This window comes from Candidatus Eisenbacteria bacterium (genome assembly GCA_005893275.1).
In the GTDB taxonomy this organism is placed as follows: Bacteria; Eisenbacteria; RBG-16-71-46; order SZUA-252; family SZUA-252; genus WS-7.
The window spans coordinates 1-57064 of the sequence record VBOW01000031.1 but is presented as its reverse complement, the minus strand read 5'-3'; the positions used below and the strand labels follow the sequence as shown (position 1 = coordinate 57064).

Below are 57064 nucleotides of genomic sequence, written 5' to 3'. Positions count from 1 at the left end.
GAAGTAGGGCGAGATGTAGCCCTTGTCGAACTGCATCCCCTCGACGAGATCGAGGGTCGTCTCCATGGACTTGGCTTCCTCGACGGTGATCGTGCCGTCCTTACCCACCTTGTCCATGGCGTCCGCGATGATCTTGCCTATCTCCTGGTCGCCGTTGGCGGAGATGCTCGCCACCTGCATGATTTCTTTGGGGTTCTTGACGCTCTTCGAGAAGGTCTTCAGCTCTTCCACAACCGCCCGGACCGCCTTGTCGATCCCGCGCTTGATGCCCATCGGGTTCGAGCCGGCGGTGACGTTGCGGAGCCCCTCGCGGAAGATCGCTTCGGCCAGCACGGTCGCCGTGGTCGTCCCGTCGCCTGCGACGTCGGAGGTCTTCGTCGCGACCTCGCGCACCATCTGGGCGCCCATGTTCTCGTAGCGGTCCTCGAGCTCGATCTCCTTGGCGACGGTCACGCCGTCCTTGGTGATCGTGGGTGATCCCCATTTCTTGTCCAGTACCACGTTCCGGCCGCGCGGTCCCAGCGTAACCTTGACCGCCTTGGCCAGCGTCTGCACGCCCGACAGCACGGCCTGGCGAGCCTTTTCATCAAAAATGATTTCCTTCGCAGCCATTCTCATCACTCCTTTATGGATGGAGGTCTCGCGAGAAACCTCAGGGATCAGCCGACGATGGCGAGAACGTCCTCCTCGCGCATGATCAGGTATTCGCTGCCGTCGATCCTGACTTCGGTTCCGGAATATTTGCCCATGAGGATCTTGTCGCCCGCCTTCACCTCGAGAGCGATGCGCTTTCCGTCATCGGTCAGCCGCCCGGGGCCGGTGGCCACGACTTCCGCCTGCTGCGGCTTTTCCTTGGCGGTATCCGGAATGATGATCCCACCGCGCTTCGTTTCGGGCTCCTCGAGGCGGCGGACGAGGATGCGATCGGCCAAAGGCTTCACGTTCATGTTAGAGGCTCCTCTTGTTCCAGGGGTCTTCGATGGTGACTCGGTTTTCGGCTTGCTCTTGGTCTCTGGCATGATTGACAAATGGGCAGAAGATTGACTCTTCGCCCCCTCCTTGTATCCCTATATACGCAGTTGCCGTGCCGTTGGTTCGCGACCGGAGGCAGTCCGGCGCGAACGTGGTGCCCCGGGCGCGTTTGAGTCGCCCGATTTAGGCAGGGCCCCCGCGGAAGGCGCAGGCCGACGGGCGCGTCATTGCCCAAACGGCATGCGGCTTGTGGAGCAACCGGTCTAATCCCTATACTCGTCGGGGTTTCCAGCCCGTTCATGGCAAACAAGCGGCCCACCTCCAAACGCCCCAAGCACACACCCCCCTCTGCCAAAAGGGCGGGCGATCCGCAGAGCCGCCGGCGCAGACGATGGCCGGGGGCGATCCGGCCCGATTGGGTGTTGCTCGCCCTCCTGGCGCTCTCGCTCGCCATCCGCCTGTGGGGAATTCACGACCGGCTGCCAGACGCCTCGCTGAAGATCAACGTCCTCGACGATTCGGTCATCGAGGAAACGGACCGCACGACCATGGGGCGGGCGTGGCTCATGTGGCGGGGAGGCACCAAGGCGACCGACCTCAACCCCCACACGGGCGGATGGCCGTCGTTGAGCTTCTATCTCACGCTCGGGCTGCAGCACCTGTACAAGATGTACTACTCGCTCACCTCGGCGGACGCGAGCGCGGCGCACTTCCAGGCCCATATCGCGGGCGCGGGCGCGGCTCCCATGTTCCTCTTCGCCCGCGTCGTGGGCGCGCTGATCGGGACGCTCACGGTCTTTCTCACCTACCGGATCGGCGCGAGCACCCTCGGCCGGAGCGTGGGGCTCCTGGCCGGCCTCTTCGTAGCGACCAACACCCTGCACGTGCTCACCTCCCAACACGTGAGCGACCCCAACCTCCTCGCGCTTCTATTCGTCCTGCTCGCGACCCGGCCTTTCGTCCGCGTGGTCGCCGGCGGAACGATGCGGGACTCCATCCTCGCCGGAGCCATGATCGGGCTCGCCGGGGCGTGCAAGTACGTGCCCCTGGTCCTCGCCCTGCCTTTCGCGCTCGCGTATCGGACGGGGGATTCGAAGAACGACAGCGCGGGGCGCGGCAAGGGGACGGCCTTGTGGAGGAATCGCCCTCTCGCGGCGGGCATGGCCTCGATCCTGGCGGCGGTCTTTGTCGCCTCGCCTTTCCTGTTCCTCGATTGGAAGCGGACCCTGATCGACATCGCCGGCCAGCGGCGGGCGCTCTTTTCGGATTGGGTGGGGCAGACCGTCTTTCCGATCTCGCTCCCGACGTATCTCGCGGTTACCCTGCCGCACGCGATGGGCTGGCCGGCGTATCTCCTGGGGCTCGCCGGGCTGGTTCTCCTCTGGAGGGGCGGGCGCCTGACCCGTACGCTCGTCTGGATCCCGCTCATGATCGTGCTCGCGAACGGCATGCTGAAAAGCCCACAAGACCGTTACATCCTGGTCGCGCTGCCTTTCCTCCATCTCGCCGCCGCGCTGGCGATCGTGCGGGGCATGGAGTGGGCGAGGGCGAGGATTCCCTCCCCGGCGCAGGCGGCGCCGGGGCAGGGCCGCGCGTTGTCCGTGCGGGTGCCCTCGGCGCTTCTCGTTGCGGCGGTCCTCGCCTGGCCGCTTCCCGAGCTTCTCGCGACGCGACACGCGCTGGCGCTCCCGGATTCGCGCCATCTCGTGCGGAGGTGGATCAACCAGAACATCGGGACGAAGGAGCCCATGGCGGTCGAGCTCTACGGACCGGTGTTCACCCCAGGGGAGCGCACGATGGTGATTTGGCCGTTTTTCGCGACCCAGTCCCAGTTCGCCCGGCCAGCCTTCCACCCCGAGTTCTTGGACGGCCTCGAATACCACGTCGCGTCGGGCGAAATCTCGCGACGCTTCGAAGCCGAGCCGGAGAAATATCCGGTGGAGAACGCGTACTACCGCTGGCTACGGGAGCGCGCGAGCGTGGTCTGGGAATCCGACGTCAAGAACGCCTCAGGTCCTCACATCGTGGTGCGCCGCTTGCCGCAGGCGATCAGCACCCGCGCGCAGAGGGACAGCATTTTCGCCGCAGCGATGCCGAAGCCCACCCAGGTGAATCGTGTCGAGCTGTGGTGCCTGGACCTCTCCAGGCTTTTCGCCACCGTAGGGGATTACGATCGCGCGGAAGAGTGGGCGCGCCGCGGGCTCAAGGTCGAGGTCAAGCCCATGGAACCGCCCTTGCGCGCGGCCCTCGCGATCGCGCTCTGGCACAAGGGCCTGCTGGATTCGGCCGAGGCTCAAATCGCGATCGCGATCGAGGGAGAGCCCGGGAGCTCTACCTACCGCATGTACCACGGGGCGATCCTCACGAAGATGTCGCGGTTCTTGGATGCGCTCGTGGAGTACCGGACCGCGTACGAGCTTTCCGAAGGGGATCCGCGGATCCATGTCAACATCGCCCAGGCGCTGGACCAGCTCGGTCGCTACGAGGAAGCGGTCCAGGAGCTCTTGCTCATACCCGCCGGCCACCGGGATCGCGCGCTCGCCTTGAGGGACGCCGCCATTCTGCTACTAAACCATTTGAACCGCCCCGCCGAGGCGCTCGATTACTTGCGTGAGGCGATCCGCCTCGATCCCAACCAAGAGCAGGCGGATCTTCTGCGGCAGCAGATCGAGGCGCTCGAGGCGACGATCAAGCCTCGCGGGAACCATGCCGCGGCGGGCGGCTCCAGAACGCCCTAGCACGCCTGCCGCGAGCGCCCCGAGAAGAATTATCGCGAATCGCCGAAGCCGCAAAACTCGACCCGATTCCCGTCCGGATCGCTGAAATAAATCGAGAGGGCGTTCCAAAAGGTGAATTCGACGGGCCCTTCCACCTCGAGCCCTTGGGCTTCGAGCGCCGCTTTCAGCTCGGGAATCCGCGAACGCTCGGTCCCGAACGCGAAGTGATGCGGGCCCCGGACGTGGGCCGCGCCGAAGGACAGGGGCCCCTCTGTGATACCGAGCCGCTGGGGCGTTCCGGGCGGGCCCGCCCAGAACCACGCGAACTTCTTGTTGCTCACGTTGTCCACCGGGAGGCCGACCACGTCACGGTAGAACGCGACCGAGCGCTCCACGTCCTTGACGACGAGGATGATTTCCGAAATCCCGCGGAGCGGAACACCCTGGAGCGCGCCCCCGGTCACAGCCCGTACTCCTTCTGCTTCCGATAGAGCGTGCGGAGCCCGATTCCCAGGATCTTGGCCGCCTTCTGCTTGTCGTATCCCGTCGCGCGGAGCGTCGCCTCGACCGCGCGGCGCTCGATCTCCTGCATGGACATGCCCACGGTGACGTTCAGGTCCTCGCCCGAGGCGGAGCGTTGCTGCCGCAGCTGTATGGGGAGGTCCGAGACTTCGAGGGCGCGCTTCCCCTGCGCGTAGACGATCATCTCCTCGATCGTGTTCCTCAGCTCGCGGACGTTGCCCGGCCAGTCGTGGTGCATGAAGCGATCGGCAGCCCCGCGGGTGATGCCGGTCACCCTGCGGCCGTGCTCCCGGTTGAACTCCTTGACGAAGGTCTCCACCAGGAGGGGGATGTCTTCCTTCCGCTCGCGGAGCGGCGGGACGTCGATCTGGATCACGCGAAGCCGGTAATACAAGTCCTCGCGAAACTCATCGCGCGCGGCGAGGACCTCGAGCCTCCGGTTCGTGGCCGCGATCACCCGGACGTCGACCTTCACCGTTTCATTCCCCCCGACGCGCTCGAATTGACGGTCTTGGAGGACGCGAAGCAGCTTCGTCTGTACGGGCGGCGGGATCTCCGATATCTCATCCACGAAGAGCGTCCCCTGGTCCGCCAGCTCGAAGCGCCCCTTCCGCTGCTGATCGGCGCCGGTGAACGCCCCCTTCTCGTGGCCGAACAGCTCGCTCTCGATGATGCTCGCCGAAAGCTCGGCGCAGTGAAGCTTCACGAAACGCTCGTTCCGACGAGGCGAGAGCTGGTGAATCGCCTGCGCGATAAGCTCCTTCCCGGTACCCGTTTCGCCGTAGATCAAGACGGTCGCCCGGGTCGGCGCGATCTGGACGATCTTCGAGCCCAGCTCCTGCATCACGCGCGAGTTCCCGGTGAGGTTGGGGACCTTGAGCCGTTGATCCAGCCGCTCCGTGAGGTCCGAGACGCGGCTCACAAGCTGCTGGTGGGAGAGGGCGCGCTGGATCACGGCCAGGAGCTTTTGGAAATTGAGCGGCCGAAGCTGGAAGTCGTACGCCCCCTCCCGCATCGCCTCGGTCGCCAGCTCCACGGTTCCTCCGTCCGCGATGAGGATCACGCAGACCTCGGGATTGCGGCTCTTCGCGATGTCGAGGAGGCGCATCCCGTCGACCCGGTGGGCTTTGAGCTCGGTGATCAGGATCTCGGGAACCGAGCCGTCGGAGACCCCGGCCGCTTCGGGCGCGGGCCGGTCGAGGAGGTTGAACGCCTGCTCGCCGTCCTTGGCCCAATGCACCTCGAAGCCGTTCTCCGTGAGGAACGACACGAGCTGCGCGGTTTCGGACGAGTCCTTGTCCACGATCAACGCGCGGGGACGATGCAGCAAGGAGGGTCTCCCATTTCGGGGAAAGTCACGAAACGATAGGAGCTTACGACGAGAAGAGGGGCCCGTCAAGACGCCTGGAGGCGGGGGAGCGCGCCGGAGCGCCCCTTACGTGGAGGCTACGTCAGCGCGTCGGCGACGCTGATCCCGTACTCCTCCGGGTTCAACGCCGAAACGATGCCCACCGTGTAGGCGCCGCTTCCATCTTCGCGGTGGCTCAGGTCCACGATCGAGCCCTCGATCCGCTTGCGGTCGCGGTCGGCGACGATCTTCACCTTGGGGCGGAAGATGTCGTGCACGTTGTGCTCGGTGACGACTCCGATCTCGTTCGTGTCGAGAAGAACGACGGTTCCGGCGGGGTACATCCCGACCGTGTTGACGAACGCCTTGATGAGGAGCGCGTCAAACTTCTCGCGGTTCGCGATCAGCATGTGATGCAGCGCCTCGTACGGCGTGAACGGCGACTTTCGGTAGGATCGGTGCGCGGTCATCGCGTCGAAACAATCGGCGATCGCCACGATCCTACTGAAGAGCGACATCCGGAGATGGTCCCCGAGCTTGGGATAGCCGCTCCCGTCAATATTCAGATGGTGCTCGAAGGCGACGATCATCGCGCGCAGGGCGAGCTCGTTCAGGCCTCGAAGCTTCGAGATCATCTTCACGCCCTGGACCGGATGATCCGTCATGAGCTTCCACTCTTCGGCGGTCAGCTTCCCGGGCTTGTTGAGCACCCAAGCCGGGATCGTCGCCTTGCCGAGGTCGTGAAGGATCGCAGCCACGCCGAGCTCGCCGAGCATCTTCTTCGACAATCCGAGCCTCTGCCCGAGAGAGATCGAGAGGATCGAGACGTTGACGCAGTGTTGAAACGTATACTCGTCGTGGTTCTTGATCGCCGTGAGCCCGACCAGCGAGAATTCTTCGTTCAAGATCAAATCGACGATCGACTGGACCGCGCGTTTCGTCTTGCGCAAGTCGACGGGCCTGCGATCCCGCGCGCCCAGCATCAGCATTTTCGTGGCTTCGATCGCGCGGTAGAACGTCCGCTTGGCCGCCTTGCGCGAATCCCGAACCTCCTCGATATTGACGGCTCCGGTCTGAGACACAACCGTCCGCAGCGGCACGAGGTGCTCGACCGACAGTTTGGCCAGGGCCGCGCTGAAATCCTCGTAGGGATCCGAGGATTTGCAGTCCACGTCGAGAAACAACCGCACGAATTTCTTCACTTCCGGAGGCGATACCTTCCCGGTGAACGCGAAGCCCGAGAGCCCGCGGTTGCGGAACTCGTCGATCAGATATTGATAGCTCGCATAGCTCGAACCGTCGAGCTTGAGGCGGCTCTGGTTGATGTAGAGGAAATCTCCGACGGCTTGCAGCTTGAAGTCCCCTTCGGCCGTGTGGAGCTGCTCCACGGTTTCGATGAAGCTGACCAGCGGACCGTGGAAGGCGACGTTCCCGACGTCATGGATCTTCGCGGTCTTGAGCACCACGCAGAGCTGCATGGCGAGGCTCCGCCCCTGGACGACGATGCGCTGGACGGTGGGTTCCGGCGCGCCTCCCGGAACCCCGGCGCGCGTCGCGGGTCCCGTCATGGGCTGGGTTCCTCCACCCCCGGAGCCTCGGACGGGGCATCCTCTTCCATCGAGTCGCGTCGGGCTCCCGGGGCGGCGGCTTTCCGCACCGTCTCCAGCGCGGCCTCCACCGCCTTCCGGACCGGTTCGCGCTTGCTCGTGAGCTCGTGATTCAGGACCTCGATCGCCTTCGGGGTTCCGAGCCACGCGAGCGCCAAGGCCGCGTTCAGACGCTCCTCCTCGTTCGTCCCCCGGAAGAGGCCCCCTCGCGTCAGCAGCTCGTGGAGAGGAGGCACGAAGGAGGCCGATCCTGACTTCCCCATCGCCTCGAAGAAGGCTCGCCGCTCATTGTGGTCCCGGCGCGCGAACTCCGGAGCCTGGATGGCGCCCCAGATGCTCTGCGCGGCGCGGTCGTCACGCCTCTGGGCGAGGGTCAACGCGGCCTGAATCCGGACGGTGGCGTCAAGATCGCGGAACGCGGAGACGAGAAACGCGCGGCTCGTGGGGCTCTCGATGTTTCCCAGCGCGCGCACCGCCTCCTTGCGAACCCGCACGTCCTCATGGTGGAGCGCCCGATCCAAGGCGCGTTCGACCCCTTGATGCGCGATCCGGCCGAGCACGTAGACCACGTTCCGGATGACGTACCACCGCGAATCTCCGAGGCGGGATATGAGAACATCCACGTCGTCCTTGCAGGAAATCGCAAGCGCCTCACAGAGGGCGCGGCGGTGCTTCATGTGGTTGACCTGGCCCAAGAGGTCGCAGACGGCGCCCGCCGAGGTGGGCCCGATCTGCACGAGGAAGTTGGTGAGGAGCGCCGGGTCGAGGTCCGGATGGGCGTTCAGGACCGGGGCGAACTGCCCGAGAAAGCTCGGACGGCCGATTTCGCGGATGACCTGCTCGGCGAGACTGCGAAATTCGTTTTGGGTCTCCGCCTTCTTGGCGGCGATCGTCCGAAGCCTGGAGAGGAGCTGGTTCGCCCGCCCGAGGTCAGCCTCCTCCAGGGCCAGCTCGATGAACTTCTGGAATGCGGAAGCCGACTCGAGGAAGCTCGTCGGCTCCTCCTCCGAGGTCAGGATCGCCGCGACGATCTCGAGCACTTCGTTGAGCAGCGGCCGCCCCTCCTCGACGCGGATCGCCTCGCTCAGCTGCTGGGATTCGGATTCGCTCAGCGAGAACTGCACACCCACCGATTCATCCCACGAGGGAGTGACCGGCGCCTTCGGGTTCCAATCGTCGGAGCGCTCCAAGATCGACTCGCCGGGCACCGCGACGGGCGCCTCCTCTTCGGGGGTCTCCACGCGGGAGGGCCAGGGGATCCCTCCGCCCTCGACGGCGCCCTCGTCCGGCTCGTACTCCTGGCCGCCGCTCCCGTCCATCAGGTCTTCGATCGAGATGTGGACATACTCGACGTGCCGGAAGTCCCGCTCCCAGAGGAGGGTGACCACGTCGTCCTGGCCCTGGCTCAAGTCGGTAGCCTTCTTGAGCACTTCGAGCACCCCGCGGAGCTCCTGCGGTTCGAGCCCCTCGCGGAAGGTGATTTGCCGCACGCCGTCGGTGAAGAACCGATACGCGAGAGACTCTTCCCGCGCGGCGTTGTGGTAGACGGAGTAGTCCTCGAAGAGGAGGTCGAACTGCTGGACGTTGAGCACGATGTCCCCGATCTCCTTCAGACAGGACCAGGTTCGCGCCTCGAGATCGCTCTGGAATTTGTGAAGGGTCGGATTGTTCGGCAGGTACATCCGGTAAGCCTTGAGCGTGCGCACCAAGGCCTGGAGCCAATCGGCCACGCGCTTGACGTCAAGCGCCAGCACTTGATCCCCAAGGCGTTCGGCCTTCTGCTCGGGCGAGTCGCCCTTCTTGACCGGGGCGGGAGTAGCCATACGGACCAAAATTCGGCCCGGACTCGACAGAACTTGACCCGTTTGTGCTAGCGGCGGACCTGGATTTTTCGGGTCGAATCGCTTGCGGAGCTGTCGGTTCCGATCGTCAGGACGTGGGCCTCGCGGACCTGATTCAAGATGCGCCGGTCGTGGGACAAGAGAATGACCTGCAAGTCCTTGGCCAGGTCCTCCAGGTGGCCGAGCAGGCTGCCGCGGCGCTCCTCGTCAAAATGGGCCGTGGGATCGTCCAGGAGAAGGGGAAGGGGCTCCCGGGCCGCGAGCTCCTGGGCGAGGGCCGCCCGTAAGGCAAAGTAGAAGGCGTCCCGCGCCCCATGACTCAAGGCTTCGACCGCGATCTCCCGCGCCCCGTCCAAGCTCACCGTCGGGTTCAGCTCTGCGTCGAGCGCCACCCGGGAATAGCGGCCGCGGGTCAAGCGCGCGAGCGTGCGTCCGGATACCGTGGCAAGCCGCGCCACGTGCTCCTTTTGGTAGTGCAGCACGGAATCACGCAGGACCTCCAGCGCGACAAGAAGCGCGTCCCGTTGACGCTCCTCGCGCCGAAGCGCTTCCTCTTCGGCCGCGATCGCCTCCTCGAGGGCCTCGAGATTCTCGGCGTCCGAATCGACCCCGCCCGGGCGGCGCACCAAACGCTCCAGGCTCTCCTGCTCCGCTTCGATCTTGGCCCGGATCCCGTTGCTCTCGCGTTTCAGGCGGTCGGAGGCCTCCGCGGCGCGCACGGGGTCCTCCCGGAGCGGCGACAAGAACGGCGTCTGGCTGACGAGGAACTTCTCCTTCGCCCGGAGCGCGTTGACCACCTCATCGATCTCGTGGGATTCGGCCTCGAGTCGCTCCGGAACCGGAAGCGACTGGACGACCGCCGCATGCTCCCGCCGCTCGTGCTCCAGCTCGCGGAGCTGCTTCAGGTCGGCCACGACGATCTCGAGCGTTCGTCCCGCCAGGTAGGGATTCGCGCGAATCTCGATCACGTCGGTCTCCTGCTTCAGCGTGCGGAGATTCTCCTCGGCGACGCGGGCCCTGGCCTCGGCGAGCGCCCGGCCGCGCTCCGCGCTCCGGCCGAAGACGCGGATCGCGAGCATCCCGGCCGCGGCCCCGAGAACACCGCCGACCCCTGCCGCGACCGCCGATTTCAGGGCGGCATAGCTGAGGAATCCAAACGCCCCTCCCAGGGCGAGCGTCAGCAAAAGGCCGATCGCGAAGGGGGGCGCATGCATCTCCTCCAGCCGCTTTCGCTCCGTTTCTCCGGTTTTCTGGTGCCGGCTCGCCTGGATGCGGAGAATCTGGAGCCGCATGAGATCCGCCTCGACCTCCTCGGGAGCGTTCGCGAGGTAGGTCAGGTGCTCCCCGGTCTTGCGGTCGATCTCCTGAATCCGCCCTCGCGCTCGGCGGGCCCGCATCAGCTCTTCCCCGATCGCGGGGGCCCGCCTCAGGTGCTTGCGCTGCTCTTCCCGGAGACGGACGAGGGTTTCGAGATCGGCGATCAGCTGCTCTTTGGCGGCCACGTCGCCTTTGAGCTCGGTCAGCCTCGCCTCCGCCGCGGAGCGCTCCGCGAAATTGGACTTGAGCTCCCGGAGCACGTATTCCGACCGGGCGAGACGCCCACGCAGGAGCTCGAGGGCCCCCTTCCGCTTCTCGATCGCCCGATCGGCCCGCTTCCGGGCCCGGGCGTCGAAGGGGTGCTCCCTGGTGAGCGCGTCCAGACGATCGAGCAACGCCTCCTGAATCTCCTGGTAATCGGTCTCGACGGCGCCTGAGATCAGGTGCCGCAGCTCCGGCGAGATCCTGGTCTCGAGGGCGTTCTCGCGCACGTAGCAGGATTCGCTGAAGAGCCGCGCCTCGGTGAAACCGAACCACGATCGGAGGAGCTCCTCGTACTGCTCCAGCTCCGGCCCGCGGCCGCGCGGGTTGACAGTCCCCTTGAACAGGGTCCCCTCGGCCTCGTCTCCGCTTTTCCCGAGTCGTTCCACGTGGACTTCGTGGCTATGAAAATCTCGGCACGCGCGACAGCGGTGCCCGCCCGCTTCGAAGATGAGCGTCACACGGTGGCGCGCGCCGTTCCAGGGCCGTGCGCGCGCCTCCTCCTCGTGGGAGGAGAACCCGAAGAGCGTCGCCACGATCGCTGCGGCGAGCGACGACTTGCCCGATTCGTTGGGCCCGATGATGAGGTTGAGCCGCCGCGGCTCGAGAACCGCCTGGTACCCTACGATGGGGCCGAAGCCCTCGATGTGGATTCGCTCAAACCGCATGGCGTGGGTTCTGGAACTCGGCGAGCCCGATCCTGAGCGCGAGCGTCGCGATCTCCTTTTCCTGCTGGGTTTGCGCCCGCGAGAGCCGCTCCAGCGTGCGCCTCACGAACGCGCCACGGATCGTGGCCTCGTCGCGAAATCGACCCAGGAGCGCCGCGTCCAGGAGGTAGGTATGGTCGTCGATTTCCAGGTGAAAGAAACGGTCCCGGATCCGGGCGGCAATGCGCTCGGGTTCGAACACAAAATCGGCCGCGCCCTCGAGGCGCACCCGGACGATTTCACCGTCCCCGGCGAAGGCGGCGATCCTGTCGATCAGCTGGTGCTCGTCATGCACGTCGGCCCCCACGAACTCGACCGCGACCTGGGAGAGGGTGCGCGTGTTCCAGGGCTTGCGCTCGATCGAGACCGTGCCGCGGCTCAAGGTCACGATGAGGAGGTGGCGCGGGCCGTCCTCGCCGAATTTCCTGCCCTCGAGCGTTCCCGGGTATACCGCCACCGAGCCCCCCTCGCGCACTTCGACGAAGTTGTGATAGTGGCCGAGAGCCAAGTAGTGCAGGCCGCAGGCAGCGACTTCGCCCCGGTTGATCGGGAGATCGGAGGGCCTGATTTTCCAGGTGGGGCTGTCTTGCAGCGCGCCGTGGAGAATCCCCACGTGGTAGTCGGCCGTGCCGGAGCGGGAGAAATCGCCGAGCGGGCGGGCGGCGACGGCCGGGTCGTAGGCGACCCCGTACATTTGCACCGTCTCGCCTCGGATCGTGAGGCGCGCCCCCGGCTGAAGCCGCGGCTCGGCGAGGAGCGCGGAGCCCTCGGGCAAGCGGAGCCGGCGATACACCGATCGACGGTAGGAATACGCGTCGTGGGTTCCCGGCACGAGAAAGACGGGCACCTTCGCCTTGGAAAGGCGCTCGAAGGAAGACTCGACCTGGAAGACGAGGCCCTCGTCGGGGTCGTGGGTGTCGAACAGGTCCCCGGCGATCGCGACCAGGTCCACCGGATGCTTGGGAGAGGAAGCAAACTCGATCGCGCGCAGGAACGCGTTGAGCAGATCGCGCGTGCGCTCCTGAGCCCGCTCCCCCATGGATGGGAACGCGGCCCCGAGATGCAGGTCGGCGAGATGCAGGATGCGAACGCTCATCGATTCTTCTCCCGATTCATCCGGCGCAAATCCCTCAGCGCTTCCCGATGGGCGCGGAACGCGATCGGGCGCGGCAGCCGACCGAGCGGGAAATACCCCAGCTCGATCGCGTCATCGCCCGGTTGAAGCCTTCCCCCGACCACGCGGGCGTGGTAGAGGATCAACACCGCACGGGCACGCGGATCGTCCCGCGCCGCGTAGACCCCGAAAAGCCCGGTCAAGCGAACCCTGAGCCCTGTCTCCTCGAGCGCCTCGCGTACCGCGGTCACCTCGGGATGCTCCCCGTACTCCATGAAGCCGGCCGGAATGCCCCAAGCATTCTTGCGCGGCTCGTGCCCTCGTCGCGCTAGCAGGATCAACCCCTCCCGCCGGACGAGAACCCCGCACGCGGGCACGGGATTTCGATACCCGATGAATCCGCAGCGGGAGCAGGCGCGGCGGCGGACTCCGTGCTCCCTGATCGTGCGCATGGTGCCGCCGCATACCATGCAAAACCGCGCTACGGGGCGCGTGGGGCGCACCGCGGCGCGCCTCGCGTCCCCTGTCCGGCGGGCTTGCCCTTTCCCCTTATCCTTCATAGGCTTGGTACGGCCCCCCGGAGACGGGAAACGCTCCGTCCTTGGAAAAATCGGCCGGACTACGCCCTTCCTCAAGCGGAAAGACGGACCGGGTATTCCCATGAAGCGGCCGCATAGTATCACCCCCATTCGACTGGCTGAGAGGCCGCCCGACCCGGGGCCCTTGATCGGCGCGCACATGAGCATCGCGGGGGGAATGTCGAGGGCTATCGAGCGGGCCCTGGCGGTCCGGGCCCGCGTCGTACAGGTATTCACCAGCAACACCAACCAGTGGAAGGGGAGGCGGCTCCTTCCCGCGGAGATCCGCTCCTTCCGCGAGGCCTGGGAGAGAAGCGGCCTTCGAGCGGTCGTGGCCCACGACTGTTACCTCATCAACCTCGCCTCGCCTCGCGCCGCCCTCCGAAGGCGCTCGATCCAGGCCCTTGCCGAGGAGCTTTCCCGCTGCGAGAAGCTCGGGATTCCCTTCCTCGTGACCCACCCCGGTGCGCACATGGGCCGCGGGGTACGCGAAGGGTGCGACCGCGTCGCCGCTTCCCTGAATGAGGCGCGCGCGATCGCCTCGGCCCCCTCCGTGACGGTCCTTCTCGAGACCGTGGCCGGCCAGGGCACAACGATCGGGCGTCGCTTCGAGGAGCTGGCGCGCATCCGCGACCACGTGGCACGTCCTGACCTGGTCCAGATCTGCCTCGATACGTGCCACGTCCACGCCGCCGGATACGACATCGTGACCGAGGGCGGATACGAACAGACAATCCAGGAGTTCGACGGCATATTGGGCCTGGAAGCGCTCCGCGCCATCCACTTCAACGATTCCAAGACGGGGCGTGGGAGCTTGGTCGACCGCCACGAGCACATCGGCAGGGGCTATCTCGGAACCGAGCCCTTCGCCCGCATGCTGCGCGATCCGAGGCTCAGCGCGATCCCCAAGCTGCTGGAGACGCCGAAGGGAAAGGACGGAGTTGTGATGGACCGAAGGAACTTGGCGCTATTGAGACGGCTGTGGATCGAGAGGCCGGGGGGCTAGGGCGCTCACAGGTTCCGCTCTTCGTCCTCTTCCTCGTCCTCTTCTTCTTCCTCGGACTCCTCGAGCCCCCGTTCCTCCTCGTATTCCAGCATGAAGTATTCGCGGAACGGGTCCACGAGATCGTTGAAGGCTTTGTGGGGCGAGGAGACGCCATACTCCCGGAGCTTGTCGCAGATTTCCCCGATCAAAGCGTCCATCCTTGCCGAGAGGTTAGTCTCCGCGATGAGACGTTCGACGAGCTCTTTGTCCTGGTCGTGGGCGGCCATGGAGGTTCTCCTCAGATTGGGGCAGGTGGGCCCGGAAACGCCTCCCGAGTCACCCTCAGTATAGCAGAACACCGAGCGCTTTGCCCGGTTCGGGTTGGCCCCCGCGCGGCGGTCGGGCGACACGAACCCGCGACGCGCTCCGCGGGCCGCGAGCTTGACAAGGGAGAGCGCTCCCTTGAGGATGCGGCTGCGTGACCGAGAGCCGCGAAGTCCCGCCGCCGCCCGATGATGCCGTCGCGGCTCGGCCGGCGCGCCAGACGGCCCCGCCGCCGGAGACCGGTCTGGCCCGCGCCGCCGGAATCGTCTCCCTCGCCACGCTCGCCAGCCGCCTCATGGGGCTCATCCGCGAGCAGGTTTTCGCGGCATTCTTCGGAGCCGGCTTCGCGGTCGACGCCTTCCAGGTCGCCTTCCGGATTCCCAACCTGCTTCGCGACCTCTTCGCCGAAGGAGCGATGAGCGCCGCTTTTGTCCCGACGCTGACCCGGGTTCAGGAAACCGAGGGGCGCGAGGCCGCGATGCGCCTTGCAAACCTCGTCATCAACTTCCTGCTCGTGACCGTATCCACGATCTGCCTGTTTGGAATGGCATTCGCGGACCGCATCGTCCCTTGGATGGCGCCAGGGTTCGGGCAGGTGCCGGGAAAGCTCGAGCTGACGACCCAGCTGACCCGGATCATGACGCCCTTTCTCCTGCTCGTGGCGCTCGCGGCCGCGGTCATGGGCGTCCTGAACACGCGCCGGGTGTTCTTCATCCCCGCGGTCGCTCCCACGATGCTGAACCTGGCGCTCATCGCCTCCGGATTCCTCATCGCGCCGATTTGCCCCCGCTTCGGGCTCGAGCCGATCGTCGGAATGGCGTTCGGCGTCCTCCTCGGCGGGCTGGGACAGCTACTCATCCAGGTCCCCGCGCTATGGGCCCAGGGATTTCGATGGCGCCCGGAAATCTCATTCCGTGACCCGGGGGTGCTCCGCATCGTGACGCTCATGGCGCCGGCCGCGGTGGGGTTGGCGGCCACGCAGGTGAACATCTTCGTGAACACGTTTCTCGCCTCGCTCCTCCCTCAAGGAAGCGTCTCCTGGCTCAACTACGCGTACCGGCTCATGCAGCTTCCGATCGGGCTGTTCGGCGTCGCGATCGCCACGGTGACGCTCGCCGAGGTCTCGCGCCACGCGGCCCGACGGGAAATGCCGGAGCTCAAGCGCACGATCTCCTTTTCACTCCGGTTCGGATTGTTTCTCACCCTGCCGGCGACCATGATCCTGATCGCGCTCGCCCACCCGATCGTGGCGCTCCTCTACCAGCACGGACGGTTCGGCGCGGAGGACTCCTGGCAGACCGCTCAGGCGCTCTGGGGATACGCGGTCGGACTCTCGGCGTTCTCCGCCGTGCGTGTTCTGGTGCCCGTGTATTACTCCCTCGGAATGACCCGCATCCCCGTCACGATCTCGTTCGTGACGATCGCGATCAACGTCGTGTTGAACATCATGCTCATGGGGCCTCTGCGGCACCGCGGGCTCGCGCTCGCGACCTCGATCTCCTCGGTCCTGAATTTTTTCCTCCTCTTCGAGGTGCTGCGGCGAAAGATCGGCCCCATGGGCGGCCGCGCGCTCTCGCTCGCCGCGGGCAAGATCTTCTTCGCTTCCCTGATCGCCGCGCTTGCGGCGCTCGCCGTGGCATGGGGGGTCGAGCATTCGCTCGGGCTCACGAGCGTCCTCGCGCGCCTCCTGGTCGTCGGGAGCGGCCTCGCCGCGGCCGCCGCGGTCTATCTGGCGGCCGTATTCGCGTTGAGGATCGGGGAGAGCGCGCCGCTGTTCGCCTTCGTCGCTCGTTTCCTGAGACGCCCAGGGCCCGGTTCGGCCGGCGGGCCGGGGCGATGAGAGGGTGGTTTCGTCCATGAGCGATGCCGAAACCCGGAGGCTCGAGGCGGACGGGCGGCGCCTCGAGAACTGGAAGCGATGGGGGCCTTATCTCTCGGAGCGGCAATGGGGCACGGTCCGGGAGGACTACTCCGCCGACGGGGAGGTGTGGGAGTACTTCCCGCACGAGCACGCGCGGAGCCGTGCCTACCGCTGGGGGGAAGACGGTCTACTCGGGATCTGCGACCGTGAGTGCAGGCTTTGCTTCGCGATCTCCCTTTGGAATGGCCGCGATCCCATCCTGAAAGAGCGCCTCTTCGGACTGAGCGGAAAGCAGGGAAATCACGGCGAAGACGTCAAAGAGGTTTATTTCTACCTCGATTCCACTCCGACCCATTCCTACATGAAGGCGATTTACAGGTATCCTCAATCCGAATTTCCGTACGAGCGGCTGCTGGAGGAAAATCGCCGGCGCGGGCTCACCGACACTGAGTTCGAGATCGCGGACACAGGCGTCTTCGAAGGAGGACGCTACTTCGACGTTTCGGTCGAGTACGCCAAGAAATCTCCGAACGACATCCTCGTCCGCATCGAGGTCTGGAATCGAGGCCCCGATGAGGCCCCGCTCCACATCCTTCCGACCCTCTGGATCCGAAACACGTGGTCCTGGGGGCGGACCGGCGAGGGCTACTTCGCCAAGGGGAAGCTCTCGGCGCCGGCCGACGGCGCGATCCTGGCGGAGCACGAGACCCTGGGACGGTTCCGCCTCGTCACGGAGGGGGCAGCCGAGCTCCTGTTCACCGAGAACGAAACCAACCGAAAGCTTCTCTTCGGCACCGAGAACGACGGACCGTACGTGAAGGACGCGTTCCATGACTACGTGGTTCGCGGCAGGAAGAGCGCCCTGAATCCGGGCCGCCTGGGCACCAAAGCCGCGGCGCTCTATCGGCTGACGATTCCGGGGGGCGGGAGAGCCGCCGCGCGGCTTCGCTTGGCGGCCGAGGCCGAGATGCCGAAGCAGCCCCTCGCCGCCGAGTTCGACGCCACGCTGGAGGCGCGCCGCCGAGAGGCGGATCAGTTCTATGCGTCGCGGATCCCGGAGGGGACCACCGAGGACGAGCGCCGAATCATGCGCCAGGCGTACGCGGGGCTTCTCTGGACGAAGCAGTTCTACCACTACTCCGTGAAGGATTGGCTCGAAGGGGACCCCGCCCAACCGAAGCCGCCTTCCGCACGCGCGCGCGTGCGGAACCGGGACTGGGCGCACCTCTACAACCGCGACGTGCTCTCGATGCCCGACTCCTGGGAGTATCCCTGGTACGCCGCGTGGGATCTCGCGTTTCACATGCTCCCCCTTGCGCGGCTCGACCCCGAATTCGCGAAGCACCAGCTGCTTCTCCTGCTGCGCGAATGGTACATGCACCCGAACGGACAAATCCCCGCGTATGAATGGGAGCTCTCGGACGTCAACCCGCCCGTGCACGCCTGGGCCTGCTGGCGCGTGTACAAGATCACGGCCAAGCGCGGCGAGCGCGACCGGCTCTTTCTCAAACGCGCATTTCAAAAATTGCTCCTCAATTTCACCTGGTGGGTGAACCGGAAGGACCCCGACGGGCTGAACATCTTCTCGGGCGGGTTTCTGGGGATGGACAACATCGGCGTGTTCGACCGCTCGCGCCCGCTTCCGACCGGCGGCCGTCTGGAGCAGTCGGACGGCACGGCCTGGATGGCCTTCTACTGCGGCACGATGCTCTCGATCGCGCTCGAGCTGGCGACCGAAGATCCGGCCTACGAGGACCTCGCCTCGAAGTTCTTCGAGCATTTCGTCGCCATCACGGACGCGATGAACACGCTCGGCGGGAGCGGGCTCTGGGACGAGGGAGACGGGTTTTACTACGACCAGATCTACGTCGACGGAATGAAGATTCCCCTCCGGGTGCGATCGCTCGTCGGGCTCATTCCACTGATCGCGGTGGAGGTCCTGGAGGAGGAAGCGATCGCGCGGCTACCGGGCTTCGGGAAGCGCCTCCGCTGGTTCCTGGAGAACCGGAAGGACCTGGTGCGGCACATCTCCTATATGGAATCCGGCGGCGGCGGGCACTCGCACCGCCTCCTGGCGATCCCGCGCCGCGAGCGCCTCGTCCGCGTGCTCGAATACATGCTGGATGAGAACGAGTTCCTGTCCCCCTACGGCGTCCGCTCGCTTTCGCGATACCATCGGGACCACCCGTTCGTGTTCCTCGTCGGCGGTACGGAGCACCGCGTGGACTACTCGCCCGGCGAGGCGACCACCCCGCTCTTCGGCGGGAATTCGAACTGGCGCGGTCCGATCTGGTTCCCGGTGAACTACCTTCTGATCGAGGCTCTCGAGCGCTACCACCATTTCTACGGTGACTCCCTTCGTGTGGCGTGCCCGGCCCGATCCGGACGGCTCATGAACTTGCAGGAAGTGGCGAACGAGATCGCCGCCCGGTTGGCGTCGTTGTTCCGCCCGGATTCCACCGGCCGCCGCCCGTGTCTCGACGAGGAGGCTGTCTTCGCCCAAGAGCCGCACTCCCGCGATCTGCTCCTCTTCCACGAGTATTTCCACGGCGAAACCGGCCGCGGGCTGGGCGCATGCCATCAGACCGGTTGGACCGCGCTCGTCACACGCTGCATCGAGCTCCTAGCGCACGCACGACGCGCCCAGCCTGGTCTCGCGGGCCCCCGGACCTGACGCGCGGGCGCAACCGACGCGCGACCCCCGCCCGGACATGGATCAGGCCCCGCATTACATCTGGACACCGCTCCGCTCCCGGCGAGAGAATCGCCCGCCATGGACCTCCTGCTCCACCTTCATCGTCAGTTCGCCTACGACGCGTGGGCGAACCAGGAAACCCTCGCGGCGCTCCGTTCCGGAACGCCGCCGCCGCGCTCGCTCAAGTACCTGGCCCACCTCATCTCGGCGGAGTGGCTTTGGCTAGGGCGATTGAAGCAATGGAGGCAGGAATCCGAAGTGTGGCCCGCGTGGACAGTAGGCGAATGTGAGGCGCAGGCGGGGAAGCTGCCCCCCTTGTGGCAGGAGTATCTCGGCCGGATGCGCCCCGGGGCGCTCGCCCAGATCGCCTCGTACACGAATTCGAAGGGGGAGACGTGGACGAACTCGATCGGTGACGTCCTGAGTCACGTCCTCTTGCATTCGGCGTACCACCGCGGGCAAATCGCGACCGACATGCGCGCGGCAGGGCTCACGCCCGCCTACACCGACTTCATCCACGCCGTACGGCAGGGATTCGTGCGGTGACGAGACGGGCGCGCCCCGATCCGCGACGCACCCGCTACACCGAGAGCGCTCCGGTCCGAATCAGGTAGGCGAGCTTCGCCCTCTGGTCCGGATTCAGGATCGCGTGAATCCGGCTCATCGCCCGGTTCACCGAGTTCTGCAGATTCTCCGAGCTTGTTACCCGAACCGACGCGGCCGACTTCGCTTTTGCCTCATCGAAAGAGTCGGCGCTTACCGCCTCCGCGATCGCCGTGATCGCGCGGCGATCGTCCACGGCTGCCTGGGCCCGCTCGGTCTTGAGCTCGTCCAGGATCTTCGCGAGCTCGGCCACCTGCGATTCGTCGAGCCCGAGCTTGAACGCCAGGAAACGGAGCGGCCTCCTGACTCCAAAGCCTCCGCCGCCGAATGTCGCCTGGAGCTCTTCGCCGACGGTGTGCGGCTCCCGTCGCTCCATCGAGACTCCGGGGGCGCAGCCGGCATACGCGCCACAGCGGGAGCCGTGGCGGCCGTGCTTCCACCAATGCACCATGGCTGGTCGCATCGTTCCTCCTCTCGCCGGGGCTTGTCGCGCCCGGCGGTTCCAATCACGTGGGCACCATGCCTCACGGATGCTTCTTAGATTAACTCTCTCGGGATTCGGGTTCACCCACTAAGATCGCCGCGCATGGAGCCCTCGAGGATCCGCCTCGTCTGCTTCGACATCGACGGAACGCTGACGGACGGAGTCGGCGGGCCCGCGATTCCTGGAGCGGCTCACGCCGTGCGACAAATCCTCGAGCGCATGCCGGTGAGGCTCGTAACGAATACGACGAGCGTCCCGCATCGCATTCTCGCCGCCCATTTGACGCGGCAAGGGCTCTTGGACAACCCCTCATGGCTCGTGACGCCGGCTGTGGTCGCGCGGCGCACGCTCCCCGAGCGAGGGCACGCCCGCGGGCTCCTCTACGTGGAGCCGGAGGTGCGCGAAGATTTCGAGTGGTTTCAGAGCGATCCCCGGGGCCCGGCGGTCGTCCTTGCGACCGAGGGGCACGATCTGCGCATCGCGGATCTCCAACCGGCGTTTCGACGCCTGGTGGAAGGCGCCACGCTCTACACGCTCCAGCGGAACCGCTATTTCCGGAAGGGCGGGGAGCTTGTGACCGATCTCGGGCCCGTCGCGGCGTTCCTCGCCTACGCCTCCGGTCGCGAGGCGGAGACGCTCGGAAAGCCTTCCGAGCTGCTCTTCGACGCGGTCGCGAAGGAAGAGGGCGTACAGCGTGGGGAGATCGCCATGGTGGGGGACGACGCCGAATTCGACGTCTCCGCGAGCGTCGCGCTCGGCATGGCGGGAGTGCTTGTACGCACGGGCAAGTTTCGCGCCGGAGACGCCACGCGATTCACGCCGGGGCCGACCGCGGTGCTCGACAGCGCGGCCGCGGTGCCTGCTTGGCTCGGCATCGCCTGAGCGCGCGACCGCGCCGGACGACCAACCTTTCCTGCTCGCACGTGATTATGAGAACCGAGTGCACCGCCCCTCGAACGTGTGCACGCATCATGGGAACATGGAAGCGGATAAGGGAGCGCGTCTCGGCGCGCGGGAAAAAATCGCGCCGTTTTGTTTTTGGCTCTTCCCTAACACCACGGTCAGCGTGTATTCATGGGGACGCCGCGCTGGACCGGGTGGGGCGGGAGGATGTGGGTACCGTGGAGAGTGTCCAGCGCGGCGTCCGCTCAACTCTTCGTTCGCCGCCGGCCGTCGAGCGGTGCGTGTCGCGCGATCCGTGAAGGGCGTGCTAGATTCCACCGCGATGAACGAGACCGGCTCCCCCCTGGAACGGCCGCGCGTGGCGGCTCTCGACGCGATTCTAGGAAAGCCGTTCCGGGTCCTGGACGACGGCTTGGTGCGGGTCATCGACTACATGGGCTCGGACGAGTCGATCGTTCAGGCGGCGCGGGTCTCCTACGGCGCCGGGACCAAGCGAATCCACGAAGATCGCGGCCTGATCCGCTACTTGATGCGCCACCGCCACACCACACCCTTCGAGATGTGCGAGATCAAGCTGCACGTCCGGGTCCCCATGGATTGCTGGCGGCAGTGGATCCGGCATCGCACCGCGAGCGTGAACGAGTACTCGACCCGCTACTCGGTCGCGATCGATTCCGCGCAAACGACGCCCGCCGAGGCGTGGCGACTGCAATCGAAAAAGAACAGGCAAGGGAGCGACGAGACCCTGGATCCTTCACGCGGGGCGATATTCTCCAAGAAGGAGGCCGATCTCCACGCAGCGTCCCGGAAGATCTATGAGGAGCGCCTGGCCGAGGGGATTTCTCGGGAGCAGGCGAGAAAGGATCTGCCTCTTTCGACCTACACGGAAGCGTACTGGAAGACGAACCTCCACAACCTGCTCCACTTCCTGAAGCTCAGGATGGACGCGAACGCCCAGGAGGAGATTCGCGCCTACGCGGGGACCATCGGCACGGAAGTGGTCAGCAGGTGGTGTCCGATCACGTGGGAAGCCTTCCTCGACTATTCGCTCCACGCGCTCGAGCTATCCGCGACCGAGTGGAAGGTGGTCGCGGCCGTGGGGGCATCGGACACGGCCGGCGCCACGGAAATCGCAAAGGCGGCCGGCATGTTGAACATGGTGGACGGCCGTCTCGCCAAGAACCGGGAGCGCGAGGAGCTGGAAGCGAAATTGAGGCAGCTCAACCTGCCCGTGCCGTGGTCGCCGGGCACCGCCTAAATCCTCCGGTTCCTCCGATCCCAGAGCAATCCCAGCACGAAGGGAGCGAGCAGCGCGGCGTTGATCGCCGTGCTTTCGGTGCGCCAGCCCACATGGTACCCGTCGATGCAGAGGATCGGCACGCCGTAGGCCAGGAGCGGGATCCACTGCACCCAGTGCGCCCACCGGTCGCCGCGACGGTAGGGCCCGGCCACGATGCTCATGCCCAAGAGGACGAGCGCGAGATTCGCGAGCGCGCCGGCGATGTGATGGCGTCCGAGCATCGTGTCGAGCGCGGGAGCGGTCTGCCATAGGGCGAGCGAGACCAGCCCCAGCGCGAGATATCCCGTGGCGAGCAGGACCACGCTCAGGGCCGGCGGATGGACACGCGGAAGCAGCGGACGCGAAGCACGTGCCACGCGATGGGCGACCCCCCACGGGTGGTTCAACGAAGGTGGAGCGCTAGTTCGAGTGCTGCGGCTCTTGCTGCGTCGACTTGAGGTAGTCCTGAGGTGAGCCCTTCTCGTACCAGCGCGTGCTCACGTACTTGGCGTAGATCATGAAGTCGCCGGGCCCGATGAATCCTGGCGCGCCGCCGATGATTTCCGCGTCGGGCTTGAGAAAATAGGTGGTAGGAAATCCCGTCACCCCTACTGAGCGCGCGAACTGCCTCTCGGTCATGGTCTTGCCCTTCCAATGGATCTCCGCGGAGGATTCCCCGTTCACTTTCGCCAGCACGAAATTCTCGAGGAGATAGCCGGCGACCTCCGAATTCCCGTAGGTTTGGCGGTCCATGACCTTGCACCAGCCGCACCAGGTCGTGTAGACGTCCACGATCAGGTGCTTGTTTTCCTTCTTCGCCTTTTCGGTCGCCGCGTCGAACGCCATCCACGGAAGCTTCTTCTCCCCCGGCGCGGGCTTGGCCGAGCGATCGAGCGGGGTCGTTGTTCCAACCGACTGGGCGGGAGGCGAGAAGAGCGCTAGGCCGAAAAGGAGAAGGACGCATGCTGGGATGAACATTCTCATGTCGGGGCTAACTTCCTATCGTAGGGCGAGTTGTAGGGTGCGACGTGGACCTCGTCGGCAAGCCCCAAGTCATTAGAGCATACCAGGGAGGATTACCCCGTTTCAATCGGCATTTCTTCCGGAGACTTTGGCCTGGTCGGCCGGCCGTGGGGGCGCACCCGATTCGGCCCGGGACGGCACGCTCGTCGCCACGGTCCGCCAGGCGATCGCGGTCGCGACGGCCGCGAACCCGAGGGAAGTCCAGGGAATCACCCCCAGCCCCGCGCGATCCGCGAGCGACCCACCGATCAGCGGCCCCACGATCGTCGCCAGGGCGTACGTTCCGTTCAGGATGCCGAGACCGCCGCCGCGCTGAACGCTCGTCGAGTACTGGGAGGCGAGAGTGCTGGCGCTCACGTTGACCATGCCATAGAGCGGCATTGCGAAGAGCGCCGCCGCGGCCAGCGGGCTCCGGGTCAGCGCCATGCCCAGATACATCACGATGTAGAGGGTCGTCCCGACCGCGAGCACGCGATGCCCTCCGAAGCGGCCTACGAGCGGCCCCACCGCCGGCATGAGGACGATTCCCAGCAAGGACGATACGCCCAGCGCCGTGCCGAGCGTGCCCACGCTCGCATGCAGGTGCTCGACGAAGAAGACCGAAAAGAACCCCCAGGTGATGTAGTTCCCCGCGACGAGGAAGAAGATCACGACGCACACCGAGAGGAGCTTCGGGTTCTCGTACAGGGAGGCCAGGTCTTGGACCACCCCCTCGAGCCATCCGCGATGCTGCCTCACGGCCGGATCGCGCCGGTGATCTCGCAGGCACAGCGCGACCACGACGAGGTGGGCGGCAACGAGCGCCGCGCACACCCAGACCGCGGTCTTGAAACCGGAGCCGATGCTCGGTTCCATGAGGCGCGAGCCTCCGACGCTCCCCAGAAACCAGCCGATGCTCTGCGACATGAGGAGGTAGGCGAGCGCGTGCTCGCGACGGCCCGGCTGGGTGAGCGTCACGTAGGTCTTGAGCGAGGGTGCGAGGGTCCCGTAGAGGAGTGAGGCCGCCCCCGCCCAAACGAGCAGGGTGGCGCCGTGCCGGAAGAGCGGGTATCCCGCGAGCGCCGCGAAGTAGCCCGCGAGCCCGATCAGGATGAAGGGCTTCAGCCGGCCGCTCACGTCGGAGAGGCCGCCCCAGAAATTGCTCGCGATGAATATCCCGAGCGCGGGGACCGCGACCACGGATCCGACGGTGAGAAAATGCGCCTCCCCCAGGGCCCTGCGGACGTACAGGGGCAGGTATCCCTGGACCAGCGTGAGCGATAGGCCTTCGAGGAGGGCGGCGGCCCAGACGAGGAGAGGCATGGGCGGCCGACCCTAGCACGGCGGCGGTCGCTCTGCTAGACTCCGAGGTGGTCGGGACTGGCCGTACGCATACGCGATTCGCCGCAAACAAGGCCCGCCTGAGCGGGCGGAGGTTCACCCCATGATCCGTCGTCATTCCCGAATGTCACGCGGGAACTTCTTCGCCGCGATGTTTGCCCTCGCGGGCGCAACGGCGCTCGCGCTCTTGACCCTGGCCGGGTGCTCCGCCAAGACCGACGGGACGGCGAAGGCGCAGGAGTCGGCCATCAAGCCCCAGGTCCAGATCCCGTTCAAGATCGGGATCATGACCGGGACGGTTTCCCAGGGCGAAGACGAGTTCCGCGCGGGGCAGATGGTCGTGGCGAAGTACGGCGCCGATCACGTGAAGATGGTGACCTACCCCGACAATTTCATGCAGGAGCAGGAGACCGTCATCGCGCAGCTTGTTGGTCTCGCGTCCGATCCGGACGTGAAGGTGATCGTGGTCGGGCAGGCGATTCCCGGCTCGGTGGCCGCGGTGCGAAAGATCCGGGAGAAACGCCCCGACATCCTGATCGGGATGGTGGAGCCGCACGAGGATCCGGACATCGTGAATGCGACCGCCGACATCTCGATCCAGCCCGATCAGCTCGCGCGCGGCCGCACGATCGTGGACGTCGCGCACAAGATGGGCGTGACGGACCTGATCCACTATTCCTTCCCGCGCCACATGTCGATGGAGCTGCTCGCGCGGCGGCGCGACATCATGAAGCAGGCGTGCCTCGAGCAGGGCATCCGGTTCCACTTCGTGACGGCGCCGGATCCCATGGGGGAAGGCGGCCTCCCGGCGACCCAGCAATTTGTGATGGAGGACGTGCCCCGGGAGCTGAAGCAGTACGGCGGGAAGACCGCGTTTTTCTCCACCAACTGCGGAATGATGGATCCGATGATCCGCACGGTGCTCAATAACGGCGGCTACGTGCCGGAGCAGTGCTGCCCGAGCCCGACCCACGGATACCCGACCGCGCTCGGCATCGCGATCCCGCCGGACAAGGCGGGCGATTTCGCCTACATCAACGCCGAGAACAAGAAGGTGATCGCCGAGCACCACATGACCGGACACTTCGCGACGTGGCCCGTTCCCGAGGTGATGCTCTCGATCCGCGCGGTCACCGATCTCCTGGTCGACGCCGCGGAGAAGAAGGCGAACTACAAGGACCCCGCGCAGGTGAAGGCTTCGATGGAGGAGCACGCGGGCGTTCCCATTACGTTGACCAAATACGACGAGAAGAAGGGGAATTCGTATCTGTTCCTGGTGAGTAATATTTATTACTAGCGATTCACCGATCGGGAAGCAGAGAAGCGCCGTGCGGGGTTGATCCCACACGGCGCTTTTGTTGTGGGCCGGCGTTCAGCCCATTCACTCGCCCAGGACGTGAACCGCGCGCAAGAACTCACCTTCACCGACTCTCCTACCCGGATCCACGGAAGGGTCCAAGAGCTCGATCGGAGGTTCTCCGCTCACCTTTTCATGCGGGGGAACATGAAGACCTCCTCTCGCCCGCTTATCGATGACGACCAGATGGTGCCCTTTGATTTGAACCACAGGTCGGCGCTCCGAGTCATACACGTGCGCAGCGTCGGTGGATGAATCAGGGGCTACTGGGAAAAAGCCGGAATCCAGTCCGATGATCGGGAGGTAGAGGTTCTTGGCCGAACCCAGGTCGGCGTCTGCCAGGACGATGTAGCGCTTCGACTTCTCAAAGTTCGGCTGAGCGACCGCGAACGATTTGTCTCCGGCCGCCCTTCCCCCTCGGAGTGTCAGCGCAAGGGGTCTCGGCCTGGGATCTCCCTTCGCGTACACAACGTTTCCAAAATAGACGCGGGTCAGAGCAGTCTCACCAGCGGGGTCTATCGCAAACCGAACCGAGTCGACCGTGCCAGCAAAAATCACACCCGCCATCTTCGCTAGGAACGCAAGGTTGGGTGGAGCATCAGGCTGGATATCTCCTGCAGTCCCTCCCTTGATCCGGTTGAACCTATACCAATTCCCCGTGGACCCAGCGTTGAACTCAAGTCCGTACTTGTGTCTCGGAGTCGCGCTATCAACGATCGTATTCTCTGTAACGGTAAGACCCTGAGCCCCGGCGAACTCCATTGCTGAGTAGCTTCCAATACCGGCTTGGGAGCATTCGGCAACATAGTTTCCTAGAATAGAAACGCCTTTCGTGACGCCGTGCTGATTGATCGCCCAGAAACCCCGCTGTCTTCCCCTCGTGATCGTATTCCCAACGAAACTCACGCCAAGAAGGTTGGATCCGGCAAAGAAAACGGGGACAACGGAGCTGTCGATACTATTGCCGGTGAAGGAGCACTCGCGGATGACGCCCTGGAAACCACTCTGGGCATTGCCCTGAACGACAACACCGAACGGCGATGTGCCGCCGGCTATCGTGCATCCAGTCATGCTGAAACCAACGACCTGCTCCTCGGCTTCGTTGGGTTCTAGGTCTACGCTCGCTTGTCCAATGTTCCGAAACTGAACGGAGACCACGCGCATCCCGTTTACGTCCCTAACGTCCAGCCCAGAGTCCGTCGTTGTGCCAATCTGTCCGCCACGAACCTCAATATCGCGATTCACACCGGGAGCCGTGTGGTTTCCGTACACCGCGATCGCTTCCCCGATGGGATGCAGAAACACGCAATCAATGAAAGAGACACGCTTGACGTTGGTGATGCGAACGCAATTGCTGCCGGCGCCTCCCAAGAAGCCGGCATCGAATGTGATGCCCCTCACAACGATGTCGGAATCCGGCACTCCGGTGAATTGATGGTTCTGCAGCATATTCCCGGTCCAGGAACCGGACTTACGGAAAATGACCCCTGGACCGGCCGCGCGAAGCTCCGTATCGCTCCAAATCGAGAGCGTGGAATCTATATCGTAGACAGCCGGGTACACATCGACCACGCCAGATCCGGCATCGTGAGATTTGTTCAATGCGTCCTGAATCTCGGATCTCGTTCTTGGATGGTTTACGGAGAGGTTGAGCCGGGTTCCGGTCGATGTCGCGGAGGCCGGTGTGGCAAGAAATATCAGAAAAGATGAGAGGAGCAGGGGCCTGCTGGTTTTGCGATTCACATCAGCCTTATACGGGGCCGTCTCGCGGTACGGGCCTTCGGGGCGTCGGCTTGTATCGAACCCCATCCTAGCATAGGCTCTCGCGTCACGACATGGCCCCACCTACCGCCATCGCCCCACCCGCCCTCGAGCTCCGTTCGATCGTCAAGGAGTTCGAAGGCAATCGCGTCTTGAAGGGGGTCTCGCTCTCCGTGCGCGGGGGCGAGATCCACGCCCTCGTGGGCGAAAACGGCGCGGGAAAATCCACCCTCATGAACATTCTCTTCGGGATGCCGGTCATCTGGGAGACCGGCGGATATGAAGGGGAAATCCTGCTCAGCGGCGCGCCGGCGCGCTTCCATTCCCCCGCGGAGGCGATGGAGGCGGGGATCGGGATGGTGCACCAGGAGTTCATGCTCCTCCCCGGCTTCCGCGTCGCGGAGAACATCAAGCTGAACCGCGAGCCGACCCGGCCGAATCCCGCCTCGCGCGTCCTGGGGCCCAAGCTCGAATCGCTCGACATCGCGCGCATGCGCGCCGACGCGCGCCGGGCGCTCGACCAGGTAGGGCTCGGGATCGACGAATGGGTCGCCGTCGCGGGCCTTCCCGTCGGGCACATGCAGTTCATCGAGATCGCCCGCGAGGTGGACAAGGCGAATCTCAGGCTCCTGATCTTCGACGAGCCGACCGCGGTGCTGACCGAGAGCGACGCCGAAAAGCTCCTCGAGATCATGCGCGGTCTCGCCGCCAAGGGGCACGCGATCCTCTTCATCACCCACCGGCTCGACGAAGTGCTCGCGGTCGCGGATCGGATCACGGTCCTGCGCGACGGGGAGGTGGTGGGCACGCCGGATCCCAAGGACACGACCGTGGTCCGGATCGCCGAGCTCATGGTGGGCCGCCCGGCCGCGGTCGCCGCACAGCGACGTTTTTTTGCGCCCACCACGGAGCCCGTCCTCGGCATCGAGCACCTGAGGGTCGACATGCCCGGAGAGCGCGTGGAGGACGTCTTCCTCGCGGTCCGACGGGGCGAAATCCTCGGGATCGGAGGGCTCGCGGGGCACGGGAAGCTCGGGATCGCAAACGGCATCATGGGGCTCTACCCCGCGTCGGGGCGCGTGATCTTCGAGGAGGCCCCGTTCTCTCTGAACGAGCCCCGCTCGGCGCTCGAGCGCGGCCTGGCCTTCGTCTCCGAGGACCGGCGCGGGGTGGGCCTTCTGCCCGAGGAATCGATCGAGCTCAACATCGCGCTTTCGGCGCTCGAGGCGCATGGGCGCTTCCTCCACCCGTTCCCCGTCCAGCCCCTTCGCCTGGTGAATCATCGCGCCATGCGCGCCCACGCGCTCGAGATGATCCGCGCCCTCGACATCCGCACGACGGGCCCCTCGCAGCAAGTGAGGCGGCTCTCCGGCGGGAATCAGCAGAAGGTCTGCGTCGCGCGCGCCATGACCCTCGAGCCCCGGCTCCTCTTCGTCTCCGAGCCGACGCGCGGAATCGACGTGGGCGCGAAGCAGCGCGTGCTCGAGATTCTCGCCTCTCTGAACCGCGACCATGAGGTGACGCTGGTCGTCACCTCCTCGGAGCTCGCGGAGCTCCGAGCCATCTCGGACCGCGTGGCGATCGTCTACCGGGGAAAGATCGCCGTGATCCTTCCCCCCGACGCGCCCGACGCGGATTTCGGGCTCGCGATGGCGGGCGAGACAGCCAAGGCCGCCTGATGGCAAACGGAATCCGGCTGCCTGGATTCCTTCGCGAATTTGGAATTCCGCGGCTCCTCATCGCCGTCTTCCTCGTCGTCCTCTTCGCGGTGGCCGTCGCCACCCACATGGATCTTCGGGGACTCATCTCCGATTCGATCGTGCGCGTGGGACGGAATGGGATCCTGGTGCTGGCGCTTCTCCCGGCGATCCAGGGTGGGATCGGGCTCAACTTCGGGCTTCCGATCGGGATCATCTGCGGGCTCGTGGGTGGCGTGATCTCGCTCAATGCCGGCGTGCATGGAATCGCGGGGGTGGCGATGGCCGCGGGGATCGGGGTCGCGCTCGCCATCCCCGCCGGAGCGGGGTACGGGTGGCTCCTGAACCGGACGCGGGGCCAGGAGATGATGGTCGGAACGTATCTCGGCTTCGCGATCGTCTCGATGATGTCGGTCTTCTGGCTCCTCGCCCCCTTCCAGAATCCGACTCTGGTCTGGGCGATCGGCGGACGGGGTCTCCGGACGACGCTGAGCCTCGGAGGCATCTACGACAAGGTGCTCGACCGCTGGCTCACCTTCACCGTTTCCGGAGTCCGGATTCCAGGGGGCACGCTGGTCGTCTTCGGCGCGCTCTGCCTCTTCGTATGGCTCTTCTTCCGCACGCGGATGGGGATCACGATCGCGGCCGCGCGCTCGAGTACGCGCTTCGCGCGGGCCGCGGGCATCTCGGATGAGCGCACGCGGGTCCAGGCCACCGTGCTCTCCACGGTTCTGGCGGCCATCGGGATCGTGGTGTTCAGCCAGTCCTACGGCTTCGTGCAGCTCTACACGGCGCCGCTCCTCATGGCGTTCCCCGCGATCGCCTGCATCCTGATCGGCGGAGCGAGCGTCACCCGCGCCACGATCGGGCATGTCATCGTGGGCACCTTTCTCTTCCAATCGATCCTCACCGTGGCGCTCCCCGTCACGAGCCAGGTGATCGAGGGCGACATTTCCGAAACCGCGCGGCTGATCATCCAGAATGGGATGATCCTGTACGCGCTCACGCGGATCGGGAGGACCTGACCGTGGCGCGAGGGCTCCTCCGCCACGCGGTCCCGATCCTCTTCGGGGCGCTCTGTCTGTTCGGGATCATCGTCGCGAAGATCACGCCGCCGTTTCTCCTCAGCGAGATGCTGGTGCGGATAGGGAGGAACTCGGTTCTCGTGCTCTCGCTGCTGATTCCGATCCTCGCGGGGCTGGGCCTCAATTTCGGCATCGTGATCGGGGCGATGGCGGGACAGATCGGGGCGATCCTCATCGTCCACTGGGGCGTCCCCGGGATCGCGGGCTTCGCCCTCGCGTGGGCCATCGCGACGCCGATCGCCATTTTGCTCGGGATCGCGACCGGCTCCCTCTTCAACCGAGCGAAGGGGCGCGAGATGGTGAGCGGCCTGATCGCCGGGTTCTTCGCGAACGGGCTCTACCAGCTTCTCTTTCTCTTCGCCGTCGGCTCGATCATCCCGTTCCACAGCGCGTCGATGGTCCTGCCGCAGGGGTACGGGCTCCGAAACACGGTGGATCTGACCACGATCCAGTACGCGATCGACGATCTGGTCCGGCTGCGTTTCCGCATGCAGGGGGTGGAGGTCCGGGTCCCCATCGCCTCGTATGCCATCATCGCCTCCTTCTGTCTGCTCACGCTGTGGTTTTTCCGAACGCGCCTCGGGCAGCAGTTCCGCGCCATGGGTCAAGAACCCCATGTCGCCGCGATCGCGGGAATCCCCGTGGAGCGAAACCGGATCGTCGCGACGGTCCTCTCCACGGTGACGGCGGCCTGGGGCCAGCTTCTCTTCCTTCAAAATATAGGGACGTTGAACACCTACAGCTCGCACGAGCAGGTCGGGATGTTCGCGATCGCCGCTCTCCTCGTCTCCGGCGCGACCGTCTCGCGGGCCTCGGTGGGCCAGGCGCTCCTCGGGGCCGTGCTCTTCCACACGCTCTTCGTGGTTTCACCGCTGGCGGGGAAGGCCCTGGCCGGGGACGCCCAGATCGGCGAATACTTCCGCGTCTTCGTGGCCTATGCCGTCATCACGGTCGCCCTCGTCCTTCACGCGTGGCAATCCAAACGCGCCGCCCGCGAGGCCCGCGAGGAGACCCGCTAGGCGGCGGACCTTCCGCGGGGGACTCCGGGTTATTCGGCGCCCACGGTGCGGAGGATTGCGCGGAATCGGGGATCGGAGCGCACCCGATTGAATCTCGGCGCCACCGGAAGCCAGATGAGGGCCCGGTCGTGATCCTGCACGGCCCGGTCGAGGTAGTCGAAGGCCCGGTCCGTGTCCCCCAGAGCGACGTACACTGCGGCAATGCTGTAGGATGAGACGAATTTCCGCTTCCCGATCTCCTCGAGCTGCTGAAGCATGCGCTCCGCCTCGTCGCGGCGGCCCGCGAGCGCATAGGCGTGGGTGAGCGCGGTGAGCGAATAGGTCGCGCCGCCGCTCACCTCCTTCGCTTTCTTGAACGCCTCGATCGCTTCCTCATACTTGCCCATCTGCTCGAAGATCCCACCGAGCTGGCCGTAGGCGCGCGCGAAGCCGGGGTCCTGTTCCAGAGTTTTCTCGAGCAACGCGATCGCCTTGTCGTAGCGGCCCGCGTAGAATTGGTACCCGCCGGCGTCGGCGCTGATCGAAGACGAAAGCGGGTCCAAGGACTTGGCCACGGTAATCTCCGCGATTCCCTCCTGGAAGCGCCGGAGCGAGACCAGATGGTCGGCGAACCAATGATGCGCGGTGGCATAGTTCGGGTTGAGCGCGATGGCCCGCCGGAAGTCCTGTTCCGCGCCCTTCCGGTCCCATTCGTAGCTCCCCTTGACGCTCCCGAGCGACGTGTACGCCTCCGCCGAGCCAGGATCCATCTCGAGCGCCCTCAGGGCCGCCGCCTTGCCCTTCGGATACGCCTCGTGCGAATCGACCACGTTGTAGTTGCTCAGAGTGATGTAGTAGTCGGCGATCCCCGCGTACGCCGGGGCGTACGTTGGATCGCGCTCGATCGCCTCCTGGAAAAAATGAAGCGCGCGTTTGAGCCCCTCCTCCGAACGCTTTTCCCAGTGATAGCGTCCCTTCAGGTAGGCATGATAGGCCTCAGGGTCGATGGCGCGCGGCCGCGCGAGCCGGGCCACTTCCTGGGGAGTGATCGTGACCTGGATCTCCCCCGCGATGGCCTTCGCGACCTCGCTCTGCAGGGCGAGGATGTCGCCCATATCGCGCTCGTAGGTTTCGGCCCAGAGATGCCGGTCGGTCGCCGTGTCCACCAGGAGGGCGGTGATTCGGACGCGTTCGCCCGATCGGAGCACCGACCCCTCGACAATCGCGTCCACCTCGAGGGCGCGCGCGATCTCGGCCAGCGCGACCCGCGCTCCCTTGTAGCGCATCACGGACGTGCGCGAGATCACGCGCAGCGCGCGGATTTTCGCGAGCCCCGCGATCAAGGCCTCGGTCATCCCGTCCGCGAAATAGTCCTGTTCGGGATCGCGCGAGAGGTTCTCGAGCGGAAGAACCGCGATCGATTCGATTCGCCGACTCCTCGTTCCGCGCTCCGCCTCCCCGCGCGCGAAGGAGGCGGGGCCCGCCGAGCACACGCGCCGCAGATCGGCGTTCAGCTCGCGCGCGGTCTGATACCGCCGCGCGGAATCCTTTTCGAGGAGCCGGAGGATCACGCTCTCGAATAGCCGCGAAATCCCGGGCCGGATTTCACCCGGTGGCGCGGGGGGACGGTGGCAGATGGCGTCCACAAGGGCCGAGGCGAGCCGCTCCTCGAAAGGCAGGCGGCCGGTTCCCATCTCGTAGAGGATGACCCCGAGCGCGTATAGATCGCTCCTCGGATCGGTTCGCCCGCTGAGGAGCTGTTCGGGCGCCATGTACGGAAGCGTTCCGGCGACCACGTTCGCGTCGGCGTAGGTCGCCGTTTCCGCGCGTTCGAGCACCGGACCGCGCAGGGTCGCCAGTCCAAAGTCGAGCACCTTCGCCCATCCCTTGGGCGTCACGATCACGTTCTCGGATTTGAGATCGCCATGAACGATTCCCTGGTCGTGCGCTTCCTCCAGGGCCTCGGTGATCTGGCATCCGATCGACGCGGCTTCCGCCTCGGTGATCGCTCCTTGCGCGATCTTCTGCGCGACGGTCCGGCCCGGAATGTACTCCATGGCGAGGAAGTCCACGTCGTCCTGGCGGTCGAGGTCGTAGATCGTCGCGATGTGGGGGTGGTTGAGCCGCGAGAGGGCAAGCGCTTCGCGCCGAAAGCGCTCACGGGCCGCATCGTCGGAAAGGGCGCCCGCGGGAAGGACCTTGAGCGCCACGTCCCGGTTCAGCCGCTCGTCCCACGCACGGTGCACGACCCCCATGCCTCCGGCGGCGATCCGCTCGACGATCCGATAATGGGAGAGAGTCTTCCCGATCATGACGCGTCACTATAGCCCGGAATTGGGGTACCATTCGAGCCTCCATGCCCTTTTCCATCGAAGGCGCCGACCTCCTCACGATCGGGCTCCTGGTCCTGCTCGAAGCAGCGCTGAGCGCGGACAACGCACTCGTGTTGGCGGTGCTCGTGCTTCCGCTCCCCAAACGGCAGCAGAGGAAGGCGCTCCGGTACGGCATCATCGGCGCCTTCGCCTTCCGCGTCGCGGCGACACTCTCGGCCGTGCACTTGATCCATTGGGGGTGGGTCAAGCTCATCGGCGGGCTCTATCTTCTCTACCTTCCGGTCCGGCACTTCTGGAGCCGCCCGGATGACGCAAGACGCGCCGCCCATCCGGCGGCGTCCACGCTCTTTGGATTGTCGCTCTTTTGGACGACGGTGATCCGCGTGGAGTCCACCGACATCGTGTTCGCCATCGATTCGATTCTGGTCGCCGTGGGAATGTCGCGCAAGCTGTGGGTGATTCTCTCGGGCGGGCTGCTCGGGATCATCGCGATGCGCGTGCTCATTGGGCAAATTCTCTCTCTCGTGCGCCGCTATCCGGCCATCGTGGACGGCGCCTACGTCATCGTGGCCTGGGTCGGGGTGAAACTGCTCCTGGAGTATCTTCACGCGATTCGCGTGGTCGGGTTCGAGATTCCTCGATGGATCGGGATCGGCATCGTGCTCGTGCTCTTCGTGCTCAGCACGATCTACGCGATGCTCAAGGGACGCGCCGTGGGAAGCACCGCGGCCGAACGAGAGGCCGCAGCCGCACTGGACGCCGCGGTCGAGGGAGACGCCGCGATCAAAGGCGGGCGCCGCCGGGAGGAGAAATGACGCAGCGAGCGCTGGTGGGAACGCTCCTGCTCGCGGCCCTCACCGCGGCGCCCCCGGCGCAGGCGGGGCTTCCACACTACGCCGAGGAGTCCGGCCTCATTGCGACGACGCCGGGCACCGACGATGGGTCGGTCGCGGCCCTGTGGAACCCGGCACAATGGGGCCTCCTCGAGCGGTCGGAGGCGGCCTTTTGGTGGTCGGACAACCAGGTCTTGGATCACCGCCGCGACGACTACGGTTTTTCGGTCGGGAGCGGGCTCGGTCTTTCCTACCGGCATCGGATCTTTCAGGCTCCCGGGGGCCCCCGCGGGGTGGGGGAGTATCAGATCGGGCTTGGTTGCGGCGACGGGGGACAGGCCGGCGGCATCGCGTACGGATTCTCCGGTCCGGGCCGCTCGGTGTTCGGCCGGGAGAACTTCCTCGCCCTGGGAAGCATTCTACGCCCGACGCCCTGGCTCTCCCTCGGGTCCACGGGAAGGATCGCGTCGGGCGAGCAACAAGGTGTCCTGGACCTGGGCGTCCGGCCCCTTTCCGATCCGCGCGTTCTCCTCTTCGCGAGCTACGCCCTCGAGAACGATCGCCACTGGGACGACGGAGATCCCTCGGGAGGCATCGCGCTCCGCCCGATCGTGGGGCTCCTGGTCGGGGGGAGGTGGAGCGAGAACGAGCGCTTTCAGCTCACCCTCGGGCTGACGCTGGCGCGGACCGGATTTCGCTCGCTCACCCAATTCGCCAAGTCGGACCGAGGCGCCACGAGCTACGTCGGTCGCCTGAGCCCGCCCGTGCGCGGGCTGGACCCCGCCGGGAGGCTCCTCCGGGGCCGGCGTTTTCTCGAGATGAGCTTGCATGGCGACGCGGTCTACCAGTCGTACCGCTTCTTCGACGAGCGCTCGCTCCCGCTGAGACGGATCCTCGAGGATATTCAATTCGCGATCGAGGATCCGACCGTGGGAGGCGTGGCCATCAACCTTTCCGGATTCAACGGGAACGTCGAGATGGTCTGGGAGGTTCGAGAGAAGCTCCTCGATCTCAAGCGCGCGGGAAAGAAGTCGGTCGTCTATATCGACCGCGCCGGAGCCGCGGAATACTATCTCGCCTCCGCCGCCGACCGGATCGTCATGGATCCTCTGGGGACCCTCCTGATTCCAGGTGTTCAAGCATCGCGCACGTACATGAAGGACGCGCTCGAGAAGGCGGGCATCGGCTTCGAGGAGTGGCGCTATTTCAAGTACAAGTCCGCATTGGAAGCTCTCTCGCGGCGGAACATGTCCGATGCCGACCGCGAACAGCGTCGGGCTCTCGTGAAGGCCGCCTACCTGGAGATGGCGGAGGGGGTCGCGGGCTCCGGGCGCACGACACGGGCCCGGCTCGATTCGACCGTGAACCAGGAGCCCTACATGAGCCCGCGTCGGCTTCTCGAGCTTCATTGGATCGACGAGGTCGGCGGCGCCGAAGCGTTGCGAGAGGCCGCGAAGACCGCCGCGGGCACGCGGGTGCTTCTCTCCAAAGCCCGCGAGATCCGGCGGCGGCGGTGGCAGCCCGACGAAGCGTGGGGCCCGGTGCCCACGATCGTGCTGGCCTACGCCGTTGGCGACTGCGCCATGGACACGGGGATCCGGGGCCGCGAAACGTCCCGCGCGCTCAAGAAATTCCGCGAGCGACGCGACGTCAAGGCGGTCGTCGTGCGCGTGGATTCCCCGGGAGGCGATCCTCTGGCCTCAGATCTCGTCGCGCGTGAATTGAAGGCGTATCGCCGCGCGAAAAAGCCCCTCTACGTGAGCCAGGGACGCGTGGCCGCCAGCGGCGGCTATTGGATCAGCATGGACGCGGCCAGGGTCACGGCCTCGCCGTTCACGATCACGGGATCGATCGGAGTGATCGGCGGCTGGGCGTGGAACGAGGGCCTCGGCAAGAAGCTCGGCCTGACGTCGGACCACGTGCAGATCGGGCGCAGCGCGGATCTGTTCGGCGGTCTGACACTCCCCCTTCTCGGCGTGAAGATTCCGGAGCGGAACCTGGACGAGCACGAACGCGTAGTGGTGAAGCGCGCGATCCTCGAGCTGTACGACGATTTCACGAAGCGGGTCGCGGAAGGGCGCGGGCTCGAGATCGGACGCGTGCGAGAAATCGCGGAGGGGCACGTCTACGCCGGCCGCGAGGCGGTGGACTTGGGGCTCGTTGATGAAATCGCTCCGCTGGATCGGACGATCGAGGAAGCGAAGGCGGCAGCCGGGATCCCCAAGGGAAGGCGCGTCCGAATCGAGGAGTACCCCAGGCAGAGGCTCTTCCCGCTGCCCGGGCTCGCCCGCTGGGTCGCGGCACGGATCGCCGGGAGCGCGGGCGGGGGCGGGTCGGGCCTTGCCGGGGATGGCGGCGGCGCGCTGGGTGGGGACGTTCGAGGCTCCCTCGAGTCTTCCTCGGAGCGGACCTACGAGGAACGTACGCTCGGTCGAATTTTGCTTAATCCCGGGCTGCCGCTTCTTCTGACGCCCCCATCGCTCCTCCCGGACGAGCCGGCGGCTCGATAGCGAAAGGCGTCTCCATGTACGGCTTCACGGTCGCGACGCTCTACCTCATCGTCGGCGGCCTCGTCATTCTGCTTGGAATCGTGATCCTGCGCGAGGCGCCGCGGGAAAAGGCGAACCGGGCCACCGCCCTGATGCTTTCCTTCGGCGGGCTCGGTTCCGTTCTGGGCGCGATCGGATTCATCCTCGAGGGCGCGGGAGCCGCGGCGCGCACCGGGAGCACCGACCTCCTGCGCTCCTTCAATTATCTCTGGGAGCTGTTCTTCCCCTCGCTCCTCTACTTTGCCTGCGTGTTCCCATCCGAAAACAGGCTCGTCCGGCGCGTCCCCTTCGCCGCGCTATGGATTTTCGCCCCGCACGCGTTCCATCTCGCGATCATGGTGGTGCAAACCCAAGCCGCGCTCACGGGACGGCTGACGGCGTGGCTCGCGAGGAACACGATCGGCGCGACCGTGATGCATATCGCGCGGGTCCCCACCGAGCTCACGCTCGGCTTCCACGTCATCCTATTCTCGGCGGTGAATCTGCTCTACATTGTCGCCGCGCTCACGCTGCTGTGGCTGAGCTACCGTCGGGCGACCCACGCGCGGATCCGCGTCCAGCTTCGCACCATCTTCATAGGCCTCGCCTCGTGCGCGGGGCTCTACGCGATCGCGGTTCCGATCCCGACTCTCTTCAACCAGACCTGGCCCCCGCTCACCCGTTCCACACTCATCGTCGCCGCGCTCGTCCTGGGATCGGCCGGAATCGCCTACTCGATGGTCCGGTACCGCTTCCTCGACGCCAAGCTCCTCGCGCGGAAATCGATCCTCTACGCGCTGACCTCAGCCTTCCTCGTGAGCGTCTATCTCACAATCATCCGCCAGCTCGACGCGTACTTGGAAACCGTCGCGGGGTTCGACGTCACCGTATTCGAGACCGCAATCTTGCTGATCGCCCTCGTGCTGTTTCAACCCGTCGTCTCCTGGCTCGAAGAGGCGCTGGAGCACGTTTTCCTCCGAGAGAAGAGCGATCATCGGACGCTCCTTCGGCACATGAGCGGCGAGGTGCTCACCGTGCTCGACCTCAAGGTGCTCGCGGACATGGTCTTGGAAACACTCCGCGAGGGAGTGGCCGCCCGTACCACCGTGCTTCTCATCGCGCCTTCGGCGCACGAGCCGGTCGTGCGCGGGTTCGGGGGCGGCGTCGACCTCGGCGCGATCGCGTCGATTCCGCGAGCAGGACTCGATCAGCTGACCCTCGGAACGCCCATCCTGCGCCGGGAGGAACTGCGCGACCTCGTTTCGGGGGAAGGGGTCGCCGCCATGAAGCCGCTTCTCGACACCGGCCCCTACCTCCTGCTGCCACTCCGGCACGCCGGGCAGTTTCTCGGCCTGATCTCGCTGGGGCGAAAGATCACGGAGACGCGGTACACCGCGGAAGAGGTTTCCCTCATCCAGACGCTCGCGAATCAAACGAGCGTGGCGCTCAAGAACGCGCTCCTCTACGAGGAGAACCTCGCGAAATCTCTTCTCGAAGAGGAGCTGGCGGTCGCGCGCCGCATCCAGCAGCAGTTCTTGCCGACGCGCCTGCCGGAGATGGGGCGCTTCGGCATCGCGGCGATCAACCTGCCGAACAAGCAGGTCGGAGGGGATTACTACGACATCGTCGACCTGGGCTCCGACAATTACCTGGTCACGATCGCGGACGTCGCCGGAAAGGGCGTGCCCGCGGCGCTCCTCGCGTCGATGGTGCAGGCTTCCGTCCGCACCCAGGCGCAGGACGGCAAGCCGGTTCGCGAGATGATGGATCGTCTGAATCGTCTCGTGTACGACGCGACCCCGGACGACCGGTTCGCGACCTGCTTTCTGGCACGGGTATCCACCGAGGGGCTCAGCCTGTCGTTTTCGAACGCCGGGCATAATTATCCCATTCTGCTCCCGGCCAGCGGCGAGGGCCGCCTCCTCGATTTCGGTGGAATCCCGCTCGGCATCCGCCCCGAGTTTGTCTACGCCGAGACCAGCACGCCGCTCCGGCCGGGGGACGCTCTGATCCTCTACACGGACGGGATCACCGACGCTCGCAACCGCCTCATGCAAGACTACGGGGAGGAACGGCTGTTTCAGTTCGCGGCGGAGCTCCCCCGGGACTTGACCGCCCGCCAGCTCCTGGAGGCCATTTCCACCGATCTATCCCGGTTCACCGAAGGTGCGGAGCAGGCGGACGACATTACCCTCGTCGCGTTGAAGGTGCTTTGAGAGGCCGGGGGGCATTCCGTTGGCGAAGCCGTTTGAGGTTCTGATACAGTAGCCAGCATGGGAGCCGCCGAGCCGACACCCTCGAAGGATGAAAGCGGCACCATCACCCTCACCATCGGCAGCCGCCTCGAGCTTCTCTCTCTCGTCCATGGATTGATCGGGGAAATCGCCGGGCAGTTCGCGCTCGACGATGAGACCGTGAACGCGCTGACCATCGCGGTCATCGAGGCCGGTACGAACGCGATCCAGCACGGAAACGTCTTCGCCGAGGACAAGACGGTCACATTCGTTTTTCGGGTGAGCCCGGGAGAAATCGCGGTGCGGGTGGACGATCACGGCAGCGGGTTCGACGCCTCCAAGGTCGAAGACCCCACCGACCCGTCCAATCTCCTCGATCCCCACGGACGAGGGCTTTTTCTCATGCGTGCCTTGATGGACGAGGTGACCTTCGAGACGCGCGGCGATCACGGAACCACCGTTCGGCTGCGGAAAGCCCGGCGCGTCGCGGCGCGATGATCGACTCCCCTAAAACGGGGGCCGCTACCCGCGACGCGGCCGCAGGTGCTCCAAGGTTCTCTTGACGGCGGGGTAGATCTGCTCGAAGGCGGCGACGACCCGGGGATCGAACTGCGCTCCCGCGGCGCGCCGCAGCTCGGTGAGCGCCTCCTCCTCGGGAAGCGGCTCCCGGTAGGGGCGGTTCGAGGTCATCGCGTCGAACGCGTCCGCCACCGCCATGATCCGCGCCTCGATCGGAATGGCCTCGCCTCGGAGTCCATCCGGATGCCCGGTTCCGTCGAAGCGCTCGTGATGATGACGCACGCCGGGAAGGAGGGGATGGAGAAGCGCGATCGGCCGAAGGATGTTTTCACCGATCAAGACGTGCATGTCCATCTTTTCCCTCTCCATCTGGTTCAAACGACCCTTCTTCGCGAGGATCGTCTCGTCGACTGCGATTTTCCCGATGTCGTGGAGAAGGCAGGAGCGGTGGATCATATCCAGGGTCGCCGGGGGAAGCCCGAGCTGCTTTCCGATCGCCTCGGAGTAGGCGGCCACCCGCACCGAGTGGCCTTCGGTGTAGGGATCCTTGGCTTCCAGCGCCATCGTGAGCGAGACGATCACGCTCATGAAGAGGTCCTCCAGCCCTTCCCGCACCCGCACTTCCTGAACCGCGACCCCCGCCAACGTTGCCAGGTTCTCGAAGGCCTCGATGTGCTCGGCGCGGACGTTTACCGCCTCGCGATTGTTGACGAGGAGCGCCCCCACTTTCTCGTCCCGCACGCGGATCGGCGCGAGCGCTCCCCAATTCATTTTGGCGGCCAGGAGGAATTCACGCGACCAGGGGCTCCTTTGCTTTCGCTTGAAAAGAGTAATGCGATCGCGCGAGTGGAGCGTCTCGAGCAGCTGCGAGCCGGGAGCGGAAAGCGTGTAATCGCGCCACTCCTCGAGCCCGCCTTGCGCGGCGTGGAATCGGTACTCCCCCGAGGGATCCCGAACGAGAACCGCCACCCCGTCGGCGTGGAGCAGCGTCCGTACCCCCTCGATCACCGCAAGGAAAGGCGATCTGGGCCCCTCGACATAGCCCAGCGAGCGCGCGACCTGATTGAGCATTTGGAGAGCGGGAAGCGGCCCCGGAAGATCGGCCGGGGTGCCCGAGAGAAGGGGTTGGGTCGCTTGGGTCTTGGTCTGCATGGCCTCGTCCCCCGGAGCGCGCAAGGGTCGCCGGAGCGGATCGGGTGCGCGGCGGTCCTACCTCGTCGGAGGAACACCCCCCGGTCCTCCGCCTTAGTTCAATCGGCAGAAGGGCAGGGAATATTTAGCGGCGGCTCGGGGGCCCCGTGCGGCCGGCGCGGGAGGGCGGGCGTTCGGCTCGAAGCGGCCTAACCGACCGCCGGAAGGAAGCGGGATAGGAAGGAAACGAATCTCGGGAAGAGGTCCGTGACGAGCAGGACGCCGAACAGGATCAGTACGACCCCGCTGGCCACTTCGATCGTGCGGAGCTGACCGCGAATCTTGCGCGATGCGGCGAGGAAGGAGTTCAGGGCGAGCGAGGAGAGAAAAAAAGGCACCGCCAGACCCAGCGAGTACACCGACAAGAGTACCACCCCCGTGCCGACCGTCTTCGCCGTGCTCGCGTAGATGAGGATGGAGGCCAGGATCGGTCCGATGCACGGAGTCCAGCCCGCCGCGAACGTGATTCCGACGAGCACCGATCCCAACACGCCGAGCGGCTTCGTCGTGAGCTGCTTTTTCCGCTCGCGCGACAGGGCGGGAATGGGAACGAGGCCGGTCAGAAAAATCCCGAAGAGGATAATGAGCGCGCCGCCGGCCCTCCGGAGGGAGTCCTGGTGCTCCCGGAGGAATTGTCCCGCCACCGTGGCCGTCGCCCCGAGCGCCACGAACACGAGCGAGAAGCCGAGGATGAAGGCCAGCGAATGGATGATTGTCAGACGGCGGACGCGCGGAGCCGCGCTCGCGGAGGTCAGCTCGTCGAAGGAAACCCCGGTGATGAAGGTGATGTACGAGGGAACCAGCGGCAGGACGCAAGGCGAAACGAAGGAGACAAGCCCGGCGAAAAAGGCCGCGAGAAGGGAAACCTGATTGACCTGGGATTCGAACATGTCGGTTCGTCTACGTCGCCAGGAGGGGCTGGATGGTTTCCTCGAACACCTTCAGATCCGTCTTCCCGATGAACTTCCTGACGATCCGGCCCGTCCGGTCCAGCACGAACGTCGTGGGAATCCCCACGATCCCTCCGAATCGTCGCGTGGTTTCTTCGTTCGCGAGGAGCATCGCGTAGTTCACGTTGAACTCCTCGGCGAACGGTCGGACGAGCTTCGCCCCCTCCGCGTCGAGCGAGAGACCGACCACCGCCAAGCCCTTCTCGCGGTATTTGGCCTGAAGGCGGACGAAGTCGGGCACCTCATCCCGGCAGGGCGGGCACCACGTCGCCCAGAAATCGAGGATCACGACCTTGCCTTCGAAATCCGAGAGCCGCACGGTCTTGCCGGAGAGGTCGGGGAGCGCGAAATCGGGCGCCTTGGACCCGACCGTTCCCGCCTCCGCCGAGACGCCGGCCTGGCCCCGCTCTCCTCCCTGGCGTGCACATCCCCAGGGGAGGGCGAGCGCCGCGATGAGCGCTGCCAAACACGCCCGCCGCGCGAGCGCCGCCGGGCCGCGCGATCTGATCCGGCTCTGCTGATTACAAGATCGGATAGTACTTCTCCAGCTCGTAGTCCGTGATCCGCGTCCGGTACGCGTCCCATTCGATCCGCTTGTTCTCGACGAATTTCGTGAACACGTGCTCCCCCAGGGCGTCCCGAACGAGCTTGGATTTCTCGGTCAGATCCAGGGCTTCGATCAAGCTTCCGGGAAGGCTCCGGATGCCGATTTCGCCCCGTTCGTGGGCGCTCATCTCGTAAATATCCTCCTCGACCGGCGGGCGAAGCACCGCGTTGGCGTCGACCCCCCGGAGGCCCGCGGCGAGGCAGATCGCGAAGGCGAGGTAGGGATTACACGCGGGGTCCGGACAGCGAAGCTCGACCCGCGTTGCCTTCTCGTGACCCGGCTTGTACATGGGAACCCGGACCAGGGCGGAGCGGTTCCGCTGCCCCCACGCGATGTAGACGGGCGCCTCGAACCCGGGCACCAAGCGCTTGTACGAATTCACCCATTGATTGGTGACCGAGGCGAACTCCGGCATGTGGTTCAGGAGTCCGGCGATGTAGGAGCGGCCCGTTTTCGAGAGGTGGTACTTGTCCTTGGCGTCGAAGAAGAGGTTCTTCCCGGCCTTAAATAGGGATTGGTGGATATGCATGCCGCTGCCGTTTTCGCCGTAGACCGGCTTCGGCATGAAGGTGGCGTAGTACCCCCCCTGGCGCGCGATCTCCTTGACGACGTAGCGGTACGTGATCGTTTGGTCCGCCATCTTGAGCGCTTCGCTGTACTTGAGATCGATCTCGTGCTGACTCGAGGCGACCTCGTGGTGCGACGCCTCGACCGAGATCTCCATCGCCTGGAGGGCCTCGACGGTGCGGGAGCGAAGCTCGGTTCCGATGTCGTCCGGGACCTGATCGAAATAGCCCGCCGAATCGAGGAGCGTGCGATCGCCCACGCCTTTGAAATAGAAATATTCCAGCTCCGGGCCCAGATAGAAGGTGTAGCCCAGTTTCTCGATTTTCTTGAGCGCGCGCTTCAGGACGTGCCGCGTGTCGCCCGGGTAGGGGCTCCCATCCGGGTTCTGGATGTCGCAGATCAGGCGGCCGACGTGCTCGCCGTTTACCTTCCACGGGAGCATTTGGAACGTGTCGGGATCCGGCATCGCCACGAGATCGCTCTCGTAAATACGGGCGAACCCCTCGACGGACGAACCGTCGATCCCGACACCCTCCTCCAGAGCCTCGCCCAAGACCCGGAGCGTGATGCCGACGCTTTTCAGCTGTCCGAGAATATCGACGAACCAGAGATGGATCATCTCCACGCCCCGCTCTTCGCAGAATTTCACGATCTCCTTCGTCGACTTCAGACTTTCCATCCTCGGTCTCCCTCCTTCGTCCGTGTGGGCGACACATCACCGCGCGGGCGGTTACCTCCGCAATATCATCGCCATCTCCCGTTCCGATTCGAAGCCGAAGCGTTCATAGAAGGCATGCTTGTCCTTCGTGAGCAGAAGGAAATTCGAAACCGACTTGAGATCCGGATGCTTCAACACGAACTCCACGAGCTCCTTTCCGATCCCGCGCCCTTGATGGGACGGGCGGACGATGACGTCCCAGATCGTGGCCCGGTACGTCCGATCGGAGATGACGCGCGTGAAGCCGACGAGCAGGGCACCGTCCCACGCGGAGACGACCGGGTGGGAATGGCCGAGCGCTTTGCTCACGTCCTCGGGCGAACGGTTCAACGCCCACCAGGTAGTCTTGTACAGTTCGAGCAGCTGCATGACATCCACTCGCGCGCGGTCATCCGTGATGTCGATCGGCATCGGTGAAAGCGGTGTGTTCGCGGGGTGCGGCAAGGCGGAACAATAGCCGCACGGGCACGGCGCGTCAACATCGTTCGCATCGCGCGCGCGCGCGTGGCCCTATAATCATCGGGATGAGGCATCTCCGGAAGACGCTCTCGTTTCACGTTCCCACCCGGATGGACTTCGTGAACATCACTCGCGAAGTCGAGGAAGCGGTTCGCGAAAGCGGGGTGCGGGAAGGTCTCTGTCTCGTGAACGCGATGCACATCACCGCGAGCGTGTTCATCAACGACGACGAACCGGGACTCCACGAGGATTACAAGCGTTGGCTCGAGGAGCTTGCTCCATACGATCCGAGCCCGAAGCGCTACAGGCACAATCGCACGGGTGAAGACAATGCGGACGCGCATCACAAACGTCAAATCATGGGACGCGAAGTCGTCGTCGCGATCACGGCGGGCAAGCTCGACTTCGGTCCCTGGGAGCGGATCTTCTACGGCGAGTTCGACGGCCGCCGTTCCAAACGGGTGTTGATCAAGATCATCGGTGAGTGACTCTGCGAGAGCCCTCCGGACGATCCCCACGCGAAATTTTTGGCATGGCATTCGCCGCCAGGTTTCGCCCAAACTCCAGCCATGTCTCCGCCCCTGCAATCCGCCCGCTGCGCCGAGACGATCGTCGGCCATCCCCCAATCGAGATGTGGCACGCCGTCACGAAACCCGAGCATCTGCATTATTGGTTCGGGGACGCCGTGGAGATCGATCTGAGGGTCGGGGGGGCGTACATCGTCCGCAGCACGTTTGGGATACGCCTGGATACGACCGTGGAGCGCCTCGTCGAGGGGCGCCGGATCGTCCTCCGGCCCACGCGCCGCGGGGACGACGCCCGAATCGAGGTCGACTTCGTCAAGCTATCTGGAGCCGAGACCCGGGTTCGCGTGGCGGATCCGGACTCCGAGAACGAGGAGCCCTGGCGCGACGCGCTCGAGAACCTCCGCTCCGTCTGGGAGCGTGGGGTGGACCTCCGCGAGGCGGGGAGCGCGGTCATGGGGATCGGCCCGCGCGATATCGCGCCGGCCGAGCGTCCGATAAGCGGCGTTCCCGCCGGGATTGGTGTCTGCTTGGGCTCCGTTCTGCCGGGGGAACCCGCCGAGAATGCGGGATTGAAACCGGGCGACATCGTGATCTCCCTCGACGGCGAGACGGTTCGAAACGGGCAGGATCTCGTGAGGCGAATTCAGCGCTTGAGACCGGGCGACGTCGTCCGCTGCGACGCGGTCCGGAACGGAGCGCAGGTTTCGGTCTCGGTGACCGTGGGATCGCGAAGCGGGCGAGGACAGCCGCCGCCGCTCCCCGCTCGCCTCCTGGGAGCCCTGCGGGATGCCGTCCTGGAAGCCGACGAGAAGCTCGAACAGGCGGTGAACGGTTTATCGGACGAGGACGCCTACCGCCCGGAACGGCCAGGAGCCTGGTCGGTGGCCCAGCTCCTCGCCCACCTCTCGATTACCGAGCGAATGCTCCAATCGTGGCTGGACGAGGCGGCGCGGGGCGAACGACCTGGAATCGACCGCGACGCGTGTACGAATCCGGCGCGCATCGCCGGCGTGCTGGAAGGGCGTCCCGCCGTTCGCGAGCTATTGAAGCGCATCCGCAGGGATGAGGTGGAGACGATCGCGTTGATCGCGCACATTCCCGCGGATGTCGTTTCGTTCAAGCCGCGCTGGGGGCGCGTGGCCTTCACCGCGCTCGATTTTCATTCCCACAGCGAAGAGCACCTGGGGCAGATCGCCCGGATCAGGCACGCGATCGGCGCCTGAGCGCGGGGATCAGCGCCGCTCGGCGAGCAGCAACGTGATCGCGAGGTGCTCCGCGATCTCCAGCCGGGTGAGCGCCTCTTCGACGCTGCCTCCGACGGCCAGGGCGCCGTGGTTTTTCAGGATCAGGACGTCGCAGGCCGGAGCGCCCCCCGACCCGATCAGCGCATCGGCTACCGCCCTCGCCAGGGTATCGGTCCCCGACGGCGCGTACGGCACGACCGCGAGCGCATGGATCACGTCGCGCGCCTCATCCAGGGCACGCAGGTCGGGCGCTTCGCCCCGCACGGCGAACGCCGACAGCCCCGCCGGGTGCGCGTGCACGAGCGCCTCGATGTCGGCGCGGGCGGCGTAGGCCGCGAGGTGCAGCCGGTGCTCGGTGGACGCCGCGGCGCGCGCCTGGGAATCAAGAGGCTCGCCGAGCGACAAATCCACGAAGTCCCGGGTGGTGAGGTCTCCCTTGCGCCGGCCGCGCCGCGTGATGAGGATCCGGTCGGAGGTGATCCGCGCGCTCAGGTTTCCCTCCGAGGCGACGATCATCCCGCGGCGCTCGAGCACGCGCCCGGCCCGCATCAGGTCGTGCGCGAGCGCCGTGCGGACCGCCTGCACGCGCGCGGCGGCCGCGGCCCGGCCGACTCCCGAGCCGATCCCGGGCTCGCGCCCACCGGCGGCGCCTCCCTCCCCGGCGCCGCCGCCCGAGCCCCGTCTAGATTTCGGCAAGGGCCCCGCTCTCCAGCGCCGTGATCGCGGCAGGCAGGGCGCGCATGATGTCGCCCGAGATGAGCCCGCGCATTCCGAGCCGGCGCGCCGCCACGTCCCCGGCGAGCCCGTGAAGGTAGCATCCCAAGGCGGCCGCCTCTCCCGCGTCGACGCCCTGCGCCACGAGCCCGGCGATGGTTCCGGTCAACACGTCCCCCGCCCCGGCGGTCGCCATTCCAGGGTTGCCGGTCGCGTTCAGGATCAGAGGCTCGGCGGGGGACGCGGTGATCATCGGCGTGCTCTTCAGGCAGACGATAGCGCGGCTTTCATCCGAGAAACGCCTCGCCCATCCGGCGGGGTCGCGCGCCACCTCGGCGATCGACTGGCCGCCGAGCCGTGCCGCTTCCGCGTAGTGCGGTGTCAGGATCAAGGGCCCGTGCATGCGATGAATGCCGAGGCCTTCGAACGCGTTCAGGCCGTCGGCATCGAGCACGATGGGAGCCTCGACGCGCTCGAGCAGCTCGCGCGCCAGCTCCTGCGATTCGCGACTCCTGGATAAGCCCGGGCCGATCGCGACCGCGTCGGCGCGAATCGCCTCGGCGATGATCTCCTCCCGCGCGCCCAGGGCGAGCGACCGCTCCGGCGTTTCCGCGAGTCCCCGCTTGACGACTTCGGCGACACGCGACTCCAGCGGATCCACGCAGCTCACCGGCACCGCGGCGACGACATAACCCGCTCCCACGCGAAACGCGGACTCGCTGGCCATCGCCAGCGCGCCCATCATGCCGGCGCTGCCCCCGACGACGAGGACGCGCCCCACCGAGCCTTTGTGCGCGTCCATCGGGCGCGACGGCAGAAGCGACCGCGCCCAGTCGGGGTCGGCGACGAGCATGCCTGGGATCATCTCGGCCACCACGGCCGGGGGAATTCCGATGTCCACGACCTGCACCAACCCCGCGCTCGAGCGGCCCGGCTCGATCGTGAGGCCGCGCTTGGGAAGCCCCAGGGTGAGCGTGAGATCCGCTTTGATCGAGGGGTGCTCGCGGTACCCGGTCGTCGCGTCGAGACCGGACGGGATGTCGATCGAGGCGATCGGCACCGCGCTCCCCTCGGCCATCTCGATCGCGGCCGCCACGGCGCCCCGCGGAGCGCCCTGGCTCCCGGTCCCCAGCAGGGCGTCGACCAGGAACATCGCTTGGCGGGCGGCGTGGGCCGCCTCGCTCCCCTCACCCCAGGCGCGGGGGTCCGGAAGGAAGGTCACCGGCATTCGTTCCCGCTCGCACGCGGCATGGCTTGCCGCAGCGTCTTCGGAGAGCGAGCTCTCTTCTCCCGCCACGAGGATCCGCACCGTAAAGCCCGCGGCTTTGAGGTGCCGCGCGCAGACGAATCCGTCGCCGCCGTTGTTGCCCCGCCCGGCAAGCACGATCACGCGCCCCCGCGGCGGACGCGCCGCCGTCACGGAGCGACGGTGGAGTCGGTCCGGGGTTCCCGTGACGCCGCGCCACCATGCCACGATCGCGTGCGCGGATTCCCTTCCCGCCCGCGCCATGAGCGTGAGCGATGGGATTCCCATGCCCGAGATCGCGGCATGATCGATAGCGGCCATCTCCCCGGCGGTGACCAAGCGCTGCCCGCTCGGCAGACGCACGTCAGTCCTCGACCAGCACGACCGCCACGGCGTGGGTAGCCGCGTGCGACAGCGAGAGGTCCACCCGCCGGGCTCCGACCAGCTCGCGCGCGGCGCCGTGGAGAAGCACGCTCGGCCGTGGACCTTCGCCTCGAATCACCTCCACCTCACGCCAGATCGAGACCCGCCCGATCTTGAGCGCTTTGGCGAAGGCCTCCTTCGCGGCGAAGCGGACCGCGAAGGATTCCGCGGCGCGCGCTTTCTCGCTGCAGTAGTCGATCTCCGTCTGGGTGAAGATGCGCCGGAGGAAACGCGTCCCCCAGCGGTCGATCGCGCCCGCGATTCGGCCCACCTCCACGATGTCGACGCCCACGGATACCATTCCCATAAGGTCGCCGTCCTAATCCGTGCCGTTCAGTCGATCCACGATCTCCACCAGCTCGTATACGTCGCTCAGATCGTAATCGGCTCCCGAATGCTCGGTGCCGAACGTATCTCCGTAGCGCGCGAAGGCGGTCCGGATCCCGAGCTTGGCGGCGCCGACCACGTCCCGTTCCGGCCAGTCCCCCACCATGATCGCTTCGGCGGGCGTGACGCCGAGAAGCTCAAGGGCCCGCTCAAAAGGCTTCGGGCTGGGCTTTCGCTCGCCCGTGTCCTCAAACGCGACGACCGGGTCGAAGAGGTGCTGAAGCTGGAGCTGCGCGAGGCGCATCCAGGCCTGGAGCCGGGGCGCGTCGGATACCACCGCGAGCTTGAGCCCCCTCTTCAAGATTTCCATCAGCGTCAGGTTCACGTGCGGATAGAGCACGAGGTAGGAATCGCGCGCGCGCCTGTAGGCCACGATCGCGCTCGTCAGGAGCTTGTAATCGATGCCGCCGAATTCCTCCTTGAGAAAGAGATCGAACACCTGCTGGTACTCGATGCCCTCGCGATCATAGACGCGGTAGATCTTCTCGGAGGTTTCCTCGCGCGAGAGCTTGAGGCCAGCGTCGATCATGCCGTCCACGGCCGCGTCGATCGCCGCGCGCTTCATCTTCATGAAGTCGGTGAGGGTATTGTCGAGGTCGAAAATGATGGCTCGAATCAAGGAAGCGGGCTCCTGAGAACGAAAGACGCCGAGAGGGAGCGATGCGGCATTGGCTCACCCATCGGCGTGGCGGACCCGACTCGGGCGTTGTCCTTCACGTTTCGGATTTGCTTACTTCTGCGACTGGCCCACCATCTTGCCCAGGCTTATCTCGCCGTTATCGATGCGAATGTTGAACCCGCAGCTAGGATTCGTGCAGACCCAGGCTTTGAAGGTGATCGGAGCGCCATCCCTGCCGTAGTCCGACAGGGGGATCAGAACCCCGTTATTGCACTTCCGGCAGTCGGGTAGCTTTACTTCCATCGCCCCACTCCTCCCCCCACACAAGGCCGGCTCGCTCCTCGAGGGAATTCCGCCTCGCGAGCGACCATATTGTTGATAGTCCAACTCCAAGAAATCGGGTGTCAAGTCAAATTGCGATTTTCCAACAATCTGGCTGGGTTATGATGCCTCGCGGCCCACTCAAACAGGGTTGATTCCCCACCGAACCCAGGCTCAACCGCGTCGATGCCACTCGAAGCCTCGAACTACATCAAGGCCCTGCAGCCTCTTCTGTCCCTTCCACGAGAAACCCTTCCGCAGCTCACGGTGGCCGAGGCGCGCAAGGGGCTCGAGTGGGCGGGCGAAGCGCTCTCGCTCGAACTCATTGAAAAGAAGTGGGTTGTGCCATTCTTTCTTCTCGTGCCACCTGGCGGCGTGACCCCCCGCGTTCTGCTCTTCGCGGCGTGGCACGCCGAGTCGCTTCCGGTGCTCCCCGCGGCCATCGAGGGGGCGGAACGGCTCGCCCTCGTCGCCTCCCTGGCGGGTCTCGGCTCGAACCCGGATGAAGCGATCCCCGCGGCCCTGGTGGTGGCTCCGGCCGCGACGCAAGGATCCTTGATGCTCGCCGAGCTCCTCACCGAGTATCGGCCGCGGCTCCAAGCGAAGGCGGCGTTCTGGCTCAGGATCGGACCTCGGGCGCCGCGGAGAAGGCGCATTTACCTGGGGGCGAGGGGACGCGTCGTGCTCGGGATCTGGGATGCCGGGGCGAATCCGTACCGGATCCGCGACAGGATGATCGAGGAGCTGCGGGCGGAGGCGTACGGTCCGCGGCCTCTAGACTTCGAGCTGCTGCGCAAGCTCGGACAAAATCGCGACGCGCTCGACTTCCTCGAGGAGGCCTCGGACGATCCAGGACCCTTCCCCGGCGCAGGGGAGGAACGCTTGAAAAGCGCGCTCTTCGATCCGCGGGGTCAGGTCGTGGTCCCACAAGTCAGGCATCCGGACCGCCCACAAGCCTGGCTTGTGTTCGAGACGGTTGAAAGCATGGAGCCCGCCGATCTCCTTCAGCGCGCTCGGCGGCTGGCAGGGGGAACCAGGGTCGAGATCGCCGAAGGATTCCTCTGGGATCGCATCGGCATCCATCATCCCTCGATCCAGGCTCAGATCAAACTCGCGAAGTCGGTTTCCGAGGGCCCCGAGATTTGGCCCGCCGCGCCGTGGCCGACTCCCGCGGGGATCTTCACGCGAGCACTCGGGACACCCCTCGCGGAATGGATCATTCCGATTCCAGCGTCGGTGGCGATCCGCTTCCCGAAGCCGGAAAACTTCGAACCGATCGCCCGGGAAGCGTCCGAACTCCTCCGTAAAACTATGGAGGAAATCGCCGCACCCGAAGCTTAGGAGTCCCGGCCTCGATGCGGCGATCGCCCCGCGCGCCACGTACCGGGAGGTACGAGGCTTGTACGCGATGCGACAGTCCCTTCCGGCGCGGCTCGATTCATCCAGGCGCGAGCGGGCTCTATCTCGCCTTCACAAAGAACTTGAGGGTTCGTCGTGGTTGCCCGAAAAATTGGCATGTCGTGTGCGTGGTAATCACTCGTTGCCGCGCATCGTTTCAGCCCTGACCCCCCATGGTGCGCGGCGAGGACCCCTAAAGGTAAAACTTTGGGGGTTTCTTTTTGCACGACAGACCACAGCGCCCTCACCGAATCATCCTCCGCCGGAGCTCCGGGAGTGAATAGAAGGTCCCCCTCCAGAGCACGCCTCCTTGCTTCAGCGTCACCATCATCGAGCGGACGAAGGAGTAAAGAAAAAGCGTCACCCCGACGGGCATGAGGATCGCCTGCCAGATCCGGATGTTCACGTTTCGCCCCGCTTCGCGATAGCAGAGAAAGACTCCGGCCCAGGCGGCGAGCGCGGCGATCTTGGGCGAGGGGCCCGGCAAGAAGAGTCCGATGAGGGGCGCCCATCCCAGCGCGAGCTGGACCCAGGGGGCGACGAGCCCTAGGAGAACGTTGTAGCGCGCCGCCGGGAACGCATTCTTCTCGACCCCGCGCACGAGCCCGGAAACCCCCTCGTGCCAGCGCACGGCTACCAGTCCATCGTGCCTCGCGAAGACCTGCCGCGCTCCGCTCTCCTTCAACATCTTGCCCAGAGCGATATCGTCCAGCAGCTCGTAGCGAATCTTGGCATGGCCTCCCGCCCGGCGATACGCGTCCCGATGCACCAGATTGAAGGCGCCGATCCCGATTGCGTTCCTCCGACGCGGATCCGACGCGAGCCACGGCCTCAGGGATGCGTTGAAAATGACGACGAACGCCGCGATGAATACGGCCTCGCCCAGGCCTTCGATGCGCATGTCCGGCCCGACCGCGACGTGGTCCCATCCGCCGCGGACCGCGAGGGAGACCGCGCGGCGGGCCGCTTCGGGCGCCAGGGTGACGTCGGCATCGGTGAAAAGGATCCAGTCGGAGTCGGACGCTTCGGCGCCCAGGGCGAGCGCGTGGCATTTTCCGATCCACCCCTCGGGAAGGGACCCGACATGGAGCACGTGAAGCCGGGGCTCCTCCGCGGCAAGGCGGTCGAGGATTCGGCCGGTCGCGTCCGTGGAGCGGTCGTCCGCGATGATCGTCCGGACGTGGGGATAGTCCTGGGCGAGGAGCGAGCGTGCGGCCTGTTCGACCCCCTCCGCTTCATCTTTCGCGGTGGCGATGATGCTCAGGGAAGGGAGCCGCTCGTCGGGGAGAGGCTCGACGCTTCCGAGACCGGGGGTGCAGCGATTGCCGAGGACGGCGCTCACGCCCGCCTCGAGCCAGTAGAGTGCCGCTACCACGATCCCTGCGGTCGTGAAGAAGGGACCCGTCATGAGACCCGGAAGCTCTTCAGCCGGGGGTCGTACGGCCCGAGATGCGTTCCGGTCGCGATCGTCATGTCGATCCGGCTACTCTAACAGCACGGCCTCGAATTGACACACGTGCTTCGCGCCCATAGGCTCCCGGCATGGAAATCCCGCGCGGCAGGATTCGAAGCGAGCGGGTGGAAAGCTCGGTCCTGCGAGGGAATCTTCCGGGTGATCCCGACGCCCGCGATCTTTACCTATACCTCCCGCCCGGGTACGAACACGGGGGCGAGCGCTACCCCGTCGCGTGGTGTTTGAGCGGTTTTACCGGACGCGGGCGGATGCTCCTGAATGACAGCCCCTGGATGCCCGGTATCGGAGACCGCATGGACTCCCTCATCGCGGACGGCCGGACGAACCCCATGATTCTGGCGCTCCCGGATTGTTTCACCCACCTGGGCGGGAGCCAGTACGTCAATTCTCCCGCGCTTGGCGAGTACGAGAACCACGTCATCCAAGAGCTGGTGCCGTTCGTCGATTCCCGGTACCGGACACTCTCCGCCCCGGAGCATCGCGGCGTGATCGGCAAGTCCAGCGGCGGCTACGGCGCGCTCAGGCTCGGCATGCGCCACCCGGATGTCTTCGGCGCGGTCGTCTGCCACAGCGGCGACATCTATTTCGAACACTGCTACAAGCGCGATTTCGCTCCCGCGCTGCGCACCATCCGCAAGGGGGGCGGCCTTGCCGCCTGGCTGAGCAACCTCCGCAGATCGCCTCGGAAGCGCCATGAAGACATCGCGGCGCTCAATATCGTCGCGATGAGCGCCGCCTACTCGCCGAACGTGGCCGTCCCGCCGGCCTACTGCGACCTCCCCTTCGATCTCGAGACCGGCGCGATCCACGAGGACGTGTGGAAGCGCTGGCTCGAATGGGATCCTCTCTATTTGGTCGACCGGCACGCCGAGAGCCTGAAGAAACTCCGGCTTCTCTTTCTCGACTGCGGCCGCGAGGACGAATACTTTCTCGAGTTGGGCGCGCGGTGTTTCGTGAAGCGGCTTGAAGCGCTGGGGGTCCCCCATGAGTACGAGGAGTTCGAGGACGGCCACATGAATATCCCATACCGCATGGACGTCACCCTGCCCAAGCTGTCCCACGCCCTTGGCCGCTGACCCGGGCAAGCGGGCGCGAGCGCTACGTCCCCCCGAAGCGCGGCTCGTTTCTCTTTCAGCGGCGATCGCGGCGGGGGACGCCTCCGGGACCGCCGATCACGCGGCGGAGGCGCTCCGGGAAGGAGCCGCCCCCGAGGCGGTCTACGAAACACTCCTCCAATCCTATCTTTTCCTCGGATTCCCGCATGCCATCGAGGCCTTCTTCGCCGCGAAGCCCGTGCTCGCGCGCCACGGCGCGCGCCCGGGTCCGGAGAAGCCGGCCAATCCATCCGAGTGGAATCACGCCGGGGAGTCGCTCTGCCGGCGGGTCTACGGCAAGAACTACGTCAAGCTGATGGAAACCATGCGGGATCTCTCCCCGGACCTCGCTTCCTGGATGATTCTCGAGGGCTACGGAAAGACGCTTTCCCGCCCCGGGCTCGACACCGTCACGCGCGAGTACTGCATCGTGGCGATCCTCGCCACCTCGCGCATGTGGCGCCAGCTCCGCTCTCACGCGATCGGCGCGATCCACGTGGGCGGCACCCGCGCGGGCGTGCGCGAGGCGATCGAGCTTTGCGCTCCCATGGCGGGGGACGCGGTGGTCCGGGAGGCGCTCTCGGCCGCCGGACTGGAATCCGACGATGCTCGGAGCTGACTTCGTCAAGGGACACGGCCTGGGGAACGACTACATCGTGGTGGACGGCGAGCGCTTCGGAATCCCGCTCACGCCCGAGCGGGTACGCCTCCTCTGCCATCGGAACCTGGGCTTGGGCTCCGACGGGGTGCTGGAGGTCACGAAACGCGTCGATGGGTTCTTCGCCCGGATCTGGAACCCCGACGGCTCGGAAGCGGAACGGAGCGGGAACGGGCTTCGAATCGCGGCCAAATTCCTGAGCGACCACGGCTACACGATCGAGAGCACCTTTGTGATCGTAACCGCGGCGGGGCCGGTCACGACCGAGGTCTACCGGCGGGCCGGGAGGGTCTACGCGGTGCGGCTCGAGATGGGGCGGGCGAGCATCGATCGCGCGATTCGCTCGCTCGCGATCGAGCGCCGCCGTCTCGACGTGACGGTGGTTTCGGTGGGGAACCCGCATTGCGTCATTTTCGGCGAGCCCCTGACGCGCGAGCGCCTATTCGCGATCGGTCCTCTGGTGGAGCGACATGCGCAATTCCCCCAGCGCATCAACGTGCAGATCGCCGCCGCCGAATCCCGCGCCAGCGCGCGGGCGCTCGTCTGGGAGCGGGGCGCGGGGCACACGCTCGCCTCCGGCACGAGCGCGTGCGCCGTCGCGACGGCGTGTTTCGACCGGGGCCTTGTCGATGGAAAGGTAACCGTGCTGATGGAAGGGGGGCAGCTGGAAGTCGAGGTCGGGTCCGACTTGAGTCTCATCATGACCGGCCCGGCCGAAGAGGTCTATGTCGGGACGCTCAGCCCGGACCTGAGGCAGCGTCTGCTCGAGATGCAATAGCTTGAGGCGCCCCCCGCGCCTCCACGTAGCGATTGTATGCACCCCGCACGAAGCACGTGGCGATCGTGGCCGGAAAGGCGCTCAGATAGCCCCACGCGAGGAAGAGCGCCGCGAAGAGGAGCCCCAAGGTGAAGAGGACGAAGGAGCCCAAGACTTCCTGGGGCGAGGCGAACGTCGTGGCCCACACGGGGCACGGCTTCAACTTCTGATCGAGCGCCACGACCCCCGTCACGAGCCATGTGTTCACCAGGAAGTACGTCAGCGCCGAGAGCACGAGCGCGCCGGCGTTGAGCGGTGAGAGCAGGTTCTCGAGCCCATCCCTTCCCTGGCCCACCGAGGTGAACACGTGGGACGCCGAGAATACCGCGATGCAGCAGACGGATGCGTTGAAGAGAACCTGATACCAGCGCCGATGCCGGAACAGGAGGTCCACGAGCGCGCCGGCCAGCACCGTCACCGTGACCGCGAGCGAAACGGGAAGGATGAGGAGCGTCGCGAAGTTCGCGGCGGTCGCCATGCTCAGGTAGCCCCGCTCCTTGGGCGCCGGAAGCCAGAGAAGCTCGCCCAGCATATTCGCCAGGACCCAGAAGAGCAGCGTGAGGGGCTCGGCACCCGCTTGACCGGGCGCCCAGGCCTCCCAGGCAAGCACGAGCCCTCCCAGGATGACGAGCGCGACATATTCGATAAGTGCCATGGTCCCTTTACCAGCCCGCCTTGCCGGCGCTGTATTTCGAAAAATGATCGAGAGAGGCCGAAACGGACGAGCCGGATACCCAGCATTGGGCGGCCAGATTCACCCAAACGCGCCGGACCGGGTCGTACCAGTACACCGTGACGGTGGAAGGGAACGTCGAGGTGTCGACCAAGGTCCCGGAGAGATCCGCGGTCAACACGGCCGGATATTTGAACACGTTCGCCGATTTGGGCGAGATCGTGAGGTCGCACATCATTACCGTGGAATCGGCCATGGAGACCATGACCGTGGCCGAGCCACTGAACGCGCCGGCGGGAATCTGGACGCTGAAACGCCCGGCTCGAATCGTGCCGCCGCGCGCACCCTCCACCGTGGCGGAGACACTCAGCGATCGGGAGGTCAGGCGCCCGCCCCTCAGGGCTCCCTCCGCCGCCATGCCGACGGGAGCCGGGACGTAGCCCAGCGTCCCATCCGAGGAGACCGTGATGATCGGAGGTGATGCGTACGTCCCCGCAGCTCCTCCGTTCGGAACCGCGAGCGGCGACCGGGCGCACCCGGCAAGCGCGAGGCCGATTCCTGCCACGAGCGCGAGCCCCGCCGTTGTCCTCCACCGATGCTTCATGCCGCCTCCTCTGTCACCGCTTGCGAGCCCTATCCGCCCCTCCATCGAGGCACCTTGTCTCGCCTTCGCGTAGCGCATGGAGCGTGCCCCCACGGGTCGGCCGGCATCCCTAGCTTTTCGAGGGGATTACGAAAGAGGGCCCTGGGGAGGCGGATCCCAGGTTGGGGAATTTTGCGGGGCCGGTGGCTCGAAAGAGCCGTCGGTTAGACGGCCAGCGCTTGGGCCGTGCGCCGGAACTCGCGCACGACCACGGGGACCCCCTCCTCGATCGTGCGGTAGCGCGGAGACCACCCGAGCCGCACGCGGGCTTTGGAGCTGTCGACCTTGGGGCAATACGTGTAGGCCTCGACGGTCCAGGCCCCCAGCACCGGGATCAGGTCCTCCTCGGGGATCGGCTGCGGGGGCGGGGCGCCCATTTCCCTCGCGACCAGCCCCAGGAACGCGCCGAGCGTGGCGGGGCGGTCGTCCGCGAGAAGATAGTCGTCGCCGGGGAGCCCGTTTTCGATCGCGAGGCGGTAACCCGACGCCGCATCGGACGCTTCGATGTAATGCATGATCTGCGAGCC

General features: G+C 65.9%; 49 protein-coding genes and 1 pseudogene. 22 read left to right on the top strand and 28 right to left on the bottom strand.

What is annotated here, in order from left to right; translation table 11 throughout:
* Together groEL and E6K76_07280 are read right to left on the bottom strand one after the other, a co-directional pair.
* The coding region (gene groEL / locus E6K76_07285; GenBank protein ID TMQ58697.1) for a chaperonin GroEL at positions 1 to 612 on the bottom strand (612 nt) is incomplete at its 3' end.
* Between the two features lie 47 nt (positions 613 to 659).
* A complete protein-coding gene (locus E6K76_07280) occupies positions 660 to 947 on the bottom strand; it encodes a co-chaperone GroES (GenBank protein ID TMQ58696.1) in 288 nt (95 codons plus the stop codon).
* Between the two features lie 324 nt (positions 948 to 1271).
* On the opposite strand from E6K76_07280, the gene E6K76_07275 reads away from it, so the two are divergent.
* Positions 1272 to 3710 (top strand): tetratricopeptide repeat protein, encoded by a 2439-nt coding sequence (locus E6K76_07275; GenBank protein ID TMQ58695.1) that lies wholly within the window; start codon positions 1272 to 1274, stop codon positions 3708 to 3710.
* A 29-nt stretch (positions 3711 to 3739) separates the two neighbouring features.
* Here the strand turns inward: E6K76_07275 and E6K76_07270 are convergent, their stop codons facing one another.
* From E6K76_07270 to E6K76_07240, 7 genes are all read right to left on the bottom strand, one after another.
* The gene (locus E6K76_07270) at positions 3740 to 4231 is read right to left on the bottom strand and encodes a VOC family protein (GenBank protein ID TMQ58694.1); all 492 of its coding nucleotides are present in this window, start codon (positions 4229 to 4231) and stop codon (positions 3740 to 3742) included.
* On the bottom strand, positions 4150 to 5520 hold the full coding sequence (locus E6K76_07265; GenBank protein TMQ58701.1) for a sigma-54-dependent Fis family transcriptional regulator: 1371 nt from the start codon (positions 5518 to 5520) through the stop codon (positions 4150 to 4152). The genes E6K76_07270 and E6K76_07265 overlap by 82 nt, the downstream gene beginning before the upstream one ends.
* A gap of 137 nt (positions 5521 to 5657) precedes the next feature.
* The gene (locus tag E6K76_07260) at positions 5658 to 7127 is read right to left on the bottom strand and encodes an HD-GYP domain-containing protein (GenBank protein TMQ58693.1); all 1470 of its coding nucleotides are present in this window, start codon (positions 7125 to 7127) and stop codon (positions 5658 to 5660) included.
* Positions 7124 to 8989: a HEAT repeat domain-containing protein gene (locus tag E6K76_07255; protein ID TMQ58692.1), complete on the bottom strand. Its 1866-nt coding sequence runs from the start codon at positions 8987 to 8989 to the stop codon at positions 7124 to 7126. Before E6K76_07255 ends, E6K76_07260 begins: the two co-directional genes overlap by 4 nt.
* Before the next feature lie 47 nt (positions 8990 to 9036).
* Positions 9037 to 11253: a hypothetical protein gene (locus E6K76_07250; GenBank protein ID TMQ58691.1), complete on the bottom strand. Its 2217-nt coding sequence runs from the start codon at positions 11251 to 11253 to the stop codon at positions 9037 to 9039.
* Positions 11243 to 12388: a DNA repair exonuclease gene (locus E6K76_07245; GenBank protein ID TMQ58690.1), complete on the bottom strand. Its 1146-nt coding sequence runs from the start codon at positions 12386 to 12388 to the stop codon at positions 11243 to 11245. Before E6K76_07245 ends, E6K76_07250 begins: the two co-directional genes overlap by 11 nt.
* Complete coding sequence (locus E6K76_07240) at positions 12385 to 13152, bottom strand: NUDIX domain-containing protein (protein TMQ58689.1); 768 nt, start codon at positions 13150 to 13152, stop codon at positions 12385 to 12387. Before E6K76_07240 ends, E6K76_07245 begins: the two co-directional genes overlap by 4 nt.
* Between E6K76_07240 and E6K76_07235 the strand changes: the two genes are divergently transcribed.
* From E6K76_07235 to E6K76_07215, 5 genes and pseudogenes are all read left to right on the top strand, one after another.
* A complete protein-coding gene (locus E6K76_07235; GenBank protein TMQ58688.1) occupies positions 13067 to 13990 on the top strand; it encodes a deoxyribonuclease IV in 924 nt (307 codons plus the stop codon). The two genes, E6K76_07240 and E6K76_07235, sit on opposite strands and share 86 nt — an antisense overlap.
* Positions 13991 to 14008: 18 nt before the next feature.
* A pseudogene (locus E6K76_07230) lies at positions 14009 to 14080 on the top strand (FmdB family transcriptional regulator).
* 367 nt (positions 14081 to 14447) lie between these two features.
* Positions 14448 to 16133: a murein biosynthesis integral membrane protein MurJ gene (gene murJ / locus E6K76_07225; GenBank protein TMQ58687.1), complete on the top strand. Its 1686-nt coding sequence runs from the start codon at positions 14448 to 14450 to the stop codon at positions 16131 to 16133.
* A 16-nt stretch (positions 16134 to 16149) separates the two neighbouring features.
* Entirely contained in the window at positions 16150 to 18828 is a 2679-nt protein-coding gene (locus E6K76_07220; GenBank protein ID TMQ58686.1) for a glucosidase, read from the top strand.
* A gap of 99 nt (positions 18829 to 18927) precedes the next feature.
* Positions 18928 to 19395, top strand: coding sequence for a hypothetical protein (locus E6K76_07215; GenBank protein TMQ58685.1), 468 nt, complete (start codon positions 18928 to 18930; stop codon positions 19393 to 19395).
* A 34-nt stretch (positions 19396 to 19429) separates the two neighbouring features.
* Here the strand turns inward: E6K76_07215 and E6K76_07210 are convergent, their stop codons facing one another.
* Positions 19430 to 19915, bottom strand: coding sequence for a periplasmic heavy metal sensor (locus E6K76_07210; protein TMQ58684.1), 486 nt, complete (start codon positions 19913 to 19915; stop codon positions 19430 to 19432).
* 123 nt (positions 19916 to 20038) lie between these two features.
* Between E6K76_07210 and E6K76_07205 the strand changes: the two genes are divergently transcribed.
* Positions 20039 to 20818: an HAD family hydrolase gene (locus E6K76_07205; GenBank protein TMQ58683.1), complete on the top strand. Its 780-nt coding sequence runs from the start codon at positions 20039 to 20041 to the stop codon at positions 20816 to 20818.
* Between the two features lie 343 nt (positions 20819 to 21161).
* Positions 21162 to 22097: an FAD-dependent thymidylate synthase gene (locus E6K76_07200; protein TMQ58700.1), complete on the top strand. Its 936-nt coding sequence runs from the start codon at positions 21162 to 21164 to the stop codon at positions 22095 to 22097.
* Here E6K76_07200 and E6K76_07195 read toward each other — a convergent pair.
* From E6K76_07195 to E6K76_07185, 3 genes are all read right to left on the bottom strand, one after another.
* Complete coding sequence (locus tag E6K76_07195) at positions 22094 to 22495, bottom strand: hypothetical protein (protein TMQ58682.1); 402 nt, start codon at positions 22493 to 22495, stop codon at positions 22094 to 22096. The two genes, E6K76_07200 and E6K76_07195, sit on opposite strands and share 4 nt — an antisense overlap.
* 43 nt (positions 22496 to 22538) lie before the next feature.
* Complete coding sequence (locus E6K76_07190) at positions 22539 to 23102, bottom strand: DUF255 domain-containing protein (protein TMQ58681.1); 564 nt, start codon at positions 23100 to 23102, stop codon at positions 22539 to 22541.
* A gap of 102 nt (positions 23103 to 23204) precedes the next feature.
* A complete protein-coding gene (locus tag E6K76_07185; protein ID TMQ58680.1) occupies positions 23205 to 24443 on the bottom strand; it encodes an MFS transporter in 1239 nt (412 codons plus the stop codon).
* A gap of 169 nt (positions 24444 to 24612) precedes the next feature.
* Here E6K76_07185 and E6K76_07180 point away from each other — a divergent pair, with 169 nt between their 5' ends.
* The gene (locus E6K76_07180; GenBank protein TMQ58699.1) at positions 24613 to 25758 is read left to right on the top strand and encodes a DUF3798 domain-containing protein; all 1146 of its coding nucleotides are present in this window, start codon (positions 24613 to 24615) and stop codon (positions 25756 to 25758) included.
* A gap of 84 nt (positions 25759 to 25842) precedes the next feature.
* On the opposite strand, the gene E6K76_07175 is transcribed toward E6K76_07180, so the two are convergent.
* A complete protein-coding gene (locus E6K76_07175; protein ID TMQ58679.1) occupies positions 25843 to 27627 on the bottom strand; it encodes a right-handed parallel beta-helix repeat-containing protein in 1785 nt (594 codons plus the stop codon).
* 26 nt (positions 27628 to 27653) lie between these two features.
* On the opposite strand from E6K76_07175, the gene E6K76_07170 reads away from it, so the two are divergent.
* From E6K76_07170 to E6K76_07160, 3 genes are read left to right on the top strand one after another with little or no spacing between them, the layout of a single operon-like run.
* Positions 27654 to 29258: a sugar ABC transporter ATP-binding protein gene (locus tag E6K76_07170; protein ID TMQ58678.1), complete on the top strand. Its 1605-nt coding sequence runs from the start codon at positions 27654 to 27656 to the stop codon at positions 29256 to 29258.
* Complete coding sequence (locus E6K76_07165; protein TMQ58677.1) at positions 29258 to 30301, top strand: ABC transporter permease; 1044 nt, start codon at positions 29258 to 29260, stop codon at positions 30299 to 30301. Before E6K76_07170 ends, E6K76_07165 begins: the two co-directional genes overlap by 1 nt.
* Positions 30298 to 31380: an ABC transporter permease gene (locus E6K76_07160; GenBank protein ID TMQ58676.1), complete on the top strand. Its 1083-nt coding sequence runs from the start codon at positions 30298 to 30300 to the stop codon at positions 31378 to 31380. The genes E6K76_07165 and E6K76_07160 overlap by 4 nt, the downstream gene beginning before the upstream one ends.
* 29 nt (positions 31381 to 31409) lie before the next feature.
* Here E6K76_07160 and E6K76_07155 read toward each other — a convergent pair whose 3' ends face one another.
* Positions 31410 to 33671 (bottom strand): tetratricopeptide repeat protein, encoded by a 2262-nt coding sequence (locus E6K76_07155; GenBank protein ID TMQ58675.1) that lies wholly within the window; start codon positions 33669 to 33671, stop codon positions 31410 to 31412.
* Between the two features lie 44 nt (positions 33672 to 33715).
* Between E6K76_07155 and E6K76_07150 the strand changes: the two genes are divergently transcribed.
* Genes E6K76_07150 through E6K76_07135 form a run of 4 tightly spaced genes read left to right on the top strand, consistent with a single transcriptional unit; the run spans position 33716 to position 39785 of the window.
* Positions 33716 to 34507 carry a DUF475 domain-containing protein gene (locus tag E6K76_07150; GenBank protein TMQ58674.1) on the top strand — a complete coding sequence of 264 codons (792 nt, stop codon included), beginning with the start codon at positions 33716 to 33718 and terminating at the stop codon, positions 34505 to 34507.
* A complete protein-coding gene (locus E6K76_07145) occupies positions 34333 to 37035 on the top strand; it encodes a hypothetical protein (GenBank protein TMQ58673.1) in 2703 nt (900 codons plus the stop codon). The genes E6K76_07150 and E6K76_07145 overlap by 175 nt, the downstream gene beginning before the upstream one ends.
* Before the next feature lie 14 nt (positions 37036 to 37049).
* A complete protein-coding gene (locus E6K76_07140) occupies positions 37050 to 39269 on the top strand; it encodes a GAF domain-containing protein (protein ID TMQ58672.1) in 2220 nt (739 codons plus the stop codon).
* Positions 39270 to 39326: 57 nt separating this feature from the next.
* Positions 39327 to 39785 carry an ATP-binding protein gene (locus tag E6K76_07135; protein ID TMQ58671.1) on the top strand — a complete coding sequence of 153 codons (459 nt, stop codon included), beginning with the start codon at positions 39327 to 39329 and terminating at the stop codon, positions 39783 to 39785.
* Between the two features lie 24 nt (positions 39786 to 39809).
* Here the strand turns inward: E6K76_07135 and E6K76_07130 are convergent, their stop codons facing one another.
* The 5 genes from E6K76_07130 to E6K76_07110 all read right to left on the bottom strand — a co-directional run bounded on the left by E6K76_07130 (position 39810) and on the right by E6K76_07110 (position 44250).
* Complete coding sequence (locus E6K76_07130; GenBank protein ID TMQ58670.1) at positions 39810 to 40958, bottom strand: HD-GYP domain-containing protein; 1149 nt, start codon at positions 40956 to 40958, stop codon at positions 39810 to 39812.
* Between the two features lie 188 nt (positions 40959 to 41146).
* Positions 41147 to 41887: a cytochrome c biogenesis protein CcdA gene (locus E6K76_07125; GenBank protein TMQ58669.1), complete on the bottom strand. Its 741-nt coding sequence runs from the start codon at positions 41885 to 41887 to the stop codon at positions 41147 to 41149.
* Positions 41888 to 41897: 10 nt separating this feature from the next.
* Positions 41898 to 42482: a TlpA family protein disulfide reductase gene (locus E6K76_07120; protein ID TMQ58668.1), complete on the bottom strand. Its 585-nt coding sequence runs from the start codon at positions 42480 to 42482 to the stop codon at positions 41898 to 41900.
* Positions 42469 to 43800: a glutamine synthetase gene (locus E6K76_07115; protein ID TMQ58667.1), complete on the bottom strand. Its 1332-nt coding sequence runs from the start codon at positions 43798 to 43800 to the stop codon at positions 42469 to 42471. The genes E6K76_07120 and E6K76_07115 overlap by 14 nt, the downstream gene beginning before the upstream one ends.
* A 51-nt stretch (positions 43801 to 43851) precedes the next feature.
* Positions 43852 to 44250, bottom strand: coding sequence for a GNAT family N-acetyltransferase (locus E6K76_07110; protein TMQ58666.1), 399 nt, complete (start codon positions 44248 to 44250; stop codon positions 43852 to 43854).
* A gap of 113 nt (positions 44251 to 44363) precedes the next feature.
* Here E6K76_07110 and E6K76_07105 point away from each other — a divergent pair, with 113 nt between their 5' ends.
* Together E6K76_07105 and E6K76_07100 are read left to right on the top strand one after the other, a co-directional pair.
* Positions 44364 to 44786 (top strand): YjbQ family protein, encoded by a 423-nt coding sequence (locus E6K76_07105; GenBank protein ID TMQ58665.1) that lies wholly within the window; start codon positions 44364 to 44366, stop codon positions 44784 to 44786.
* 81 nt (positions 44787 to 44867) lie between these two features.
* The gene (locus E6K76_07100) at positions 44868 to 46049 is read left to right on the top strand and encodes a PDZ domain-containing protein (protein ID TMQ58664.1); all 1182 of its coding nucleotides are present in this window, start codon (positions 44868 to 44870) and stop codon (positions 46047 to 46049) included.
* A gap of 9 nt (positions 46050 to 46058) precedes the next feature.
* Here E6K76_07100 and E6K76_07095 read toward each other — a convergent pair whose 3' ends face one another.
* The 5 genes from E6K76_07095 to E6K76_07075 form a co-directional block, all read right to left on the bottom strand.
* On the bottom strand, positions 46059 to 46766 hold the full coding sequence (locus tag E6K76_07095) for a class II aldolase/adducin family protein (protein TMQ58663.1): 708 nt from the start codon (positions 46764 to 46766) through the stop codon (positions 46059 to 46061).
* Complete coding sequence (locus E6K76_07090) at positions 46753 to 48393, bottom strand: NAD(P)H-hydrate dehydratase (GenBank protein TMQ58662.1); 1641 nt, start codon at positions 48391 to 48393, stop codon at positions 46753 to 46755. Before E6K76_07090 ends, E6K76_07095 begins: the two co-directional genes overlap by 14 nt.
* Before the next feature lies 1 nt (position 48394).
* Entirely contained in the window at positions 48395 to 48754 is a 360-nt protein-coding gene (gene acpS / locus E6K76_07085; protein TMQ58661.1) for a holo-[acyl-carrier-protein] synthase, read from the bottom strand.
* Positions 48755 to 48772: 18 nt separating this feature from the next.
* On the bottom strand, positions 48773 to 49459 hold the full coding sequence (locus E6K76_07080) for an HAD family hydrolase (protein ID TMQ58660.1): 687 nt from the start codon (positions 49457 to 49459) through the stop codon (positions 48773 to 48775).
* Positions 49460 to 49570: 111 nt separating this feature from the next.
* Positions 49571 to 49762 (bottom strand): hypothetical protein, encoded by a 192-nt coding sequence (locus E6K76_07075; GenBank protein ID TMQ58659.1) that lies wholly within the window; start codon positions 49760 to 49762, stop codon positions 49571 to 49573.
* A gap of 204 nt (positions 49763 to 49966) precedes the next feature.
* On the opposite strand from E6K76_07075, the gene E6K76_07070 reads away from it, so the two are divergent.
* A complete protein-coding gene (locus tag E6K76_07070) occupies positions 49967 to 51121 on the top strand; it encodes a hypothetical protein (GenBank protein ID TMQ58658.1) in 1155 nt (384 codons plus the stop codon).
* A gap of 301 nt (positions 51122 to 51422) precedes the next feature.
* Here the strand turns inward: E6K76_07070 and E6K76_07065 are convergent, their stop codons facing one another.
* Positions 51423 to 52586 (bottom strand): glycosyltransferase, encoded by a 1164-nt coding sequence (locus E6K76_07065; GenBank protein ID TMQ58657.1) that lies wholly within the window; start codon positions 52584 to 52586, stop codon positions 51423 to 51425.
* A 140-nt stretch (positions 52587 to 52726) separates the two neighbouring features.
* Between E6K76_07065 and E6K76_07060 the strand changes: the two genes are divergently transcribed.
* Genes E6K76_07060 through dapF form a run of 3 tightly spaced genes read left to right on the top strand, consistent with a single transcriptional unit; the run spans position 52727 to position 55182 of the window.
* On the top strand, positions 52727 to 53728 hold the full coding sequence (locus E6K76_07060; GenBank protein TMQ58698.1) for an esterase: 1002 nt from the start codon (positions 52727 to 52729) through the stop codon (positions 53726 to 53728).
* The gene (locus E6K76_07055) at positions 53718 to 54365 is read left to right on the top strand and encodes a hypothetical protein (GenBank protein ID TMQ58656.1); all 648 of its coding nucleotides are present in this window, start codon (positions 53718 to 53720) and stop codon (positions 54363 to 54365) included. Before E6K76_07060 ends, E6K76_07055 begins: the two co-directional genes overlap by 11 nt.
* The gene (gene dapF, locus E6K76_07050; GenBank protein TMQ58655.1) at positions 54352 to 55182 is read left to right on the top strand and encodes a diaminopimelate epimerase; all 831 of its coding nucleotides are present in this window, start codon (positions 54352 to 54354) and stop codon (positions 55180 to 55182) included. Before E6K76_07055 ends, dapF begins: the two co-directional genes overlap by 14 nt.
* On the opposite strand, the gene E6K76_07045 is transcribed toward dapF, so the two are convergent.
* Positions 55142 to 55876, bottom strand: a complete 735-nt coding sequence (locus E6K76_07045) for a hypothetical protein (GenBank protein TMQ58654.1) — start codon at positions 55874 to 55876, stop codon at positions 55142 to 55144. The two genes, dapF and E6K76_07045, sit on opposite strands and share 41 nt — an antisense overlap.
* A gap of 7 nt (positions 55877 to 55883) precedes the next feature.
* Positions 55884 to 56498, bottom strand: a complete 615-nt coding sequence (locus E6K76_07040) for a hypothetical protein (protein TMQ58653.1) — start codon at positions 56496 to 56498, stop codon at positions 55884 to 55886.
* Between the last annotated feature and the right edge of the window lie 566 nt (positions 56499 to 57064).

What these genes read in the sequence shown, in the direction of transcription:
- E6K76_07235 (TMQ58688.1), top strand. Translation starts at nt 13,067, where the DNA reads ATGAAGCGGCCGCATAGTATCACCCCCATTCGACTGGCTGAGAGGCCG.
- E6K76_07045 (TMQ58654.1), bottom strand. Translation starts at nt 55,876, where the DNA reads ATGGCACTTATCGAATATGTCGCGCTCGTCATCCTGGGAGGGCTCGTG.
- E6K76_07170 (TMQ58678.1), top strand. Translation starts at nt 27,654, where the DNA reads ATGGCCCCACCTACCGCCATCGCCCCACCCGCCCTCGAGCTCCGTTCG.
- E6K76_07190 (TMQ58681.1), bottom strand. Translation starts at nt 23,102, where the DNA reads ATGAGAATGTTCATCCCAGCATGCGTCCTTCTCCTTTTCGGCCTAGCG.
- E6K76_07260 (TMQ58693.1), bottom strand. Translation starts at nt 7,127, where the DNA reads ATGACGGGACCCGCGACGCGCGCCGGGGTTCCGGGAGGCGCGCCGGAA.
- acpS (TMQ58661.1), bottom strand. Translation starts at nt 48,754, where the DNA reads ATGGTATCCGTGGGCGTCGACATCGTGGAGGTGGGCCGAATCGCGGGC.
- E6K76_07280 (TMQ58696.1), bottom strand. Translation starts at nt 947, where the DNA reads ATGAACGTGAAGCCTTTGGCCGATCGCATCCTCGTCCGCCGCCTCGAG.
- E6K76_07105 (TMQ58665.1), top strand. Translation starts at nt 44,364, where the DNA reads ATGAGGCATCTCCGGAAGACGCTCTCGTTTCACGTTCCCACCCGGATG.
- E6K76_07180 (TMQ58699.1), top strand. Translation starts at nt 24,613, where the DNA reads ATGTTTGCCCTCGCGGGCGCAACGGCGCTCGCGCTCTTGACCCTGGCC.
- E6K76_07255 (TMQ58692.1), bottom strand. Translation starts at nt 8,989, where the DNA reads ATGGCTACTCCCGCCCCGGTCAAGAAGGGCGACTCGCCCGAGCAGAAG.
- E6K76_07150 (TMQ58674.1), top strand. Translation starts at nt 33,716, where the DNA reads ATGCCCTTTTCCATCGAAGGCGCCGACCTCCTCACGATCGGGCTCCTG.
- E6K76_07110 (TMQ58666.1), bottom strand. Translation starts at nt 44,250, where the DNA reads ATGCCGATCGACATCACGGATGACCGCGCGCGAGTGGATGTCATGCAG.
- E6K76_07070 (TMQ58658.1), top strand. Translation starts at nt 49,967, where the DNA reads ATGCCACTCGAAGCCTCGAACTACATCAAGGCCCTGCAGCCTCTTCTG.
- E6K76_07145 (TMQ58673.1), top strand. Translation starts at nt 34,333, where the DNA reads ATGGATCGGGATCGGCATCGTGCTCGTGCTCTTCGTGCTCAGCACGAT.
- E6K76_07140 (TMQ58672.1), top strand. Translation starts at nt 37,050, where the DNA reads ATGTACGGCTTCACGGTCGCGACGCTCTACCTCATCGTCGGCGGCCTC.
- dapF (TMQ58655.1), top strand. Translation starts at nt 54,352, where the DNA reads ATGCTCGGAGCTGACTTCGTCAAGGGACACGGCCTGGGGAACGACTAC.
- E6K76_07155 (TMQ58675.1), bottom strand. Translation starts at nt 33,671, where the DNA reads ATGATCGGGAAGACTCTCTCCCATTATCGGATCGTCGAGCGGATCGCC.
- E6K76_07125 (TMQ58669.1), bottom strand. Translation starts at nt 41,887, where the DNA reads ATGTTCGAATCCCAGGTCAATCAGGTTTCCCTTCTCGCGGCCTTTTTC.
- E6K76_07205 (TMQ58683.1), top strand. Translation starts at nt 20,039, where the DNA reads ATGGAGCCCTCGAGGATCCGCCTCGTCTGCTTCGACATCGACGGAACG.
- E6K76_07075 (TMQ58659.1), bottom strand. Translation starts at nt 49,762, where the DNA reads ATGGAAGTAAAGCTACCCGACTGCCGGAAGTGCAATAACGGGGTTCTG.
- E6K76_07185 (TMQ58680.1), bottom strand. Translation starts at nt 24,443, where the DNA reads ATGCCTCTCCTCGTCTGGGCCGCCGCCCTCCTCGAAGGCCTATCGCTC.
- E6K76_07175 (TMQ58679.1), bottom strand. Translation starts at nt 27,627, where the DNA reads ATGGGGTTCGATACAAGCCGACGCCCCGAAGGCCCGTACCGCGAGACG.
- E6K76_07210 (TMQ58684.1), bottom strand. Translation starts at nt 19,915, where the DNA reads ATGCGACCAGCCATGGTGCATTGGTGGAAGCACGGCCGCCACGGCTCC.
- E6K76_07165 (TMQ58677.1), top strand. Translation starts at nt 29,258, where the DNA reads ATGGCAAACGGAATCCGGCTGCCTGGATTCCTTCGCGAATTTGGAATT.
- E6K76_07130 (TMQ58670.1), bottom strand. Translation starts at nt 40,958, where the DNA reads ATGCAGACCAAGACCCAAGCGACCCAACCCCTTCTCTCGGGCACCCCG.
- E6K76_07240 (TMQ58689.1), bottom strand. Translation starts at nt 13,152, where the DNA reads ATGCTCATGTGCGCGCCGATCAAGGGCCCCGGGTCGGGCGGCCTCTCA.
- E6K76_07215 (TMQ58685.1), top strand. Translation starts at nt 18,928, where the DNA reads ATGGACCTCCTGCTCCACCTTCATCGTCAGTTCGCCTACGACGCGTGG.
- E6K76_07135 (TMQ58671.1), top strand. Translation starts at nt 39,327, where the DNA reads ATGGGAGCCGCCGAGCCGACACCCTCGAAGGATGAAAGCGGCACCATC.
- E6K76_07065 (TMQ58657.1), bottom strand. Translation starts at nt 52,586, where the DNA reads ATGACGGGTCCCTTCTTCACGACCGCAGGGATCGTGGTAGCGGCACTC.
- E6K76_07220 (TMQ58686.1), top strand. Translation starts at nt 16,150, where the DNA reads ATGAGCGATGCCGAAACCCGGAGGCTCGAGGCGGACGGGCGGCGCCTC.
- E6K76_07250 (TMQ58691.1), bottom strand. Translation starts at nt 11,253, where the DNA reads ATGCGGTTTGAGCGAATCCACATCGAGGGCTTCGGCCCCATCGTAGGG.
- E6K76_07275 (TMQ58695.1), top strand. Translation starts at nt 1,272, where the DNA reads ATGGCAAACAAGCGGCCCACCTCCAAACGCCCCAAGCACACACCCCCC.
- E6K76_07200 (TMQ58700.1), top strand. Translation starts at nt 21,162, where the DNA reads ATGAACGAGACCGGCTCCCCCCTGGAACGGCCGCGCGTGGCGGCTCTC.
- E6K76_07040 (TMQ58653.1), bottom strand. Translation starts at nt 56,498, where the DNA reads ATGAAGCATCGGTGGAGGACAACGGCGGGGCTCGCGCTCGTGGCAGGA.
- E6K76_07115 (TMQ58667.1), bottom strand. Translation starts at nt 43,800, where the DNA reads ATGGAAAGTCTGAAGTCGACGAAGGAGATCGTGAAATTCTGCGAAGAG.
- E6K76_07100 (TMQ58664.1), top strand. Translation starts at nt 44,868, where the DNA reads ATGTCTCCGCCCCTGCAATCCGCCCGCTGCGCCGAGACGATCGTCGGC.
- E6K76_07245 (TMQ58690.1), bottom strand. Translation starts at nt 12,388, where the DNA reads ATGAGCGTTCGCATCCTGCATCTCGCCGACCTGCATCTCGGGGCCGCG.